Genomic DNA, 55349 nt, shown 5'->3' on the forward strand with positions numbered 1-55349 from the left:
CTACCTGCATGGCGACGGGCCTACCATCCACCTTTGTCTCGAAAGCGAGGAAGTTCCGGTCCGCGTCGGGCACGGGAATCACAAAATTGTCTTCCTCCGACGGCGATCGGATCTCGGGTAGGGGGAAGGCGACCAGCGTGGTCACATCTTCATTTGTCAGGTTGCGGAAATGATAGGTGACGCGGATCTCTGCGGTCGAAACGTACAGGTCCTCGGAGCGCATTTCGATGGCGTCGTTGCGCGCCATCACAAGGCCGCCGGTCGCGAGATAAGCGGAGGAATCGTTGGCAAGGGCAGGCGGAGACAGGACCGTACCGAAGCAGGTCAGTACGGCGGCAGTTGCGGCAAGGGCGCCGAGGCGACTGCGTTGTGTCAGGGGTGACCGGCCTGTCATGGGGGTTCTCCAGTTCCATTCTTTCGCAGATGCTAGCATCCCGGCGGTCGCAAACCTTGATTTGAAGCAATGCGCGGGTGTTGGCTGACAACTATCGCTGACAAAGGGAAATCATGCCGGAGTGGGCTCGGCGGCGGAATGAAGAAGACGCTATTCGCACTGGTTTTGGCGGTTGCCGTGAGCTGCGGCCTGACTGCTTGCGAGCGCTTTTGGCCCGAGACGCCGCTGAAGGCGGGCGCGCGGGCGGACAGGGTCGTGGTTTTCAAGGGCGAACGGGTATTGGAGTTGATGGCCGGCGATGTCACGCTCAAACGGTATACGGTCTCGCTTGGTCGCGAACCGGTCGGCGCGAAACAGCGTGAGGGCGACGGGCGGACACCGGAGGGCCGGTACCGGATCGACTACCGTAACCCGGCCAGCGGCTATCATCTGGCGCTGCATATTTCCTATCCGGACGCGCAGGATCGGGCGCGAGCGCGCAAGGCCGGGGTTTCGCCGGGCGGCGACATCATGATCCACGGCATGCGCAACGGCTATGGCTGGATCGGTTCGCTGCACCGGCTGGTCGACTGGACCAACGGCTGTATCGCGGTGACCGATACGGAAATGGATGAAATCTGGCGGGCCGTCGCCAACGGCACCGAGATCGAGATACGGCCATGACCAAGGGGGCATTGTCATGAACACTACCACCGCCGGATCCTCCGGCAGCACGCGCCGGTCGGTTCTGGAGGTCCTGGGCATCTGGCTTGCCGGCTGGCTGGGCGGAGGTCTGGCCGGATGCATCCTATTTGCCGAATTCCTCCATCGCGGAGCGCTGATGCGCGGTCTGCATCTGCCCGGAATCGCCTTCAGCCCGTCCGCGGGGGCTCCGTCCGACGCCTTCATCACCGGCATCGACCCGTCAGGCGTATTGTTCTGGGGCGAATGCGGCTTGGCCGGCGGAATGCTCGTGGCGCTGGTGCATCTGGTTCTGCTGCAGCGGCGGCCGGTTGCCGGATGGGCGGGCAGCCTTCTTGCAGCGCTGGCATTGGGGCTCGGGATTGCCCTTGTTATCAATCTGGGCGGGCTCGGCCTGCTGCCGCTCTTCGGCGGGGTCAGCGGCGCGATCTATGGCTGGTTCGCGGGCATGGCGTCCGGCCGTCGGTCGAGGGCGATGGCCGTGAGCGCGCTGCTTTGGTTCGCGGTTTCCCTGACAGCCCTTTTGCCGCTCTGGCTTTATATCTCCGCGTGAGCAGGATCAGGTGGACCGACTGCCCTGACGGTGGTCATTTGCTGAGCAACTACTGCGCGTATTTTACCTGGTTTTAAATGCCAGGTCGTTAGAGTGAGATCTGTTCCGCTGCCGGTCAGGTGTGTGTTGCCTGCCGTCCCGCATGCAAGGAATCGGATTGCTCATGCTGCAGATTTTTCCATATCTTTTCTGGCTTTTGTTCCTGATCGTCATGTTGGCCGCCGGGTTATTCATCTGGGCGTCGCGCCGCCGCAAGAGGCAGGAGAGGGCGAGGATGGCGGTTGAGGTGTCGAATGAACGGATGCAGCAGGTGCTCTCCGCGGCGGGGAGCGCGAGAGCGCAGGAACGGACTTCGTCAATCGTGACCGAACCGGAGGCGGTTCCGTTTATTGATCAGGATCGGCCAGATCCCGTCGAACAGAGGACGGAACATGCCTTTGGAGAAAAGGGAGAGAAGGCTCCGGTTAGCGAGCCGGTCACGGTGGTCCTGCGGCGCCAGGTGCCGCCGCGGTTCAACGAGCCGCCGCGTTCATGGATCGGTGGCTTGCCGATGATGCCCGAGGACGTGCCGTGGCCGCGGTCGGTCTCGTTCGAGGCTCGGGAGCTGGGCGAAAGGCCCCTGCATTTTCTGGCACAGATTGCCTGTGAGGACCTGCCGGATGAACTCTGGTGCGGTCTGGGACCACGAAGCGGGTGGCTGTTGTTCTTTCTAGATCCGAACCAGTATTTCCCGGAGGATTCAGGCTCTTTCAGGATCCTGCATACGCAGGAACTCGGCGTTGAACGGCCAGTTCCCGCCGATCTGGGGCCGGTTCACGACGGCCAGTATACCGGACCGGACTATGACTATCTGGGAGCGGACGTGCCATTCACCTGGCGCCGCTGGCCGGTCGATCTCGTGAGCTTTCCCAACGAGGCCCATGAAGAGAACGGCCACGTGCAGGTAACGCCCCAACATTTCGCAGAACGGCTTTATGCCGGTGCGCCGGTCGCGGGTGGTCCACGCCCCGAGGTGTTGCCGGAACCCTTTACCTGGCGCATGGCCCTTGGTGTGATCGCGCAGTTCGAGAGGTGGCTTTCCAAGCCGATGGGCAAGGAAACCCTCTCGAAGGAGGCGGTTGCCAAGCTGAGCGATCCTCACTTTTTCGCCTCGCTCAGGCCGGATGTAGAGGCAAACGAGGAGCGGGTGGAAGAATTGAAACTCGCGCTTGCCGATGTGGTGGATCCGGGCAGTGCAGCTGCAGACGAGATCCTGCAGCAGTTGGCCCAGCGCAAAGAAGGGCTGGCGCGGGCGAGGCGGCTGGATGCTTTTCTGACCGACCATCCCACGGGTGAAAGTCTTCTCGATTATCTGCACGGCCTGGAAGAGGAGAAGGAGGCGTGGCGGGAATCGGCGTTGCAACTGCTCTCCAGGGAAAGGAAGAGGCTCGAGACCCGCGACCCGGATACGCTTCTGGCAGCCGGGGATTGGGCGCTGATCAAAGAGAGACTGGAAAGCCATCCGCTCACCTATTGGCGGATCGCTGCAATCAAGGCCTGGAAAGACGACCGGCTCAATGTCTCCATCCTTGAAAAGGAAGAGACGATTTGGAGCATGTTCGACGAGAACAGATTCGGGCTCTGGCAATTCGTCTCCGATTACTACACCGATGCACAAAACAAGGCTCTGATCCCGCCGGCGTTGCTGGAAACGTACGAACCGTGGTGGCGTCAACTGGCCGACAATCGTCCCCATCGTATGGGTGGCTATCACGATGGCCTGCAGTCGGAAGCGCAGATCGGGCCGTCCAACACCCTGCTCTTGTTACAGGTCGCTTCCGATCCCGCGATGAATTGGGTCTGGGGCGATGCAGGTGTCTATTACTTCTGGATCCGGCCCGATGACCTGGCAGCGGGCGATTTTTCCAAGGCGACGGCGATCCTGGAATGTCATTAAAAAGCCTGCCTCCCCACACGTCGGGAGAGGCAGGCATGATCATATATGCCGGATGTCCTTAACGAACGATCGGTTCCTTCAGGTCTTCCGGCTTCTTGTCCTTGATGATTTCCCAGTTGAGGGTGGCATCGTGGATGATTTCTTCTGTTTCCGCCTCGAAGCGCTTCTGAACGGCCTTGCTGTTGTTCAGATAAAGCTTGCCGTCAACGATCTTCCAGGCATCCGGCACGACCGGTACCTTGAAGCCCTTGCTGGCGCCGAAGGCGCAGAAGCCGCCGTACTGGGGGGCGTATTTCGCCGGATCGGCGGCGAAGAGATCCCGGTTCTGGGCGGAGGCGAACTTCCAGGTGACACCGTCATAGGTCGTGGTGAATTCGTCGGAACCGGCGACCGGTTTGCCTTCGGTGAAATAGGCGACCGGGTCGGTGCCGCCGATGGCTGCGCCGTGGTCGACATAGGTGGTGATCTCGTCGGCGGTGGCTGCGGTGGCGAACACCGTGAGCGACAGGGCCAAGGCACCCAGGCCTGCCTTCAATGAATGGAACATGTTGCTAACTCTCCCTGAACTGCCGGCGGATCGATCCCGCCGTCGGTTACACCCCAAGTGGTTGGTTGCTCACCAACAGATGTAATCCATGGAGCCAAATTGCCAATCAAGTGTGTTCACGGAACCGGCACAGGCGCGCGAGGCGGGGTGAGGCCGAGGACGAGCTGGATGGCGGTTTCGATGTCTGTGTCCGTTACCCTTTGTCCGCGGATGTGGAGCTTGAAATAGATCAGCCCGAGCAAGAGATCGATCCGGGTTTCCATATGGGCCTCGAAGGGCGTGGCGATGAAGATCTGCCGCAGGATCAGCCGCCTCGCATCTTCCGCTTCCGTTAATACCGCGTCCAGTTCCGGATGTTTGCGTAAAGGGACCAGTGCCCGCATGGCATCACCGAGCGGCGTGTCCTGCAGGGCGGAGACGGTGTTGACCAGAAAGACACGCAGGTCCTGGGCGACGCTGCCGCGCTGGGGCGGGGCGGGGTTGGCCTCCGCCAGCGCGTTTCGAATTGCGTCTGCGATCAGGGCCGGCTTGTCGGCCCAGCGCCGGTAGACCGCCTGCTTGCTGGTCTTCGCTCTAGCCGCCAGGCGGGCAATCGTCGTGGCCTCATAACCGTTTAGCGAAAGTTCCTGCAGAGTTGATTCAAGCAGGGCGCGGGTGACCCGCGCCTCCTGCGGCCGGCCTGGTTCAGGTGTGGTCTGGGGTCGGGGCGCAATTGACGACATGGAGAGCCACAATACGGTTATATTCAGTACCGAAATATCGATTATTTTATGCTGAAAGCAAGTCCGGCCCTTGCCGTTTGTCTGATTTTGCGGAAGACAAAGCCCAACACCGGCCGACAAGCCGGACAAAACCAGACACAGCCCAACAGGAACGGAGACGATATGTCCGTCGATACCCAAACGGTGAAAAAGGTCGCGCGGCTGGCGCGGATCAAGGTGAGCGAAGCGGATGCGGAGCGCATGACCGGTGAGCTGAACGCCATCCTGGGCTTTGTGGAACAGCTCGACGAGGTGAATATCGACGGCGTGGAGCCGCTGACCTCCGTGGTCGAGCAGACCATGAAGAAGCGCAAGGACGGGGTCACCGACGGCGGTTATGCCAATGACATCACCGCCAATGCGCCGGCCTCGGAAGACAATTTCTTCATGGTGCCGAAAGTCGTCGAGTAAGGACGACCGCGCCCCCGCTTCAGTATTCTGTTCAAGGCCGCTTCAGGCCCAATCAAAGATATTCGTATGACCGACCTGACCAAACTGACCATTGCCGAGGCCCGCGAAGGGCTGAAGAACAAGGACTACACCTCCAGCGAGCTGACCGAGGCGTTTCTGACCAACATCGAGGCGGCCAACCCGTCGCTCAACGCCTATGTGGCGGTGACCGCCGACAAGGCGCGGGAGATGGCCAAGGCTTCCGACGAGAAGCTCGCCAAAGGCGAGGGTGGGGCGCTGGAAGGCATTCCGCTCGGCATCAAGGACCTGTTCGCCACCAAGGGCGTGCACACCCAGGCCTGCAGCCATATTCTCGACGGCTTCAAGCCGGTCTACGAATCCACGGTGACCTCGAACCTATGGGCCGACGGCGCGGTGATGCTCGGCAAGCTCAACATGGACGAGTTCGCCATGGGCTCGTCCAACGAGACCTCCTATTACGGCAACGTGGTCAATCCCTGGCGCAAGGACGGCTCCAACGCGGCCCTGGTGCCCGGTGGCTCTTCGGGCGGTTCGGCGGCTTCGGTTGCAGCGCGCCTGTGCATGGGGGCGACCGCGACCGACACCGGCGGCTCGATCCGCCAGCCGGCGGCTTTGACCGGCACCGTCGGCATCAAGCCGACCTACGGCCGTTGTTCGCGCTGGGGCATTGTCGCCTTCGCCTCGTCCCTCGACCAGGCCGGCCCGATCGCCCACACGGTGCGCGACAGCGCCATCCTGCTGAAATCCATGGCCTCCGTCGATGCCAAGGACACCACGTCGGTGGAAATCGACGTGCCCGATTATGAGGCCGCCATCGGCAAGTCGGTGAAGGGGCTTAAGATCGGCATTCCGAAGGAATACCGGGTCGACGGCATGCCGGCGGAGATCGAGGAGTTGTGGCAGAAGGGAATTGCGTGGCTGAAGGATGCGGGCGCTGAGATCGTCGATATCTCCCTGCCGCACACCAAATACGCCCTGCCGGCCTATTACATCGTCGCGCCCGCGGAAGCTTCCTCCAACCTGGCCCGTTACGACGGCGTGCGCTACGGCCTGCGCGTGCCGGGCAAGGACATCGTGGAGATGTACGAAAACACCCGCGCGGAAGGCTTCGGCGCGGAGGTGCAGCGGCGCATCCTGATCGGCACCTACGTGCTGTCTGCCGGTTATTACGATGCCTATTACCTGAAGGCGCAGAAGGTACGCACCCTGATCAAGCGCGACTTCGATCTGGCCTGGGAAAACGGCGTCGACGCGATCCTGACCCCGACCACCCCGGATGCGGCCTTCGCGCCGGGCGAAATCACCGATCCGGTGACCATGTACCTGAACGACATCTTCACCGTGACCGTAAACATGGCCGGCCTGCCGGGCATCTCCGTTCCCGCCGGCCTCAACAAGTCGGGACTGCCGCTCGGCCTTCAGCTCATCGGCAAGCCCTTCGACGAGGCAACCCTGTTCCAGGTCGGCTCCGTGATCGAAGAGGCGGCCGGCTCGTTCGAGGCGGAGAACTGGTGGAAGTAAGGGGCTGATTTATAAGCTCACTTGTCATCCCGGGCGAACACAGTGAGACCCGGGATCCAGTACGCCGTGTCCTCCCGGTTCAAGCAACCGAGTTGACGGATTACTGGGTCCCGGATCTTCGCTGTCGCTCCGTCCGGGATGACAACAGAAGATCGGGATAGGCTGTGCCCCCTGCTCATGAAGCCTAAATGAGCTCCAGGACCGTCAGAAAGGCAAGTGAATGACCGACGTTGAAACCATCGTCATCGGGGCGGGCGCTGTCGGGCTGGCGATTGCGCGGGCGCTGGCGGTAGCCGGGTGCGAGGTCATGGTGCTGGAGCGGCACGGGCTGATTGGCTCGGAGACCAGTTCGCGTAACTCCGAGGTCATTCACGCAGGGATCTACTATCCGAAAGACAGCCTCAAGGCGCGCTGCTGCGTGGACGGCAAGCAACTGCTTTATGCCTTCTGTTCAAGCCACGGCGTGGCGCATCAGCGAACCGGCAAGCTGATCGTCGCCACGGATATGGAGCAGGCGGACAAGCTGGAAGAGATCCGCCAGCGGGCGGCGGCGAATGGGGTAGATGATCTGATCCGACTGACGGCGGACGAGGCGCGGGAGATGGAGCCGGAGCTTGCGTGCGAAGGTGCGCTGCTGTCGCCCTCGACCGGCATCATCGACAGTCACGGCTACATGTTGGCGCTTCAGGGCGAACTGGAGGCCCATGGCGGCCAGGTGGTGCTGAATACGGCGGTGGGATCCATCGGCCGGACGGATGATGGGGCTTTCTCCGTCACGATCGCGGGTGAGGACGGCTACACCATCACGGCAAAGGAACTGATCGTCTCCGCGGGTAGAAGTGCGCCGGACCTGATGACCGCCTTTCCTGAAGCCAATCCGCCGAAGGGCTATCTGGCCAAGGGCAGCTATTTCAAGCTCAACGGCAAGGCGCCGTTCTCAAGGCTGATCTATCCGGTGCCGATGACAAAGACCGGTGCGCTCGGGGTGCATGTGACCCTCGACCTGCAGGGCCGGGTGCGTTTCGGGCCGGACATGGAATGGGTCGAGGAGATCGACTACCGGGTCGATCCGGCCCGCGCCGAGGTCTTCTACGACGCGATCCGCCAATACTGGCCGGCGCTGGAGGATGGGGCGCTGGAGGCCGATTATTCCGGTATCCGCCCGAAGATCCACGGGCCCGGCGAACCGGCGCCGGATTTCCGTATCGATGGTCCGCAGGCGCATGGAATGGCCGGTCTCGTGGCGCTCTACGGCATCGAGTCGCCGGGGCTGACCTCGTCGCTTGCTATCGGGGAATTGGTGGCGGAGCGGCTTGGCTGAGGGGGGCAGTACTCGTGTCTGGCAGCTGCTCGGATCGGCTTCGAGTATGCAGCATCGCTTTGGTTTCCGCAATCATCCACACGGATTACTGGGTCCCCGGTCGCGCTTCGCTTGCCGGGGATGACAACTGTGGGGTGGTGAAGCCATTCCACAACTCTGTTGTCATCCCCGCGGAAGCGGGGACCCAGTAATCTGTGTCGTTTGAGTTGGTTTTCTGAAGTTGTATCCGGTTGAATTTCCTTATTAGAGTTGCGTATGTCCGACGAGCAGCTCTACTTCACCTATATTCTCGCCAGCCGGATTGGTGGAACGCTTTATGTCGGTGTGACAAATGACCTGATCCGCAGGGTTAATGAACATCGCGAGGGGACGGCTAGTGCATTCACGCGGAGATACGGTGTTCATAAACTCGTTTACTTCGAGCCGCATCGGGAGGTGGCGCAAGCCATCTTACGGGAAAAACAGATCAAACGCTGGAACCGTGCCTGGAAGATCGAGCTCATAGAAAAGCAAAATCCCGACTGGCGGGATTTGTATGAGGGTCTGGTCTGACTAAGAGTGCTGCATTCCCTGCTGGCGATACGGAATACTAGGTCCCCGGTCGCGCTTCGCTTGCCGGGGATGACATCTGTGGGGTGGTGAAGCCGTGGCACATCCAATGTTGTCTTCTCCGCGGAAGCGGGGAACCAGTACTCTGTGCCTTTCCGCTTTTGCCTTTTCCTTCCGCCCTCCCGCCACAATTCCGCCGCTATGAGCGAGGCTCACTGACGGGTCAGACAATGAAAACCGGAGGTTTCCATGGTCTTTGCCGCCACGGGATGAGCGCAGTCTCTTCTTATTGTTGCCGCATAGCTTGCATTTTATTGCGGAAGTAGTATTGCACTGCACCGTCTCTGCAAGCGTGGGGTCTCTAAGTGATTGATCGGCGGACGTTTCTTCTCAATACGTCTCTTGGATTGGGCTGTGCCTTCGGCCTGCCTGTTGCTTTTGTTTCCGGCGCGCCTGCGGCCGGGGAAGCGGAGGATTTTTCCTTCGACGGACTGAAGGCAAAAATGCGGGAGAAGGCGAAGACGCCCTACGTGGAACCCGCAGGCGATCTGCCGGAAAAACTCGCGAACCTCAGCTACGATCAGCACCGGGCGATCCGCTACCGGCCCGACCATGCGCTATGGAAGGACGGCGGTTCGAATTTCGAGCTGCAGGCGTTTCACCCCGGCTGGCTGTTCAAGCACCCGGTGGATCTGCACGAGGTGATCGGCGACCGATCCTGGCAGCTGCATTTCACCGGCGCGGATTTCGAATACCGGGAGCCCCTCAAGGCTGCGGACTTCAACGGGCTGGAACTGCCCGGCATTGCCGGGTTCCGCCTGCATTATCCGCTGAACCGGCCCGACTATCGGGACGAGCTTATCACCTTCCTGGGCGCCAGCTATTTCCGCGCTCTGGGTAAGGACAACCTCTACGGCCTGTCCGCCCGGGGCCTTGCGGTCGATACCGCGGCCGGGCGCGAGGAGGAGTTTCCGAACTTCACCCGGTTCTACCTGGAACGGCCGGTGCCGGGGCAGAACCGGATGCGCATCTGGGCGGAGCTGGAAAGCCCGCGGGTGACCGGCGCCTATGCCTTCACCATCACGCCCGGCATCAACACGGAAGTGGATGTGGACGCCAACATCTACCTGCGCGGTGATGTGCAACGGCTGGGGGTTGCGCCGTTGACCTCCATGTATCTCTACGGTGAGAACGACCGCACGGGCTTCGACGACTACCGGCCGGAAGTGCATGACAGCGATGGGCTTCTCACCCTGCGCAAGGACGGCGAGCGCCTGTGGCGGCCGCTGCGCAATCCGAACGAACTTGCGCTTTCCTTCTTCGGCGAGGACAGCCCGAAGGGCTTCGGCCTGATCCAGCGGGACAGGCATTTCGACAGCTACCAGGACACGGAAGCTCATTACGAGAGGCGGCCGTCCCTGTGGATCGAGCCGATCGGCGAGTGGGGCAAGGGGCACATCATGCTGGCGGAAATCCCGTCCGACAAGGAGATCCACGACAATGTGGTCGCCTTCTGGGTGCCGGAGAAAAAGGCGGAAGCCGGGTCCGAACACCGGTTCCGCTACCGGATGCACTGGGGCAGCCAGCCGGAGCCCGGTTCCGGGCTTGCCCAGGTGCGCACCACGCGGACCGGCCAGGGCGGGACCGCGGCGTCTGAGCCCGACCCGCGCAAGCGCAAATTTGCCGTGGAGTTCGCCGGTGGGCCGCTCGCCAAGCTGGGCAGTGAGGCGAAGCTGGAGGCGGACCTGAAGGTGAGCAATGCCACATTGATGGCGCATCAGCTTGCCACTCTGGAAAATGGCGTGTGGCGGCAGATCTTCGACGTCAAGCAGGACGACAGCGGCAATCCGGTGGAACTGGCGCTGACGCTGAAACACGATGGCAAGGCCGTGACCGAAACCTGGCTGTATCAATGGGCCCGAACGACCTGAGCCCGGCCTGAAACCGGCCCAAATCCGGCAAGGGCGTTGCCGGGAGTGCGCCACCTTGGAACTTTTATATCCGACATGCGTTCTGGCAGGGGAGCAATGGATATGACCGAAACAGAACTGAAACTTGATGACATCCGGAACGGGCTGGACCGGCCGGACCTGAGCGATGCCGAACTGGTTGCCTGCCTCGATGAGGCGGCCGCCCGGCTCGGCCTGACCGCGAGCGCGGAAGACCTGTTGGCCCGTCCGGCAGCAGATGCGGACCTGCGTCTCGCCGTCTCCTGCCTGGCGCTGCCCCAGCCGCAGCATCCGATGGCTATGCCAGAACATGACCTCGTTCCGGAAAAATCCCGTCGCGCCGCATCTTCCTTCTGGAGCAAGCGCCCGGTCTTGCTTCCGCTTTTCTTAAGAAAGCGCTGACATGTCCGGATCACCGGCCCTGAACACGGTTCTGAAAGGCGCATGGGAGCGGATGGACCGTCAGGCGGTTCCCGTCCGGAGGGTCGGAGCCTTCCTGCTCGCCGCCGCGTTGACCGTGGGGGCGGCCTCCATGTTCGGCACCGTCGCTCAGGCGGACGGTTTCGACTGGGTCGACGTGATCCGGATCCTGCTGATTGCCGTTTCCGGTTTCTGGCTCGCCTGGGGCGCCTGTACGGCGCTCCTCGGTGTCCTGTTCGACCCGCCCGCCGTGCCCCGCAACGAAGAAGGGCCCTGGTCGAGGACGGCGGTGCTGATCCCGGTTTATAATGAAAACACAGCGGCCGTTTTTGCCCGCATCGAGGCAATGTACCGTTCGTTGGAACGCACCGGCACTTTGCACCTGTTCGATTTTCATGTGCTGTCGGACACGACAAACCCGGCAATTGCCGAGGCCGAAGGGGGCGCATGGCGCCAGAGCCTCGTTCGGCTGCAGGCCGGCGGGCGGCTCTACTATCGCCACCGGGAGAAGAACACCGGCCGCAAGGCGGGCAACATCGCCGATTTCATCCGCACTTCCGGCGGGTCGTATGAGTTCATGCTGGTGCTTGACGCAGACAGCCTGATGGACGGCGAAACGATCGTGGAAATGGTGCGCCGGATGGAGGCCGCTCCCACGCTGGGCCTGCTGCAGACCCTGCCGCAGATGATCGGCCTCACCAGCCTGTTCGGCCGCATGCTGCAGTTTTCCGCCGGTTTCTTCTCGCCGGTCTTCACCAGGGGTGTGGCCGCGCTCCAGGGGGCGGAAGGCCCGTTCTGGGGCCACAACGCGCTGATCCGCGTGCGCGCCTTTGCCCAGTCCTGCGGCATGGCCGCCCTTGAAGGCAAGCCGCCGTTCGGCGGGCATATCCTCAGCCACGACACCGTCGAGGCGGCCCTTCTGGCCCGCGATGGTTGGCAGGTGCGGGTTGACCCGGACCTGCAGGGCTCGTTCGAAGAGGGGCCGGCGAACCTGATCGACTATGCCAAGCGCGACCGGCGCTGGTGCCAGGGCAACCTGCAGCACACGCGGGTGCTCGGCGCGCCGCGGCTCAAGGCCTGGAGCCGGATCTCCATCATCCAGGGGCTGTTTGCCTACCTGTCCTCGCCGGTGTGGCTTCTGTTCCTGATCGCCAGTCTGGCCGCGCCCCTGTTCGCGCCCAAGCCGGTCTATTTCGACGGCCGGTCGCTCTTTCCTGTCTTTCCCCATCCGGAAACCACGGTGGCGCTGGCGCTACTCTTCGGCGTCGGTGCGCTCCTGATCCTGCCCAAGGCGATGCTGCTGGTGCGCGCGCTTCTGAACGGCGACGCCCGCCGTTACGGCGGTGCCTTCCTCCTGACGGTGAGCGTGATCCTGGAGCTGCTGATGACCTCGGTGCTGGCGCCGGTGCACATGATGTTCCAGAGCCGGTCCGTGTTTCAGGTGCTGACCGGCGGCGATTCCGGCTGGCCTGCCGCCGACCGCGACGATGGCTCGCTCCCCTTCGTCGCCTGCCTCAAGGCCACATGGTGGATGGTCCTCGCAGGCGCTGCCGCGCTGGTCTTCGCCTTCGAAATGACCCCGGACCTGTTCTGGTGGCTCGCTCCTGTCTCTGTGCCGCTGGTACTGGCGCCGGGTCTGCTCTACGTCACAGCCCTGCCGGCGATCGGCCGGCTGAGCCGCAAGGCCGGCCTGCTGCTGACACCTTACGAGGTCGAGCGGGTTAGGTTGATCCGGGACATGCGCGTGGCGTTGGATCAGGGAAGAGAGGCTGCACCGCAGGTCCGGTCCGCAGCTGCGGTCTGATGAAAATCCGGGCAGGCGGCTCAGGGTACGGACCCATAAAATTCAGTTTTCAGGTCGATCAGGAAATGGCTGTATCCAAGACGCATAAATCGCGGGAAACCCGGGAGGTTTTCAAGATTTTGCAACGCAGGAGGCGGCCATTTCCTGATCGATCCGAAGGACGCCAATCCGGCTGCGGAAAGCCGCGTCAAAGCCTTTGCACCATGCACGCGAGGTTTTCAAGATTTTGCAACGCAGGAGGCGGCCATTTCCTGATCGATCCGAAGGACGCCAATCCGGCTGCGGAAAGCCGCGTCAAAGCCTTTGCACCATGCACGCGCATGGTTCTGCAGGCTTTTCCTAACTCTCCTTTGCCGGATTGACGCCTGAAAGCAGAATTTTTTGGGTCCGTACCCTAATAGTCCGTCTTGTTCCGGCCGCGGCACTGTGCAGGAATGATCGTACAAGGCCGGCGCGCTCCCGCGTTCGGCCTGCTGGAAACGCGACGAAGCGTGCTGAGGGCGCTTTGTTGGTCGCCAACCGAATTCAAGGGGAAGGACCACGCGCCCATGCTGATCAGATACGGCTACGACATTACGCTTGCCTGTGCCGAGCCTACCGCCATGGTGAGCCTGCTGGAGGTGCATGAAGACCGCAAGGGGGATCTCCGTGCACCGGAAAACCTGTATTTCACGCCGGACATCGCAAGCACGACCTACCACGACATTTACGGAAACCGCTGCCGACGTTTCGTGGCTCCGGCCGGCGAGGTGAGACTGTGGGGCGATGCGACCATCGAGGACGACGAGACCCTGGATCCGGAGGTCTGGGACGCGCCGGAAATACCCGTGCAGAACCTGCCGGACGCATGCCTCGTCTATTTGCTTGGCAGTCGCTATTGCGAAACCGACCGGTTAAGCCAGTTCGCCTGGGACAGGTTCGGGAACCTGGCACCGGGTTGGAACCGGGTTCAGGCGATCTGCGACTTCGTCCATAACCACATCCGGTTCGACTACATGCAGGCGCGGGCGACGCGCAGCGCTTTCGAAGCCTTGAACGAAGGCGTCGGCGTCTGCCGCGACTTTGCCCACCTGGCGGTGGCGCTGTGCCGCTGCCTGAACATCCCGGCCCGCTACGTCAACGGTCATCTCGGCGACATCGGCGTGATCGTGGATGAGCCGATGGACTTTTCCGCCTGGATGGAGGTCTATCTCGGCGGCAGGTGGCACACGTTCGATCCGCGCAACAACACGCCCCGCATCGGCCGCATCGTCATCGCCCGCGGCCGCGACGCCGCCGACGTCCCGCTCATCAACTCCTTCGGCCCGCATATCCTGAATTCGTTCCGGGTGTGGACCTATGAGGTTTCCGAGGCTTGATTCCGGCTGGTTGAAAGGTGATTTTCCGTTGGCTGCATCGGTTATTGCGAACCGCTTGCGGACGCTATGCGCTGCTGACGCCCTGCGAGGTGGAGCGGGTTCGGCTGATCCGGGACATGCGGGGGGCGTTGGAGAGTGGGTGAGTTAGGCCGATGAAATGGGTCGTTTGATGCGGGAAGTTTGGCGATTTGCACTTTATAAGTATATTATGATTATTTCGTGTTTCTAATTTTTATTATTTGAAATACTTCTAATTTAGTTTTCGGAGGAGCTAAAGATGGATGATTTTACAAGTAAAAATGTTGAACTAATCCCAATGGTCGCGAAGATTCTTGGTAGGGAGATATTGTCATATGTATTGGCAATTGATGCAGGGTCGATAGAGAAATTAATTAGAGAAGGTGGACTGATATCCAAAAAGCAATCTGATGCTCTCAAACAATTGGACGGAATCGCACAGCATGCCAGAGGTGTTTCGGGGGACACGCCGCGGCTAGGATACGCAGCACAGCGTACCATAGAAGAAATTACATTGAGATATGGAAAGGCCTTGTTCTCTGAACTTCGAGAGAGCTGTGCGGGGAAAAGGCTTAAGTTGCCGATAAAGAATGATCCCGTTCTAGATGCGTTGATTTTACTCTGTGAAATTGTGTATCCGTATGTCCTTATTCCAATTAAAACTCTTTGGGAAAGAGAGATATTTGTTCCTAATTTATATGGTTTAAAAGAGGAAGATACTTTTGAAGATGCGGTATTGAATGACGAGTTTATAAGAATACTTTTCCACGATGACGTTGCTGGTAACGGAAAATGCGGTCTCAGGTATGACTCGATAGGAGTTGGGGGAGGTGTGCAGAGTGTGGCGTGGTCGCGCACGATTCTCGAGAATGCCGCTCTTGCAATGATGCTTCGTTGTGGTTCATTCGAAGATTTCGTCGAGGCTGCTTGTCAACAAGTGTTAGCAGTGCGGGCGGCGTTGCAAGAGAAGGAGGTTAGTGTACCTGCTTTTGCATTATTTGTTGGCACTGGTTTGACGGTTGATCAGCAGATCGATTTGGGCGGGCGGTACCTATACCCTGTGAATAGAAATTGTATTGATTTATTTCCTGTTGGAGCAAGACCCTCAACATCCGAAAGTGATATAATAGGTTTTATATTAGAAGTAAGCATCGAATACAGATTAACTGTATTTCCAGAAGAGCCGAAACGTGAAGATCAAAAATGGCCGGTCGAATTAACGACACAAAGCTTATTTGAAAAAGTAACAAATATTGAACTTGGGGTTACTTTGTCGGGTGAGGGTGGTGGTCTGGTAAAGGCAAGAAACACTGCGTCAATCATTATCAATCCTACGAACAATTCGGGCATGATGTACAAATCCGATTCCGGCAGCCAAGCAGAGCCACGAATTCTAAATTTAGAGGATTTAGATCGTATCAGAAGATGGGTTGATGCTTTGGACGTAGTCGATACATCGCATATAAGGCTAGCGCTTCGTCGGTACTTAAGTGCAACAAATGAGAGGGCAGATAATGAAGATGCCCTGATTGACGCTGTTATCGGTTTGGAAAATCTTTTTGGAGAACGGACAGAAATCGCCTTCTCAGTTTGTAACTCTGTGGCAAGGTTGCTTGGTGATACCGAGGAGAAAAAGAATGAAATATTTTCTTCAATAAATAAGGTTTATAAGGCAAGGAGTAAAATAGTTCACGGCCAAAAAGAATACTCTCCAAAAGAATTAAGAGATTTTCGAGTCGAGGCAGTTTCTTTCTTGGCTGAATCATTGAAGTGCATCTTTATGCAGCATCAAGATCTGGCCAACATGAAAGGGCCTGTTCGTTCTAGGAAAATAGCGTTGGGGAACTATTAAATTTGATCGACATCCCAGACGATTGAACGTGTTTAGGTTAATCTACAGAGCAATACATTTTCCAATGACAGCTCAGATATCGGTGTCTGAGCCTCTCAAAGTGTCCCCTCCCGCCGCCGGTTTCCCGGCGACGGTGGGCTGTCCCAATCATCTGTTGTCGGGCTGCGCGCGGACGCGCAGGAGGCCCAGGCGGGTGATCAGGTAGGGGCCTCCGGACTTGGAGGCGATGTAGCGGCGGCGTTTGAGTTTCTTGAACAGCGCCAGTTGGCAACCGGACCAGGACCAGCCATCGCGGGTGATGGTCCGGGTGTCGGTAATGCGGCCATGGTCGTTCTTTTCCACGACAATGCGGCCGCCTTGAGCGAGCAGGTGCAGGACCCGTTGCTCAGGTTTTGAAATATCCATTGATTTCTTGGTCTTCATGTCATGCGCGGTTAGGCGCAAATCAGCGATCACGCGCCGCAGCCAGTCGCTTGCAGCGGTGTTACTCACTGATGCCCGGTCGGGGAGACCGGGCCTTAACGGGCCTCTCGGCGTCCGTACATGAAGTCTCCATCAAAATGTTCGGTGCTGATTTAGGAGGTGCGTGCGGGGAGTGCAAGGGGTGTTCGCGATGCACTTCCCGGACAGATTGCCACTGGCGTGAGATACGCCGGGGCGATTGCCTGAACTCCGGGTTGTCATCCCCGGCAAGCGAAGCGCGATCGGGGACCCAGTACCCCGTATCCTCTCGGCTCAATCAACGAACGTCGCGGAATACTGTTGGGGTGGACGGCCCCTACGGCATCGATGTGCCAGAATGAGGTTGTTAAAGATCTCAAACGATGGAGCCGTCCATGAAGAATATTAGCCGCGTTGGAATGGATACGTCCAAGTCTGTTTTTCAATTGCATGGTGTGGATGCTGGGGACCATCCGGTGTTGAGCAAGAAGCTTCGCCGTCGTCAGGTTCTCGACTTTTTTGCCGGGTTGCCTCCGGCGCAGGTGGGCCTTGAGGCCTGTGGAGCCTCGCATTATTGGGCTCGGGAGTTACGGAAGTTGGGGCATGAGGTCGCGCTGATCCCGCCGCAATACGTCAAGCCCTATGTGCAGCGGAGCAAATCGGACGCGGCGGACGCGGAAGCGATCTGCGAGGCGATGAGCCGTCCGAAGCTGGCCCGGACCTTCGTGCCGGTGAAAAGTCCAGAGCAGCAAGCTGCGCAGATGCTGGCGAAGCTGCGAGGGCAATTCCTTGGCCGGCGTACGCAGCTTTCCAATTCGATCCGCGGCTTTGCGGCAGAGTTCGGTCTGGTTGCCCCGAAGGGCCTGTTCCAGCTTGACCGGCTTGTCGAGCGGATCCGCGCGGACGAGACGCTGCCGGAGATGGCACGGGATATGTTCGAAACGCTGGTCCGTGACTACGCGCGAGTGGACAAGGAGATAGCCGATCTCAACGCAAAACTGCGAGAGCTTCACCGTGCCGATGAACTCAGCCAGCGGCTGGCCGGCATCCCGGGCATTGGTCCGGTTGGTGCGACCCTGCTGGCGATCAAGGTGAGCAACGCGCATGCCTTCAAATCGGGGCGCGATTTTTCTGCCTGGCTCGGCCTGACGCCGAAAAACCATTCCACGGCAGGCAAGAACCGGCTCGGTGTGATCACCCGCGCCGGGGACGAGATGCTGCGCGCCACCCTGGTTGCCGGCGCAAGCGCCGTTCTGCTGCAGTGCCGGCAGGGGAGGATCAAAACGCCCTGGCCCTGGTTGGAGAAACTGTGTCGTCACAAGCCGCACAAGCTGGCTGCCGTCGCGCTCGCCAACAAGCTGGCGCGCATCGCCTGGAAGCTGATGGTCAGCGGCGAAACCTATCACCCGCAGTCACCGCAAGAGCAACCGGGACTCGCCTGACGATCGACAAAACACTTGCCCCGGCCAAAGACAGGCTGGCGCGACAGAGGAACTTGCAAGGGAAGATGAGAAGGTGTGTTCGGTCGAACCGAGGCGGATGGGAAATACCGTGGGATCCAGTGGCGGCTTCAAGGCCGATATCGCTGTACTGTTTGGATCCCATCCGCTGCGGAACCCATCTTGGCCAGCGGCAAAACGGCCGCAAAGCAGGCCGTACATATGACCGCAAGCGATCCGGAACACCTGCCAACTTCAACCTTGCAACCACGGGGCCGTCCACATATGGGTCCCCGCTTTCGCGGGATGACAACAGAAGCGCGGGGCGTTTGCCAGAAATGGTACCGACGCTATGCGACGGGATGCAGGATCAGGCATTTCAACCCCTGCGGCACTGCAGCGCTGGTCTTAATCTGGTTTTAGGATCTGTTGTTCTCTATACAATTCAAGCGGATGACGATTTGGATGATGCAACCGATTCCCGGAGGCTGGCATGGCGGATGCGGCGAAGCGGAATGGAAATGGGGGCCCAGCGGGCCCTGATCTCGAGACACTCCCGATCGGGGAGGTTCTGACCAGTCTGAAGACGGACCCTGACAAGGGGTTGAGCGACGAGGAGGCGAGGGGGCGGCTTTCAACTTACGGCCCCAACGCCCTGCCGGAAAAGCACGAGTCCTTTGCCCGCAAGGTTCTGAACTATTTCATCGGCCCGATCGCCTTCATGATCGAGGCGGCGGCGCTGGTTTCCGCCTTTCTCGGCCGCTGGGACGACTTCGCCATCATCTTCGGGCTGCTGATCTTCAACGCCGCGCTTGAGCTGTGGCAGGACCGCAAAGGCGTCGAGTGCGCTGGCAGCCCTGAAGCAAAGCCTTGCGCCCCAGGCGACGGTGCTCAGGGGCGGGACTTTCCGGACGGTGGATGCGGCGGGGCTCGTGCCCGGCGACATGGTGCAGATCCGTCTCGGGGCGATCGTGCCTGCGGACCTTAGGCTGGTTTCAGGCGATTTCGCCTCCATCGATCAGGCCGCTCTTACCGGCGAATCCCTGCCGGCCACCAAAAAGCCGGGCGACGAAGCCTATTCGGGCAGTGTGGTGAAACAGGGCGAGATGACCGGTGTCGTCATCGCCACCGGGTCCAATACCTTCTTCGGCCGCACCGCCAAGCTGGTGGCAGGCGCCGGCTCGGTCGGTCATGCCCAGCGCGCCATGTTCCAGATCGGCAATTTCCTGATCGCCGTCGCGGTGGCGCTGGCGCTGATCATGGTGGCGGTGCAGGTATACCGGGACATCGTGCTGTCCGACACCTGGGGCGTGGCGGACGCGCTCGATATCCTGCAATTCGTGCTGATCCTGCTGGTGGCCTCGATCCCCGTCGCCATGCCGGCGGTGTTTTCCATCACCATGGCGCTCGGGGCGCTGGCGCTGTCGAAGGAAAAGGCGATCGTGTCGCGGCTGGCGGCGATCGAGGAAATGGCCGGCGTCGATATCCTGTGTTCCGACAAGACCGGCACGCTGACCAAGAACCAGCTGACCATCGGCGATCCGATCCTGCTGGAGGCCACGGACGGCCAAGAGGTGGTTCTGGCGGCCGTCCTGGCCTCCAAGGAGGAAGACAACGACGTCATCGACAGCGCGGTCATTGCCGCCCTGAAGGACACCGCTGCGCCGAAAGCCTACAGATTGAAGAAATTCGTGCCGTTCGACCCGGTGTCGAAGCGTACGCGGGCAACACTTGTGGACGGCTCGGGGAAGGAGATCACCGTCGCCAAGGGTGCGCCCCAGGCGATTGTCGATCTGGCGCAGCCGCCTGCGGAGATTGCCGAGAAGGTCACGCGGACGGTCGCCGATCTGGGCGCCAAGGGTTACCGGGCGCTCGGGGTGGCGCGTTCCGAGGACGGCGGCAAGAGCTGGAGCCTGCTCGGCATCCTGCCCATGTTCGATCCGCCCCGGGACGATTCCAAGGCGACCATCGATCTGGCGCAGGCCAAGGGCGTTTCGGTGAAGATGATCACCGGCGACGACACGGCGATTGCCCGCGAAACCGCGCGCCAGCTCGGCCTTGGCACCAATATCGTCGCCGCCGCCGATGCGTTTCCCAAGGACATGGATCCGGACAACGTTCCGGACCACATTGCCGACGCCATCGAGCGGGCCGACGGCTTTGCGCGGGTGTTTCCGGAGCACAAATACGCCATCGTCAAGGCGCTGCAGGAGCGCGGGCACCTGGTGGCGATGACCGGTGACGGGGTCAACGATGCGCCCGCATTGAAACAGGCAGATTGCGGCACGGCGGTTTCGGGTGCGACCGATGCGGCAACGTGGAGCGGCCGACCTGATCCTGACCGCGCCCGGCCTGTCGGTGATCAATGCCGCCATCGACGAGGCGCGGCGCATCTTCGGGCGCATCACCTCCTACACAGTCTACCGGATCGCGCTGACCATGGACATCATGTTCCTGGTGGTGCTGTCGACTGTGTTCTTGGAGTTCCAGCCGCTGACGGCGGTGATGATCGTGATCATGTCGCTGCTCGACGACCTGCCGATCATGACCATTGCCTATGACAACACGGCGGTGGCGGAAAAGCCGATCCGCTGGCAGATGCAGAGGCTTCTCGGTGTCTCCGCAGTGCTTGGGCTTGCCTCGGTTGTGCAGTCCTTCGGGCTGTTGCTGATCGGCATGGAGGTCTTGAGCAATCCGGCCGGCGCAAGCGCTCTTTCCCCTGTTCGACAAGTCCCATCTGCAGACAGTGATGTTCCTGCAGCTTGTGGCCGGCGGCCACCTGCTCCTGCTGGTCACCCGCACCGGCGACTGGTTCTTCAAGCCGCCTTATCCGGCCAGGCCGTTGTTTGTGGCCATCGTGGCAACCCAGTTGCTGGCCGTGCTCATGTGCGGCTTCGGCTGGATCGTGCCGGCGATTTCCTGGACGCTGATTGGCTGGGTGTGGGTCTATCTTCTGGCCTGGCTCGTGGTGCTCGGCGTCGTCCGCGTTCTGACGGAACGGTTCGTGGATCACCGCACCGGCAAATGGGCGCGCGCGCTGCGGCTCGTCAACGCCCGTCTCCAATCCCGCTAACCCATCACCTTCGGGGAAGACGCTCATGTCCTATCGCGACCAACTGATCATCAAGCCGGGAAGCAAGGTGAAGCTCGCCGATATCGATCCGGATTTTCACGATCAAAATCTGAACAAGCAAAGGTCGAAGCCGGAGCTGCAGCTGATCCTCGACGATATCTCGCGGATGCAGGAGGAGCTTTACGCGGAAAAGAAGCATGCGCTGCTGATCGTGCTGCAAGGCATCGATTCCGCCGGCAAGGATGGCATCTGCTGGCATGTGATCACGGGCATGAACCCGCAAGGCTGCACGGTCTCCAGCTTCAAACAGCCTTCCTCGGAAGAACTCGCCCATGACTTCCTGTGGCGGGTGCATTCAAAAACGCCCGGGAGAGGGCATGTGGCCGTCTTCAAACCGTTCCCATTATGAGGACGTGCTGGTGGTCCGGGTGCACGACCTGGTGCCGAAAAAAGTGTGGTCGCGCCGCTACGAGGCGATCAACATGTTCGAGGAGCTTCTGGCCAACAACGGCGTCCATATCATCAAGTTCTTCCTCTATATCTCCAAGGAGGAACAGCTGGAGCGCTTCGCCAAGCGGCTGGAGGACAAGGACCGGCAGTGGAAGATCAGCATGTCGGACTATGCGGAGCGGGAGCACTGGGACGCCTATACGGAAGCATATGAAGACATGCTCTCCAAATGTTCGACCGAACGGGCGCCCTGGTACGTGATCCCGTCCAACCGCAAATGGTTCCGCAATCTTACCGCCGCCTCGATCATCCGCGACACCCTTCGCGACATGCATATCAAGGCCCCGCCGCCGACCGTCGACATCGACACCATCCGCCAGCGCTACCACGCGGCCGTGGCGGAGCAGAAGGGGTAGGGGGCGGATAAACAAAATGGCCACGCTGACGCCGCCGCCCAGGATCAAGTTGTCGAGACTGCGCGATATCGGCTGGTCGCTGTGGGATCCGATCGGACTGCTCGGGCCGGACCAGCGCTGGGACGACGAAGACTGTCGGTCCTTTGCCGATGAATACGACCGCTATCTGATCGGAGCTGCGAGCCAGTTACGCATGGGCGCGTCGGATGCCGACGTGGTGGCCGAACTCGTCAGGATCGAAACGGTCCATATGGCGTTGGGGGATGGAGCCGGTGCCTGCCAAAGGGCGCAGGCTGTCGTCGATGCCATTCGGGATGACGACCAGCTGTGGACCTGGCCTGACGATAAGGGGCGGTTTCCATCTTAAGCGTAAAAGTGCGGACCTAGGCCTACTCTCATCGCGCTCCGCCGTCGATCAGCCGGTAGAAGGCCTGAAGCGCCATTCGGCAGCGGGATTCGATTTCCTCCGGCGCCGGCGCCGGGCAGTCGTGGATGATCCGTCTGACCTGAAGGTCGCCGACAAGGAGGCCGAGGAACCAGCCGGTGGCTTCACCAGGCGGGATGTCTGAACCGGCGCAGAGGCGCTGCATGAGCTGATCCAGCAGGGGCATGACCTGTCCGCGTCCGCCGGCCGATATGGCGGCGCCCAGTTTTCCGGTCGGATCGGCCGCCGCGGCCCGGTTGAGCAGGATCGCCTTGTCCCCGAGCAACATGGCGAGAAAGACTGGCGCGATCCTTTCCAGCGTGGCGCGCGGATCGTCCTGCCCTTCGATTGCTTCTTCCAGCAGGCGCCGGGTTTCGGCTGCATTATCCTCCACCATCGCGCGGAACAGGCCGTCCTTGTTGCCGTACCAGCGGTAGAGCGTTTCGTTCGATGCCTTCGCCGCCCTAGCGATGCGCAGCATTGAGGCGCCGGCATAGCCATGTTCGGCGAGCAGCGCATAGGCCGCCCGGGAGATCGCGTTGTGGCGTTCCTGTCGTTCGTCTTCGTTCATTCAGTCCTCTGAAATTCCTTTACTTTATCCGTACAGATTGATACGGCTATGTAAAGGCGTAAAGATGTGTACGGTTAAATGGAGACGAATGTGAGATACCTGACGAAAGCCATGATCCTTGTGTCGATGACGCTGAGCGCGGCGATTTTCGGCTTTTTCTATGCCTGGGTCTGTTCCACCATGTGGGGGCTGGATGCGGCCGATCCGCGGGTTGCGATCCAGGCCATGCAGGCGATGAATGCCTCGGTCCGCAACTTCGTCTTCGCGCCGGCCTTCTTCGGTACGCCGGTCGCGCTGGCGCTGACGGCCTTTTTGCTCATGAGAGAGGACAACCGGCGCAGTGCCATGGCCTTCGGCCTTGCCGGGGGTGTCTATTTCGCGCTTGGGCTGTTGCTGACCATGCGGATCAACGTTCCCATGAATGAAGCGCTGGCGATGGTCTCCGTGCCTGATGATGCGGCAAGCGCCCGTGCGATCTGGCAGGATTACTTACTCGGCACCCTGGCAGTTCTGGAACCAGACACGGACGATCACGTCCGGTGTCGCGTTTCTGCTGGCGGTTTCCGGCGTGATGCTGCTGGAGCGGAAACGGGCCTGAGATGTGGCTAGGGGCGGGTTGGTTACTTTCAGTACCAATGCGCGCGCGATGAGCGGGTTTAATGGGGAGTTAGTGGTTGTCTGCTAGGCTGTGGTGACAATTTAATTATTTAAGCCAGAGCATAATGCTTGCGAGCTTGATGAAGCCGATGAAGTTTGCAGCGAGCTTATCGTATCGCGTAGCGATACGGCGCCATTGCTTGAGTTTGGCGAAGTAGCCTTCTATTCCCCACCGGTTCTTGTATGCGATTTGGTCGTAGTGATGCTGATGCTTGCGATGGCGGCGTGGCGGAATGATGGGCTCGCCGCCTTGTTCAAGAATAAGATCATGTAGACTGTCAGCGTCATAGGCGCGATCCGCAAGAACCTGCTGTGCATGCAGACCGCTCATGAGACGGCACGCGGGAGCCATGTCATTTTGTTGTCCCGGCCCGATATCGAAGCGAACCGGTAAGCCCAGTGCGTCCACTACTGCGTGGATCTTCGTTCCAAAGCCGCCCCGGGAGCGTCCAAGGGCCTGGGCTTCAGATCCCCCCTTTTGCGCGCTCCGCCCGCGGCTTGGGCATGTGCTCTTATGACGGTCGCGTCGATTGCCAGCCACTCCATGTCCGGCTCACGGGCGATCGCCTCGAATATGCGCTCAAAGACACCAGCTTCAATCCAGCGATAGTAACGCCGTTTGGCTGTCTGATAGGGACCGAACCTGTCCTCTGGCAAATCTTTCCAGCGGGCGCCTGAGCGAGCGAGCCATAAGATCGCATTAAAGAAACGACGTCCGTCACTGCGCGGACCGCGCCGCCCCTGCCGGCCACCCGGAACAAATTCCCGAAGCCGCTCCCATTGATCGTCCCGAAGTATCTCGCCTTCCACACCAGCCTCCAAAAGCCAGTGTTGAATCTGATTTGTCGACCTTTGGGAATCTCCAATTCCTTAAATTGTCACTACAGCCTAGACACTCTGTAGGATAGAGGATGTGCAATGCGAGCGAAAACAATTGCGATATTCGGCATATCCTACGCCGTTATATTAGGCGCTGGCGTTGTGACGTTCATCATTGGGATGCGCCTGGCCGGTTGGGATGCGTCATTTCAGAAAATCGTGAAGCAAACGGGCTTTGCATTGAACATGATAGCTTTTGCTCTTGCGATTGGCGTTGCCCTTTCGCGGCGCGTTCACGACCGTCTGGGTGGTGCACCTGGGCCAATCACCTTCCGGTTGTTATTAGCGGAGAGCCGGCCGGTTATCACCGTCGGCTTCGCTTTTCTTGCCATGTTGATCGATGTTTGCGCTTTGAAGCTCGCATCCTGGTATTTCGCAGGTGAAATGGCGGCCCCGTCACTGCTTCGCCTTGTGGTTCTGGTCGGAGCCTATTGCGTGATTGCGTGGATACTGATGTCGGACTTCAAGACGAAGACGAAGACGAAGAAGAAGACGAAAGGGGCGCGTTTTGAACGACGTTGAGTTCCCGCGCCGGCAAGCCGAAGCCATCCTGAAAAAAACGATGAGAGAGGTTGGCTACCGCAGAACGTATACCGAGATCGGCCTTTGGTCCGCGTTCTGGCTGGAAGAACGATTCCAGCGCGGAGTGATGAAACTGGTCGTCTATCTCTGTCTCGTGAATGGCCGCAGTATTGCCGAGTTGTGTCCTCGCAAACACCCGGAATTCGGTATCGCTGGCGTATGTCCTTTCATGATGGCCGAAGCCGTGATCCACTTGTCGGATAAATGGGGGCCCCGTGGTGGTGTGACCTTCGGCGCTCCCGCCGAACCGTTTCTCATGATGGCCTCTGTTGCGGACTGGGCCTCGGCAAAAGGGCGATCCGTGCGATTTCACCACCGCAACTATTCGTTCCTGATGTCGAATGAGGGGGTCGATATCGAGGCGGATGATTTGTCTTCAGTCGGGTGGATCGATCCCGACAATGAAAGTCCGATGACGATTGAACTCACCGAGGACAAACCTTCTCCGTGGTTTCGCCGGATCGATACGGTAAGGTTGCCAAAGGCCCGATTGCGAGGAAGGGATGCGCTGTCTCTGGGGTAACCTAGAAGGGCATCGGCAGCGCGTTTTATGGAAGTCCGGTTAGGGGCCTTAACTGCGTTCCGCAGGCCAGTAGCCGCTCTTGGGGTCTCTCGAGACAGCAACGGCCTCGACGTCGGTGGAGCGGCAGCGGTTGCAGGTGAGTTTTTTGGCGATGTCGGCCAGGGTTTCGGTGTCCGCGAAGCGGCTGTCGTTCAGGTAGCGGAAGCGGTGGCAGTGGCCGCAGACGACGCCCAGGCGCATGCCTTCCGCTCTGAGACGTTCGATGGTCAGCGTGTCGTCGTCATTGGAAGATATCACCCGTGCGGTCGCTTCTCTCAATTTAATAAATACAGGCGAGGGCATCCTAGGGGGAATTCAACCGGTGAGAAAGCAGGCTTGGGTTGCATGCCGGGTGCGGCATTTTTCAAAGGGGCTCGCATTTCGCTCTGCTTGCGGCTAAAGACGGGACCATGTTGACGCTTTCCGAAACCTGGATGGATCTGTTCGGGCTGACCGGGCTTTTCAATCCGACCGCTCTCATCATCGGCGGGGCGCTGGGCTGGTACGCGGACCGGGCCAAGAAGCTCTGGATCGCCGGCTTTGCCGCCGCGGCCCTGTCGCTCATGGTCGAGACCGCTCTCAGCTTTACCGGCATGCCGGTCTGGTCGCAGCACAATGCAGGCCCGCTCGCCATGTTCCCCTTCCGCTTCGTCGGCGGGCTGGTGGCGTCGGCGATTATCTTCATGATCGCGAAGCGGGTGAAAAAGGCCTGAGGGAAGGCTTTGTCGGTCATTCCGGACAAGCGCAGCGAAGCTGCGTGCAGATCCGGAATCCAGACTTCGGCCGCGCGGAGCGCGTCTAACTTCCTTTTAAAGACGAACTCGCTGGCGCTCGTGCTGATATCTGGTTTCCAGATCGGCGTTCGGCTTCGCCTCACTTGTCTGGAATGACAAGGGAAACGAGAAGCGAGTGCGAAACAGACGGGCTAGTCCGGTTCACAAAGTTGTTTCGGTAAAAAGAAAAGGCTCCGCACGACTGCGGAGCCTTCGGCTGTTTGCGCCTCTTGTTGTCCTTGCCTCAGGCGTCAGCGTCCTGAGGTGCGTTGTCCAGCCATTTGTTGAACAATCCTGCATTCGGACACATGTCCGGCGGACGGACGATGCCCTTGCCCGATTGGTCCTGAAGCCACTGTTGGCAGCTTTCCGACTTTTCGCAGCAGATGCAGCGGTTCACCGCGAGCCGGATATCCTGGCCGACACACGTGCCCTCCGGGATCTGGTCCATGGCTCCGATCGTTTCCAGCATGCGGCGCATCAGCCCCGCACGCCCGTTCATTTCTTCCACCCAACGCATTCAGTCTCTCCTTGCACGAAACCGTGCCCCTCTGAAACGCACTATGAGCAAGACACGAAGTTTTCACCTTGATCAGAGTCAATAGAGAGGAAGAGCTACTTCAGATGCTTTTCTGCTAAGCTTTTGGAAGCAGACTCACGCCCCAAGCGGAGACGTTTTGAATGGTGAGCGCGATCGCGGCGCTGCAGGCGTCGTTATCCTCCGGGACTTCGTCCGCCCAGGTTCGCCTCGAACCGGGAACGGAGACGCGCGCCAAGGTGGAGGCGAGCCTGCCGGGCAACGTGCTGCGGCTTTCCGTGGGCAAGTCCACCATCGAGGTGCGCGCCAATGCGGCGCTGCCCGCGGGTACGGAATTGACGCTCAAGGTCAGCGGCGATCCTGGTAAACCTCAGATCCAGCTTGTTCCCGACGGGAAAGGGGGTAAGAAGGCCTCTGCCGGGCAAGGGCCTTCCACCGATGCGGCGACGGCGCAGAAGCTGGTGCAGGTGGCGGCCAAGCCGGCCTTACCGGCAGCTCCTGCAACGTCCTCTTCCACGACTGCCACAACCGTCCTGGGCGATGCGGTGACGGCCGCGGCAACGGGCAAGGCCCAGGCGGTGCAGCAGGCTCAGACGTCGCAAGCCCAGGCTACACAGGCGCAAACCGGGCAGACGCAGGCATCGCAAAGCGCCACGCAGACGAGAGCTTCTCAATCGACCGCGGCCCAGGCCAATACCGGGCAATCTGGTTCGAGTCAGGCCAGCGGTGCGCCCGCGACCTTGGCCACCACGGCTCAGACGGCAAGCAATGCTGCCGCGCAGGTGGTGAGGCAAACCGTGAGCCAGACCGTGAACCAGACCGTCGCTCAGGCCGTAACCCAGGCGCCCCAAACAGGAACGCAGACAGCGCCCCAAGCGCTGGTGGCGGGAGGCACGACAGGTGCAAGCCCGGCTCCAGTGCAGACCTCGGGCGCTCCAGCGGGGCAAGCGGCAAACGCGACACTGCCATCGGCTGGTGCCGGAGTGCAGGCAGCAGTTGCGACCTCGGTGTCGGCAGGCGGTCCGCCGGTTCCTCCACTCAGTGCGCAGGCGCCTACGCTTCCGGGCAATCTGCAACTGCAGACCCTTTCGGAGCCGCAGGCTCCACCGACGACGCAGGCGCAGCCTCAAGCTCCGGCGGCCGGTTCGGGGCAGGCGCCGGTTGCTCAATCCATCGTCTCGGGGCAATCCGCCGGACAGACCGTTCAACTGCCGGTCAATCCGTCCGGGCAGGGGGCGATAACGGTGCCTGCCGGTGGGCAAGGCGCAGCCCCCACCGTGCCGGCCGGCCCAGGGCAGGCAGCGTTGCCGCAAGTCCCGGCGGGCGGACAACCGCCGCTGGCTCAGGGTACTCAAGCGACGATTCCTCAATCGGTGGCTGTAAATTCTCAGGCGGCCGGTGCGACACCGGCAACTCCAACGCCTGCAAATCCGGCAGCGACCGCACAGGCGGTAACCCCGCAGGGCTCGGCTCCGCTCCCCGGTGCTCCGGCGTCTGCCGCTTCTCAGGCGTCGTTCACGTCGGTGTCCACGTCCGGTGCGACCGCCCATTTTGTGAATACACTTTCGGAAGGTTCGGGAAGCGCCCATGCGACGCTGCCGGGCAATGCCTATGCCGGGTCAAGACGTTCGCCTGCGGGACAGACGCAGGTGTCGCCGCAGAACCGGCCGGTAACGCCTGAATTGAAGCAGGCATCCGAGACCGTGATGCCGAAGCTCGCCGAGCAGCAGGCGAGCCTGTCGGGCCTCTATGCTCAACTGGGTGCGGTCGCGGGAGGAAAGACGGCGGCGAACGTGCCCCAGCCGGTGAAGCAGGTGATGGAACAGATCCTGGGACTCCGCCTGCAGCCGGAAGCGGCGGGCTTCTCCGGCAAATCGGTCGAGGCGGCGGTGAAGAATTCCGGCCTGTTCCGCGAGGCGGTACTTGGTGGAGGGGCAAGTCAGACCGGGGCGCAAGGCCTCGCCCAGGGCGCAGGCCAGGGGGCTTTGGGCGGCGACCTGAAGTCGTTGCTGGTTAATCTGCGCTCGTTGCTCCAAGGCCTCGGTGCGCAGGCAGCACCCGGCCGGCCGTTTACCCAGCCCGCCGCGCCATCGCTGCGCCGCTCGCCCCAGGGCGACAGGCCTGCAGGCATCTCCCCTGACGTATCCGACGGTGACGAGAAGTCCGTACTCAACCGGCTGATGCGGGATACCGATGCGGCCCTGTCGCGGATCCGCATGTCGCAGATGGTGAGCAGGGGGCTTGGTGGTGATGAACAGGTTCACCATGGCCGTGCGATGGACATGACCATGGATCTGCCGATTGCCGTCAACGGCCAGACCGCCATCGTGCAGATGCAGGTGGGGCGGGATCCGGAAGGTGCGCAGGGCGAAGATGAAGACGGGCCGGGCTGGCGCCTGCGCTTTGCCCTCGACCTGACCGAAACCGGGCCCATGGAAGCGGCCGTCAGCCTGCGTGGCGGCGGTACTTATGTCAGCCTTTGGGTCGACCGGGGTGAGACGCTGGAGCGGTTGAAGGCCGACAAGGAGACGCTGGAGGCGAGCTTCGCCCACGCGGGTATCGACCTGAAGGAACTGCGCTTCCTGCGGGGCCTGCCGCAAAGGACGGAAGCACGGTTCGGAGCCGTGGTGGATCGGCAGTCATGAAGATGGGTGGGGCATGAAGAAACCCAAGCCGCAAAGGCCGGTTCGGCCGGGTGAAAAAGTCGCCGTCGCGCTCTCCTACGAGGATGGTTCCGCGCCGGTCGTGGCCGCCAAGGGCACCGGCAATGTGGCTGAGCGCATCGAGGAGATCGCGCGGGAAAGCGGCGTGCCCATCGAGCATAATCCGATGATGGCCGAAGCCCTGTCGCAGATCGAACTCGACCAGGAAATTCCGACCGAACTCTACCAGGCCGTCGCCGTCCTCATCGGCTACATCATCCGCAACGGCAAGGCCCAGCACCCGCCGGAGTAGGGGGATGCGTCATCTTCGGCGTCATCCCCGACTTGATGTTTAAACCGGGGACATGGCTGACAGGTGTTCGGGGACATGGTTGACACATTTGGCATGACTTACGTCGAAGGAGGCGGGCATGCCGTGGCAGGAGATGTCGATCATGGAACAGCGAGAAGAGTTCGTCCGGCTCGCGAGGCTTGAAGGCGTGAACCGGCGTGAGCTTTGCCGCCGGTTCGGGATCAGCCCTCAGACCGGCTACAAGTGGCTGCGCCGGTTTGAAGCGGGAGATGTGCTTGAGGACCGCAGCCGCCGGCCGCGATCGAGTCCGCAGCAGCTTTGCCCCGCGTTGGAAGAAGCAATCCTTTCGGTGCGCACGGCCCATCCGGCTTGGGGTGCGCGCAAGATCGCGGCGGTGCTTTCACGCACCGACGACAACACTCCAGCGGTATCGACCATCCATGCGGTCTTGCGTCGCCATGATTGTATCCGGCCCCGGGACAGGAGCGGGACAGACTGGCAGCGTTTTGAAGAAGAGGAGGCCAACCGTATGTGGCAGATGGACTTCAAGGGTCGGGTCCGTCTGGGCAATGCACAGGAGTGCCATCCGCTAACGGTTGTCGACGACCATTCCCGCTTCGCGGTGTGCCTGGCGGCTTGTCCGGATCAGCGCACACATACCGTCCAGACCCATCTGGAGCGCAGCTTTAGCCTCTATGGCCTGCCGGATGCATTTCTGGTCGACAATGGCGCCCCCTGGGGTTCCAGTTATCGGGACAGTCATTGGACACCGTTACGGGTCTGGCTGGCCAGGTTGGGCGTGAATGTGATCTACGCCCGGCCATTCCATCCGCAAACCAAGGGCAAGAATGAACGCTTCAACCGAACCTTGAACGAAGAGGTGCTGGCCTTGCGCTGCTACCGTAGCCAGGAGCAGCTCCAGCAGGCCTTCGACCGCTGGCGGCTGGTTTACAACCATCATCGCCCGCATGAAGCCCTGTCTGACAAGGTTCCCGCGAGCCGCTACCGTCCGTCGCTGCGCAGTTGGTCAAAGACCTTGCCGGAGATGATCTATGAAAACAGCACCATCACCCGCAAGGTCCCCAGAACCAAGGCCCAAATCAGCTACAAAGGACGCCTCTGGTCTGTGCCGAAAGCATTCAGGGGACACAGCCTGGCTATTCGCCCAACTTCTCACCCGGGAAAATACGGCATCTATTTCGGCGCCAACAAGGTCGCACAAATCGACCTCAACGCGATATAAATGTGTCAACCATGTCCCCGAACACCTGTCAGCCATGTCCCCGGTCTGTACATCAAGTCGGGGGTGACGGCCTGAAGGTTGGCGGAAGATTGTGTTCTCCCCATACTCCAAACTGCGCATTCCCCTCATTTTCATGCCGGGAATTGCCGCATGTGGGCAGGAAGGTCTTGCGGGCCGGGCAATTCGCGATTAGGCATCGGTTCCGACGATTGCAGCGCGACCGCCGGCGCATCGCCCGGCCGTGTTCCGCGCAGGACAAAGACAGGAATTGACACGCAATGACGATTGTCGAGGCACGCACACCCGATCCCAAGAAGTTCCTCAAGGGCGCCACCGGCGACTGGGAGATCGTGATCGGCATGGAAGTCCATGCCCAGGTGACCTCCGAGGCCAAGCTGTTTTCCGGCGCTTCAACCGAATTCGGCAAGGATCCGAACGACAATGTGAGCCTCGTGGACGCGGCCATGCCGGGCATGCTGCCGGTGATCAACGAGGAATGCGTGCGTCAGGCGATCCGCACCGGGGTGGGCCTTAAAGCCGAGATCAACCTGAAATCCGTGTTCGACCGCAAGAACTACTTCTATCCGGACCTGCCGCAGGGCTACCAGATTTCCCAGTTCAAGCAGCCGATCGTCGGCGAGGGCAAGATCTTGCTCGACATGCCGGACGAGCAGGTGGAAATCGGCGTGGAGCGCCTGCACCTGGAACAGGACGCGGGCAAGTCGCTGCACGACCAGCATCCGACCATGTCGTTCGTCGACCTGAACCGGTCCGGTGTGGCGCTGATGGAAATCGTTTCCAAGCCGGACCTGCGCTCGTCGGACGAGGCCAAGGCCTATCTGACCAAGCTGCGCACCATCCTGCGGTATCTGGGCACCTGCGACGGCAACATGGACCAGGGTTCCATGCGCGCCGACGTCAACGTCTCCGTGCGCCGTCCGGGAGAGGGCTTCGGCACGCGTTGCGAGATCAAGAACGTCAACTCCATCCGCTTCGTCGGCCAGGCCATCGAATATGAAGCCCGCCGGCAGATGGGCATTCTGGAAGACGGCGGCACCATCGATCAGGAGACCCGCTTGTTCGACGCGGTCAAGGGCGAGACCCGCTCCATGCGCTCCAAGGAAGAGGCGCACGACTACCGCTATTTCCCGGACCCGGACCTGCTGCCGCTCGAGTTTACGCAGGCCTACGTGGACGACCTCGCCAAGGACCTACCGGAACTTCCCGACGAGAAAAAGAACCGGTTCGTCAACGACTACGGCCTGTCCGCCTATGACGCGGATATTCTCGTCGCCGAAAAGGCTTCCGCCGATTTCTTCGAGCTGGTGGCTGAAGGCCGCGATGCCAAGCTTGCCGCCAACTGGGTGATCAACGAACTGTTCGGCCGCCTGAACAAGGAAGGCTATGAGCTCGCGGACAGCCCGGTCTCTGCTGCCCAGCTCGGCGCGGTCATCGACCTGATCAAGGCCGGAACCATCTCGGGCAAGATCGCCAAGGACCTGTTCGAGATCGTCTGGAACGAGGGTGGAAACCCGGCGGAAATCGTCGAGGCAAAGGGCATGAAGCAGGTTACGGACCTGGGTGCCATCGAGGCCGTCGTCGACGAGATCATCGCCGCCAACCCGGACAAGGTGGAACAGGCCAGGGAAAAGCCGGGCCTGCTCGGCTGGTTCGTCGGCCAGGTCATGAAAGCTTCCAAGGGCAAGGCCAACCCGCAGGCGGTCAACGATCTGCTGAAGTCGAAGATCGGGCTGGAATAGCGACCCATCTGGGTCGACTTGCTACCTCCGGTTTAATATTCACAGGCGGGTGATTCTCATCCGTCTGTCATTGCGTTTGGAAGCAAGGAAAGCCATGGATTTGGCGGATTGTTTCCTCTCTGGATAAGGGTGGGGGCATTGAGCGACGAAGAGATAACCGGAAGCTATTCGTGCAGGGGGGAGGATATTCCTGCGTATCACTATGCGCAGAAAAGGAGGTACAGATACATTGTAAGTAGATATAGCAGGTCTATATTTTGGAAATACTCTTTTCTGAATAATAGGATTTATAGGTCTATAATAAGCATATTTATTGGTTTGATTGTTGGTTCTTTTTTAATTTCTCTAGAAGTTGTTTATTCGAATCCGATTACGGGTTTTTATTTTGATAATGTTCTCGGTGCTACGTTATTTTTTCTTTTTGGTTGGTACTTATTCTCACTTGGTCGTAGATGGGTTTACCGAGAATACGTCAAGTGCGTATTCAGAAGTTCGAAGGGCTTGAATAGTACGGTCGCTTTAGATCGATCTCATGTCAGCTTTGTTTGCGAAGGTATGTCTTCATCTTATGCTTGGTCAGTCGGGGATGTGGAGGTCGAGGTCTGGAGAGGCTATCTGATTATTTTGCACCCGATCACAGTTCTCTTCATTCCTGCCCGGGCTTTTTCCATGCCGTTGACTGAGGTGGCGTCGACCATAAACGGCTGGCTTCCTCCGCGCTCCTAGACCACCTTGTCTTCCATCCTTTGCCTGTGCTCTATGAGCGTCCCACCTTTGACACGTTCAGGACGTTCCGATGACTGCCGACATCCGTATCGAAAAGGCCCGGCCGGAGCATCTGGCCGAAATCCTGGCGCTTCTGATCGCCGGTGCCGCGGGCGCGCGGGTCGGGCAGGAGACGGGAAGGGTCGAGGATTACCGCGAAGCGTTCGACGCCATGCTGGCCGCGCCCGAAATGGACGTTTATGTGGCACTCGACGGGGACGAGGTGGTGGGCACCTACCAGATCCATTTCATGAAGGGTCTGGCCTATCAGGGCCGCTCCCGGGTGGAGCTTGAAAGCGTTCATACCCGCCAAGACCGGCGCGGACAGGGGATCGGGGCGCAAATGATGGCCCATGCCGAAGAGCTCGCCCGGGCGGCGAACGCGGGGCTGATGCAGCTGACCTCCAACAAGGTGCGCGCCGATGCGCACCGCTTCTATTCGCGTCTCGGCTTCGACCAGAGCCATCTGGGTTTCAAGAAGATGTTATGAGTGCTCCGGGATTTTACGGAAGTTTTTTCGTTTCTCCGCTTGTGCTGTTCGGCGCAGCGTCCTAAATCCATCGGTATTCTACGATCAATCGCGGCCTCACGGGCCGGCGAAGACAAGGGGATAACCATGGCAACGACGCAGACGAAGCCGATTGAACTCTACTACTGGCCGACGCCGAACGGCTGGAAGATCTCCATCATGCTGGAGGAGCTGGGCGTTCCCTACGATCTGAAGCTGATCAACATCGGCAAGGGCGACCAGTTCGCGCCCGATTTCCTGAAGATCGCCCCGAACAACCGCATGCCGGCGATTGTCGATCCGGAAGGGCCGGGCGGCGAACCGATCTCCGTGTTCGAATCCGGTGCGATCCTGCAGTATCTCGGCCGCAAGTTCGGCAAGTTCTATCCGGCGGACGAGCGCAAGCGCGTGGAGACGGAAGAGTGGCTGATGTGGCAGATGGGTGGTTTCGGCCCGATGCTCGGCCAGAACCACCATTTCCGTATCTACGCGCCGGAAAAGCTGCCCTATGCCATGGACCGTTATCTCAACGAGACCCACCGGCTCTACAAGGTGCTCAACACCCGCCTGGAAGGCCGCGACTATGTGGCGGCCGGCGAGTACACCATCGCCGACATGGCCATCATCGGCTGGTCCCAGGGCTGGGAACGGCAGGGAATGGACCTTGAGGAATTCCCCAACGTGAAGGCCTGGAAGGAGCTCCTGGAAGCGCGTCCTGCCGTGACGAAAGGTCTGGCGGTCGGCAAGGAAGAGCGGGAAAAGCTGCAGCTTGCCGACGACAAGCAGGCCCAGAGCGTTCTGTTCGGGCAGCGGTAAGCGCGGGCGCCTAACTGCCGATTGTCATCCCGGATAAAGTCTGACGGCTTTTCCGGGATGACATTTTGGGGGGCAAGGCAAACGATGCGAGGTTCTTAAGTCTCGCTACCGTGCCCGGCGCCAGGTTTCCTTTTCGCACATCTTGAAGATGACGCGCACGCAGCCCTTGATGGTCAGGCGGTCGCTCGAAGACCGTGTGACGGTGGCATCGGCGCTGAACCCGCGGCGGGGATCGTAAACGCGGCCCTGCAAATCGCGGCCGGCCTCCCGCAGCTCATAGAGAACGGCAAGGCCGAGGACCTTTCGGTTGCGCTTGGAAGTGTCCTGGTTGTTGAGGTCGCGGGTATTTTCCACGGAATAGCCGGGCGGGGGAACGAAGTTGACAATCCGTCCGCAGGGGGTTTCACCGCAGGAGCTAATGCGCACCGTGGCTCCGGCGGGGGTAATCCAGTCGCCGGCGAAGGCGTCGAGGTCCGCCCTGGCGGGAGCGGCACCTATCAACAGAGACATCGCAATCGCTGCCCGCAGCAGAGATGTTGCCCTTTCGGGTTTGAAACTGGTCTTCATGCCGCATCTCCCTTCAGACCGTTTTCCGAAACGGACTATAATGAAAGATCCGGTGGCCATGAAGGCCGTTGCGGGTCGGACCGGTTTTCTTCCGCCCCGCCGCAACGGAAACCTGCAAACGTGATCTATGGTAATCAGAGTCTTTCCAGCAACTTACGGCTTTTAGATAAAGGCGATTGAAAAGACGGCGTTTTTTGCCTCGACAGCCTTACCGGCAGGTAAACTTCAGTTTCTCTTAAAGCTTTGTTCGCATTGCGTTAATTTAGAAATTTAACGGCCCCTTCAGCGGCTTTTCCCAAGATAAGGCCATGAAACGCGGGAGAAAAGCTCGCAGTTTCGGGGATGCCTTCGGGGGAAGGCGGTCTTTAACAAGGGGAGAGCGTAATGGCTCGTTTTGAAGTGTACTCCGCCGATATGGCGGTCATGGGCGAACAGCCCGCATCGGCAGACATTCTGTTCCAGATGGGTCTGGACAGCGCCTGCGGTCGTCATCACGGTGTGGCTGATCTGGTCAGTGCCCACAAGTGGTTCAATATTGCGGCTCTGAAGGGCAGCACGGAAGCAGCCCGCTACCGCAAGGAAATTTCTTTTGAGATGACCCGCGAGGAAATCGCGGAAGCCCAGCGCTCGGCGCGCGAATGGCTGTCGATGCATTGAGGGAGGCCAGCCGGACACCCGGCTCCTCCGGATAAGGCGATGGCGCTCCTCCTCCCGCGCCATCGCCTTTTTTGTTTTTGACGTTTGTTTTTTGAAATTGCTGCGGTTCCGCTTTGGCAATCTTAGCTTGGCTGTAATCGCGCCTGATCCCGCAGAATAAGAACGGCCGCCCAATTTCTTGAGCGGCCTGCATCCGTTTTTCCTGTGCCGGAAAGCTCTTACCGGTAGGGGCTACGGCAATAATGGTAGTAGCCGTCATAACCCAGATACTGGTCGGTTCTGGGATTATAGGACCGGTACCGGTTCAGGCACCAACGCACATGCGCGTCAGACCGGTGATAGCGGGGCGGCGGTGCGCCGTAGCGCGGGGGAGGCGGACGGCGCCATCCACCCGGAGGCGGCGGGGGAGGTGGCCTGTACCATCCGCCTGGAGGCGGTGGCGGACGTCCCCAACCCGGACCCGGAGGCGGCGGGCCCCATTGAGCCAGCTGGATATTGGTTCCGGCAGCTGCGTGGGGGCCGGTTGTTGCGACGGAGGGCCCGGACGTGCCGGAGACTTCCGCGCCGGCCTGCATGGGCATGGCAATAACGGATATTCCCAGCAGAGCGGAGCCTGTGAACTTGAGAAGCTTGGACTTCCAGGTCGTATGAATCATCGAGACCTCCAAAAGCCGCCCGGAATGTGTCCGAACGGGTGTGAATAGAAATATTCTGAAAAATACCGAAGTGCTTGATCTTGATACGGATCAAATATGCAAAAAAATATATATAGTCGCTAGGGAAATATACGGAGGGTGGGAAACATTTCTCCTGATTCCTTTGTGGCGAAGGCGTATCGCAAAGGCGTTCGCCTTTGCATTTCTGTCTTCACGGCTCTCATTCAAAAAATGATTCAATCCGACAGGGGAACTCGCTGATTTTTATCAGGTTTTCGGGGTGGGTCATGCGGTGCGCGGAACCCTCCTTTACCCTGACGCGCTCGCGGGCCGGGCAAAGGAGGGAGAGAAACGCGGTGGAGGTTACTCCGTAATCTTGAACACGCGCCGGGCGTTGTCCTCGTAGAACTGCTTTTTCCCCGCATCGTCCAACGGCAACTCATCCATCCAGGCGACTTCTTCCGGCACGAACTGCCAGGGGTAGTCCATGGCGTACATCAACCGGTCCGGACCGATGACGTCGCGGACGAACATGACCGGCGGCGCCCAGCCGACGCCGCTGTTGGTGTAGATGAAGTTCTCGCGCAGATACTCTTCGGCCTTGCGCTTCAGCGGGCCGACGTTGGGATAACGGCCGGTGACGGAGATGTGGCTGTGCATGTAGTTGATGCGGTAGAGCCAGAAGGGCAGGGCCTCGCCGCAATGGCCGAGGATGATCTGAAGCTTCGGGAAGCGGTCGAACAGGCCGGCGACCATCAGGCGCAGGGCGTGCAGGCCCGTCTCGCAGGCAAAGCCGTAGACGGCGGCGTCAAGGCCGCGCTTGAGGAACGGTTCGATCATCTGGGCCGGCGGCGTGTTCGGGTGCAGGTAGATCGGTACGTCCAGGGCTTCTGCCGCCTCGAAGATCTCCCAGTATTTCTCGTCATCCAGATAGGTGCCGAGCGTATGGGAGTTGAGGATGCCGCCGCGCATGTCGAGTTTCTTTACCCCGCGCTCCAGCTCCTTGGCCGCATTGGCCGGGTCGAGCGGGCTGAAGGCGGCAAGGCCAACGAAACGGTCCGGATGGCGGGCGATGCCTTCGGCGAGTTCGTCGTTGAAGCGGGTGGCCAGCGACGTGGCAGTTGCCGGATCGAAGATCTGCACGCCCGGCGAGGTGAGTGACAGCACCTGGATGTCGATGCCGCTGTCGTCCATGTCCTTCAGGCGGATCTCGCCGAGATCCTGGATGCGTTCGTGATGGGCCTTCGCCTTTGGACTGTCGCCGGAAAAGAAGCCCCAGAGCGACTGGAAGCCGGGATCGTTGATCGCCTTTTCCTCGATTTCCTTGCGATAGAGCTTGATCATCTCGGCGGGCGCCCAGGCCTCTTCGGTGGCAATGCGCTTGTAGGGCGGATTGGGATTTCTCTCGGTCATGGTCGCTCCGTTTAATGAGTCCGGTCAGGTGGTTCGGCCGGTTTGGTCAGGGATGGGATGAAGGTTGCGGGCTTGTCGTTGCCGGTGCCGTTTTTACGTGGCCGGCGGAAAAGCGACGCAGGATCCAGACCAGAGGCATGGCGGCCAGGGCGACGACGAGGGCCGCCGGCGCGGCGGCGCCAAAGAGCGCGCTGCTGCCGCCGATGAAGAGCGCCACGATCGCCATTGCGAGCCGCTTCCAGCCGCCGCCATAAGCGCTCTTCCACGCCAGGACCTCGGCGAGAATGATGCCGCCGGTGCCGACACTCAGGCAGGAGACGATGATCTCCTCCCATGTGCCGTCGAAGAGAAGCGCCGGGTTGAAGGCGAAGACGAAGGGGATAAGATAGGCGACGACGGCAAGCTGCACGCCGGTCACGCCCGTACGCCACATGTCGCTCTGGGCAAGGGACGCCGCCGCGTAAGACGCAATGGCGACCGGCGGGGTCAGCATGGAAAGCAGGCCGAAGTAGAAGATGAAAAGGTGTGCGGACATGAGCCCGATGCCGGCCTTGACCAGTGCAGGGGCGAGCAGCACGGAGACCACCACATAGACGCCTGTGGTCGGCATGCCGACGCCGAGGATGATGGCGATCAGGGCCGTGACGGCGAGCAGCGGCAGGACGCCGCCCACCTGGGCGATCTTGCCCAGTGCCAGGGTCAGGGTGAAGCCGAGGCCGGTGACATTAATGGTGCCGATGATGATCCCGGCAACCGCGCAGACAAGCAGGACAGGCACCATGGTCTTGCCGGCGGTACGGGCGATTTCGAACAGCAGGGAGAACCGTGGGGCGCCGCGTGGGGCCATGAGGAGATGAAAGCCGTAGGCGACGAAGGCGGCGTAAAGGGCGGCCTTGCCAGGGGCGTAGCCGAGGCCGAACAGGAAATACATCAGCACGCCGAGGGGCAGGAGCAGCGGCCAGGAGCGGAGCAGGCTCTTGCCGAGCGGCGGCAGTTCGGATCGCGGGGCGCCTTCCAGGCCGTGGACGGCGGCATAGCGGTCCACCTGGAGATAGAGCATGACGTAATAGGCGATGGCCGGCAGCAGAGCGGCGAGCACCACGTCGGCATAGGAAACCTGCAGGAACTCGGCGATAACAAAAGCGGTGGCGCCCATGACCGGCGGGGCGATCTGGCCGCCGTTTGAGGCGACCGCCTCGATGGCGGCCGCATAGCGGGCCGGAAATCCGGCGCGCTTCATCATGGGAATGGTGACGATGCCGGTGCTCATCACGTTAGCGACCGTGGAGCCCGACAGGGTTCCGAACAGGCTGGAAGCCAGGATCGCCACCTTGGCCGGACCGCCGCGCCGGTGGCCCATGGAGGCCATGGCGAGGTCGGTGAGCAACTGGCTGCCTCCGACCGCGTTCAGGACCGCGCCGAAGACGATGAAGCCGAGGATCTGGGTGGCGCCGACGCGTAGCACCAGGCCGAGGACGCCGTTGGTGTCGTTATAGAGATAAAGGGTGAAGCGGGCCGGCGCCATTTCGGCGGCTGCAAAGATGCCCGGCGCCAGATGGCCGATGAGGCCATAGGCGATGAAGGCAACGCCAAGCAGCGCCAGCACCGCTCCACAGTGCCGCCGTGTGGCCTCCAGAATGCCAAAGAGGGCAATAACGGCGGGGATCCATTTTTCCGGACCGCGGTTGACCGGGTCGAGCAGCCAGGCCTCGTAGTTCCACGCAAGCCACAGCCAGGAGGCGAGGCAGGCGAGGCCGAGGAGCCAGTCGAGAGACCGCAGCAGGGCATTGTCCTTGAGCGGGACCGTGACCAGTCCGGCGAGTGTCGCCAGGCCGATCATCAGCGCCAGATATTGCTCGGTCAGGACGACAAAGCCTGAGTGCCGGGGCACATCGAGCAGCCACAGGATACCGATGGCGGTCAGAGAAGCCACAAGGGTGGCTACCGCCGGAAATCGCACGGTCATGGTCTTGGTCCGGTTGGTCGGATCAGTTCTTTGTCAGGGCCGCATCGCGTGCGGCATTCTCGTTGCTCCACATGCCTTTCGACTTGTAGAAGCTGACCGCGGCCGGGTGATAAGGCACGGTGTTGGACGGTGCTGACAGCTTTTCCTGGGACGCGGCGCCAAGCGGCGGATAGTCCTTCTTGAGCTGGGGCAGGGCGTCGTAGAAGGCCGCGATAATAGTCGAGGCATCCTCATCCGACATGTCGGCGCTGACCGTCAGGAACACGTCGAAACCGCCGACGGTGACCGGTTCGGTAACCTCCGGCAGGCGCTTGGACGGCTTCACTTCCACCAGATACATGCCCGGGTAGAGTTCGTCCGCCTTTGCGCTGGTCGCGTCTGCGCCTTCGATGGAGAGGTAGCGGATGCCGCCGGGGATGGAGGCCTGTGCCTGCTGAGTGAGCGGAATGCCGACGGCGACCGAAGTTGCGTCGAGGCTGTCTTCGGTCAGCTGGGCCATGCCCGGGCCGAGGCCGGCCGTGGTGACAGGGGTGACGTCTTCCGCCTTCACGCCGGAAAGTTCGAGCATCATCTTGTTGAATTTGCTCATGGCGGCCATGGCGCTGAAGTCGGTGACGACGCGTTTGCCCTTGAGGTCAGACACCTTGGTCAGCCCCTCGCTGGCACGGGTGACGAAGGCCACCTTCAGCGGCCAGATGCGGGCCAGTACGCGCAGGTTCTCAAGCGGCTTGCCGTTTTCGCCCCGGCGTGCGCCGCCAAGGTCGAGGCTGGAATTGAGACCCATGTTGACTTCGCCCGCGCTGATCAGCGGCAGGTAGACGGATGAGCCGGTGAAGGGCTGGACGGTGACCTGCCTGGCGAGCTTGTCCTGCAGGGCAGCGGCAATGCCGCCGCCGATGGTGTAATAGATTGAGCCCTGCGGGTTGGTCCCAAGTGTCAGCCGGCCGGCGGACATGGCGGATGTGGTCATGGCCGAGGCCGTGCAGAAACTGAGCGCGCCGGCAAGAGCCAGCGCAGCGGTGCGGCGCAAATTCATTGTTCTTCCTCCCAATGCGTGCGCCTGTTCGGGGCCGGGTTTCCTCCCAGAAACCGTCTGCGAAACGACCCTCGTTGGCGCTGTCACAAGGAGGATTGAACGCCAGAATTATTCTCAATAAAATCGAAAAATTCAGAATGATTATGAAGAAAATCTGCAATGAATATTGAGACCCGTCTCACTCTTAAACAGCTTCGTGCCTTCGTCGCGGTCTATCGCCTCGGCAAGCTTGCCGACGCGGCGGACGAATTGGGGGTGTCGCTGTCGGCCGTCAGCGCCCTGATCCGCCAGATCGAGGAGACGCTGAACACGCGCCTGTTCGACCGCAGCACCCGGACCCTGGCGCCGACACGGGCCGCCGACGAGGCCTTCGGTCTCGCGGAGCGGATCCTTCAGGACGTGGTCACGCTTGGCAGCAATTTTCGTGACCTGTCGGAAGGCAGCCGGGGCCGGGTGCATCTGGCCGCCACGCCTGCGACCGCGGCGACCCTGCTGCCGGCAACCGCCCGGCGTTTTGCCCGGCGTTACGGCAATATCCAGCTGGTGCTCGACGACTGTGCCCCGAGCCAGTTCCTGCCTCATATCATTTCCGAACGGGTGGAAATGGGCATCGGCACGCCGGCCCCGGCAGGGGCGGGCTGCGACAATCGCCTGATCCTGTCGGATGCGCTACAGGTGGTTTGCGCCGATGATCATCCATTTGCGGAATGCGATCAGGTGCGCTGGCGGGATCTGGCGGATGTGCAGCTCATCACCTTCCGAGGCGGCCCCTATGGTGTGCGCGATCTTGTCGACCACACCCTGATGCAGGTTGGCGCCAAGCCGGAGGTCGCCCATGAGGTCGGCTTCCTGGAAACGGCCGCCTGGATGGCAGCCAGCGGCCTCGGCGTCGCGATCCTGCCGGCCGCCCTTGCCGCCATGCACCGCCACCAGGGCCTTGCCACCCGTCCGCTTGTGGATCCTGAAGTCAGCCGCAGCATTGCTCTGGTGACCAAGAAGGGACGCTCCCTGTCGCCATCGTGCAAACTGTTCGTTGATATGGTGGTCGAGGATATCGGGAATGTTTGGTGAGGGAGAGCGGTAGGGGCTCTCCTGCGTACATGGTGCTTGCTGTTTCCCTCGGTTGTCGTCCCGGACGGAGCGCGAGCGGAGATCCGGTATGCAGTATGCCGTGTCCTCACGACTCAAGCAACCAGCCTCACGGATTACTGGGGCCCGGGTCTCACTTCGTTCGCCCAGGATGACAGCCGTGGAAAAAGCTGCGCCTTGCGCCGCGGACAGGCTCCACCCCTTCGTCTTACTTACGGCGGTCGCGAACCCAGATGCTTAGCGCCTGTTTGAAGTCGCGCCGTCGCCAGTGAACCACTTGCCGTCTTTCCAAAGAATATTCCACTGTTGGTATGAGGACCCCAGTGTTTCCATTTTCAGTAGCCGGCGTTGGGAACCCTCGATCTTGTGGGTGTAGCGAAGACAGGAACCGGTCCCGACATCCGAACAGATGGTCGATTGAATGGCGTTGAGGTCTTCGTTCCAAAGGAGATTGGCATGCTCATCGGTCGCATAAGGAACGCGGCCTTCCGTCGTTTTCTTGAAGTAAGGCAGATAGAGCGGTACCCATTTCACAGATGCCTCAGGAGAGATTTCGGTTCTTCCTCCCGCGAAGATCAGCACTGCTTTGGAATTGAACCCTAAATACTCGCTACTGACGCTAACAAGATAGGTGCGTTGCGCAATTCTCCGCGAAAATCCTGACATTCCGGCGTTGTTCCAATTCAATCCACCGGTAAGGTAACTTCGAAAACCGGTCGGGAAAATATCGAGGTCGGCCGGTCTGAGATGTCTGTTGTCGGAGAACTTCTTATAGAATTCCATACCATCCAGCGCATTCACATCTTTCGCGGCGGCTGATGTCAGGAGGAGTAGGGCAGAGACAAGGCATAATAGGAACGCGAGATCATCATCTCATTCATATGTGCCCTTCGAAAGCCGAGATCCAGTAGGTATGGGCCTCACGCGTTACTGGGGGCCAGGACTTACTGTGTTCGCCCGGGATGACAGCAGGTGGGTGGGGCGAGGGTGCCTTCCCTTCGCTTACTTGCACCCATCCCTTGCCCAGATGGCGAGGGCCTGTTTGAAGGCGCCGCCGAGCGGGTGGTTTTTGGCCAGGGCGGCTTTGCCGTCGGCGAGGTAAGTCTTGGCCTGGGTGCACAGGTTTTCCTGGTTCCAGTGATGGCAGCTGGCGCAGGCCTTGTCCTTCCAGGCGATGTCGGGGAGGCCGTCGATGGGCGGAAACAGCGGTGATCCGGCGATGATCTCGGCGATGCTGCGGGTCGCAATCTCCGGATCGCCGATGCCGAGCGGCGTGTCAAAGGCCACGGTGTCGGGCATGCCGGTGGCGGCAACGGCGGGGGCCTGCTTCTCCGGTGCGACCGGCTCCGGTGGCTTGGAGATCGGATCGGTCCGGGGCGCATTGTTCTCGATCGTTCTGAGTTCAAGACGCGCGAGTTCGGCGAAGGCGCCCTCCGGATAGGCGTCGAGATAGGCCTGATAGGCGTCCGCCGTGCCGGTCTGGCGCGCCTGTTCGATCAGGTCGCGTTCCGACTGAACCGGATTGACGGGTGCGGGCTTCTCCGCTGTCGCCTCGCGTGGAGTTTCTGAAGGGGCTTCTGCCGGCTTTGCTGCTTCCGCGTCGCTCTCACCCGGTTTCAGGGTCTTGGCCATCAGGTCGCGCAACAGGGCGCGGGCGTCGTCGGCATAGATGTTGTCGGGATTGGCGCGCAGGAACAGGAGCACCTGGACCGGATCATGGCTCATCTGGACCGATTCCCAGAGCTGGCGCATCTGGATTTCTTCCGGCGTCGGTGCCTTGGCGGGAACGAACTGGAAATCGACGGTAAGCGAAGAGGTGTCCCACGGGGTCTGTTTGCCGCCGGTCGTCTCGACGACCTCAACGCGCACATCCTTGAACAGCGCCTCGATCGGCACGCCGGGCGCAGACAGATGGGTCGCGAGCGCCTCGGTGAACGGGCTGTTTGCGCCGCTGCCGTCGACGGCGACATCGCCCGGTGCGGTCGAATAGGCCAGGAACGTGCCCCGTGGCGCCTTGATTTCGGCTAGGCCGTTGTCGCTCAGGTCCGGGATCGTCACGAAAGGGTTGTTCCGGCAGGCGTCGAGGATAACGATGTTCGTCCGGTTGCGCGCTGAAAACATCTGCCGCAGCACCGCCTGGGCCGGAACGCCGACCAGGCTCAGGTCGGCCGCGTCCTGAAGCGCGATGTCGACCGGAAGCAGGAAGTTGGTCCCGAAGGACTGGACCCCGTGGCCGGCGTAGTAGAACAGTCCGGTGGCATCGTCGCCGGCGCCGCGCAGCTTGCGGCCGAATTCGGAAATGGCCCGGATCAGCTCATCCTGCTTGGCTTCGGTGATGAGCGTGACATCGAAGCCCACCTTGCGCAGGGAGTCTGCCATCAGAATGGCGTCGTTGACCGGATTGCGCAGGGCGGTGACGTTGACATAGGCGCCGTTGCCGACAACCAGGGCAAGACGTGCCTCGGCCGTCGCCCTGACCGGCAGAAGTGCTGCCAGCAGCACCAGGACGGCGGCGAGGATCAGCGCATGGCGGCAAGGGCGGGTTCTATTCGACAACGACAAACTCGATACGACGGTTGCGGCGTTTGCCGTCAGCGGTGTCGTTCGGAGCGACGGGATGCGCTTCTCCGTATCCGACGCTGACGATCCGGTCTTCCGGTATTCCATTGGAAATCAGGTACTGGGTCACGGCCGAGGCGCGCTGTTCGGACAGGCGCTTGTTCGCTGCCGCACTGCCATCGCTATCGGTATGGCCACCAACCTCGATGACGAGGCCCGGGCAGCGCGAGATGATATCGGTCAGGCTGTTGAGCAATGGGCTGCTGCGCGCATCAAGTTTCGCGCTGCCGCTCGGGAAATAAATATTTCCTGTCCGTGACAGGATTTCAAACCGCCCCTTGCAGGCCTTGGGGTCGAAATTGCCTTCCGGCTCCAGAGCCTTCGACGCAGGGGCTTTTGCGGCAGTCGGCTGCGCCGCGGGGGCAGCCGCTACGGCCGTCTCTGCAGCGGTATTACGGGCGAAGACGAAGTCGAAGGTCACGGTCGCCGACGGCACGATCACCACATTGGCGGCTTCCTCCAGCTTCTTGATGCCTTCCTCAAGGCTGAAATCGGCGGCCGCCACAGAGATCGGCGCGGTCGTGGAGACGGCGACGAGGTCGTCGCTCAGGTAGGTGATCGCAACCTCGGTGTCGAAGCTCTTCTTTACCCCGTGGAGCTCAAGGTCATAGCTGAGCGGAAGGATCTTGCGCTTTAGGGTCGGCAGATCGCTCAGCGCTGCCGGATCGATTTTGGCCGTGATGACGGCTTCGGGAAACTGGAAGGTCTCGAAAAACAGGAAGCGCATGCGGACGTTGCGCAGATCGACATTGGTGTCGACGGAGTCGAGGAAGATATGGATGGAAGCTTCGCCGGTCTCGTTAATCGAGCCCTCGATCCCGGCGAAACGGCTGGACTCCACCTTGGTGAGGTTCTTGACCGACTGGAAGCGAAGCGAGGAGCCCTCCGGCTGCAGCGTCCAGCCGCCTTTCAAGGACGTGTCCTGCGCTTGAGCCGCGGCCGGCAGCAGCATCAGAACAGCGAGCATCCGCGCAGCGAAAACAACGCGCGCTTGCGCAAGGTTCCAGGCATTCCGCCGCCGTTCGAACATGCTCGATTTCCCCCAGTTCTGGAACTTGTTCTGGCACTTGCCCCGAATGTCGCAAAGTTGGGGTCGCATTGCAACTTTCCTCGTGGGGGCAAAAGGTTGGGTGGCCGCATAAGGTTGGAAGGGCGTGTCGACATTACTCGAAGGGTACTGCTGACGCCGGTGACATGAGATCAGTTTACCTCCGGCGACTTCTTCAAGGCGTCGACGCGGGGCAGGGTGATCATGACCGTTTCGGGCTCCTCGGTCGGGCGGCCGCGCACAGTGCCCTTCTGGCGCAGGTAATGGTGGTTTGTCTGCTCGACGACCTCTGTCCGGATTACGATCGGTTTAAGATCCGGGCCTCCGGGGCACAGGACGATCTCACCCCTGCAGAGGTCACTGTTGGCGGGCGGTTCGATTCCCATTCTTTTGTTCATGATTTGTTCCATTTATTTTTGGATTTCGGCCAAGGAGGAGGTGCCGCGCTACCCATGCAGCCGGGGCGAATACCCAAGGGGCAGGGGTAGACGGCTCAAGCGCTTGGGCGACCCATTTCAGTGAGTTTTATGCAGAATGCGTATGAAGTAGCCGATCATGCGGCCCAGCGGCCGCAGCCTGCCTCGAAGGCGCCAATGCGTTCGCTCGTATAGGTGCAGGGATTTCCGCCGCCCTGGGAACCGTCGGGCCCCGTGTCGTCATCCTTTTCCGGGAAGGCGGCGGCCAGCACGTCCTCGGTCACATCATTGGCCCAGCCCTCGGCCGGGTTAAACGCGAAAACAGCAAGAATGTCTTCGATCTGTCCGTCTGTTATATCTTTGACGATCCGATCAAAATCCATGTCGGTCAGGTCTGTTTCACGGGCATAGGCCTCACCCGCCAGGTGGCAGATCACGCTGTAAAAGGTCCGGTCCGGATTGAGCGGGCAAGCCTTTCGTCCAGCGCTCCCGCCTGTGGTTCGTCCGGTTCTTCGAAGAGAAGGGCTGAGGTTGCGCGGCATGGGAACGATCCTCCGTAGGTTGATCGTGACCATAATACGCAAAACGCGTACAGTCAAGAAAAATACGTGAAATGCGTACGACTTGTCTTCGTGGCTGGAAGCAGGATTGTCGTGCCATGAGGAGGGCAGACAGGTTTGGGCCTAACCCGACGTGGACCTGATGTCTTCGGCTGCGGCCTGTCACCCTTCGCTCTTGCTGCTGTTCTCCTTCCCGCCCTCCTTGTCCAGCGCTGCGATCGCCTTCACCAGGTCTTCCGCGCCGCGCAGGTGCAGGTCGCGTTGCGGGAACGGGATTTCGATGCCGGCCTCGTTGAGGGCGGCGTAGATGGTGAACAGCAGGTCGGAGCGGGCGGTGAGGATGTTGGTGACGTCGTAGAGATAGCCGCGCAGCTCGAAGTCGAGCGAGCTGTCGCCGAGCCCCATGAACAGAACGAAGGGGGCCGGGTAGGCCATGATCATCGGGTTGTCCTCCGCCGCCTTCAACAGGATCTGGCGGGTCTTTTCCAGGTCGCTGCCATAGGCGACGCCGACGGGCACGATCACCCGGCCGGTCTTGGAACTCAGCGTCATGTTGGTGACCGCGCCTGCGACGATGTCGGAGTTGGGCACGATCACCTCGTGCCGGTCGAAGGTTTCCACCCGTGTGGCGCGTACGGCGATCTTGCGCACGATGCCCGAATGGCCGCCGACCTCGATCCAGTCGCCCACCTTGATCGGCCTTTCCACCAGCAAGATGATGCCGGAGACGAAGTTGGACACGATCGCCTGCAGGCCGAAGCCAATGCCGACCGACAGCGCGCCGGCGACGAAGGCGAGCGAGGAAAGGTCGAGCCCGGCGGCGGAAAAGGCAATCAGCGCCGACAGGACGACGCCGATATAACCGGTACCGGTGACAATCGCGTTCTTGCCGCCGGTGTCCATCCGTGTCTTCGGCAGGACGGAACTGCGGATAACCCGCTGCAGCCACTGGGTGACAAGCAGGCCGAGGCCGAAGATGACGAGCAGGACGACGACTACGCCGAAGGAAATCCGCGTGTTGCCGATCTCGATTCCCTGCGTGAGCAGCATCCAGACTTCGGAAATGTCGGAGGGCCGGGCACCCCAGATGAGTGCCAGCAAGGGCGCCAAGGCCAGCACCAGCACCACGCCGGAGGTGAGCGGCAGGAAGGACTGCAGCACCGGACCAAGCTGGGGGCTGCGGCCGAGCACGGGGGCAAGCACGATCTGGACCAGCCGGTGAGCCGTGACCGCGAAACCGAACACGCCCAGGGTCAGGATGGAGGGGACCAGTGCCTGGCGGGCGAATTCCACATAGCCGACGGCAACGGCCAGGACGGCGGCCACCGCTGCCACCTCGATGAAGCGGCCGATATAGAGCGGAAAGTTCAGGCCGGTATCTTCGGGCTCTTCGGCGCCATCCTCTTCGCCGGACCTGCGGCCGGAGCCGATCAGGATCGCCGCCAGACGCCACAGGCAGATGCTGCCGGCGAGCACGACGATCGCCGTTGCGACGGACTGGGTTTCCGGCGAGAAGACATAGCCTTTCCCGGCTGCCTCGATAACCCCTTCTGCCACGAGAACAAACCCCAAGGCCACGCACAGGCGCACGGCACGGGCGGCCTTCCTGTCGTCGATGTCGATCACCCTGCGTCCGGGCGCTGTCGGCGCGAAGATCACATGGCCCAGCCAGTAGAAGGTGACGATCAGGATCGGCCAGAGGACCGTAATGGCGATGATGAAGCGGGCGGAAAAGGATGTCGGTTGAAGGGTGCGGAACGCAAAGACGATGAGAAACGCAGCCACAGCCGGCACGAAGAAGCGCAAGGTGAGGGCCAGTGCGCCATAGGCCCTGGCGTGGAGCGTCAGGCCGTGCTCGCGGGACAAGGTCTCGAAGCGCCGGAAGATCCGCCGCTGAAACACAAGAATGACAAAGCCGGCGAGGGTCAGCACCGTCGCAAGTCCCAGCGCGAAGGGAGAGGTGTCGGCCTTTAATTCTTCGCGGACCTTTTGGACAAAGGCGCCGAGTTCCGAGGCCGCCTTGGGCCAGTGGGCCGGGTTGAGCGGTGAGGGGTCGCGCTGGAACAGGCGTTCGGCGAAGCGCTGCCGGATCAGCCGGTCGATGGCGACGATCAGCACGTCGGCGCGGGAATAGGCCTGACGCGCGGCGACCACCGGCTCGCGTGCCGCGGCGAGGGCCTGATCAAGAGCGGCGCGTTTTTCGGCAATAAAGGCCGGCTCCGTCTCGCCTTCCTTCGGAGCGGGCCCAAGCGCGTCGAGTTGGGCCTTGAGCGACTGGGCGGCAATGCTGCCGGCTTCGGCGATGGCGAAGGCCTGGTTTCGCTGGTCGGCAAGCTCCGCGCGCAGCTGCTCCAGGATGCCGTTCGAAGCGACCGCCTTGGCGAGGATCTGCTCCGCCCGGTCCGCTGTCCGGTTCCATGCGACCACAGGGCTCTCATCGGATGCCGGAGTATTGGGTGCGGCCGTTCCCGTTGGGAAAGTTTCGGTGGCTAATGTTCGGAGCGCATCCGTTGTGCCAGTCGCAGCCTCCTGCGCGCTGGTCCGGCCGACCGGCGCGATGGTGAGGCCAATGAAAAGACTGACCAGGAGGAGACCTGCCCACTGCCGACTCATGCTGTTTGTCCTTCGACTTTTCCGCCCCGGGGCGATCTTGCCTGACCGAGCCAGAGACAGGCAAGGCGGCGAGACGCAAATTGTGGGGAGGGCAAAGGTGATGACACCGTCGTTTATCCGCAGTTTTCCGGAGGCGGCAAAGCCTGGCGCCAGTTCGTCAGCGCCTGGATATGTTTCGGCGGCAATCCAATATGCCTGCATCATGGTCGATCGCGCTTCGAGCGCCGTTCGCTGTTAACATGCCGCCTGTTTGACTATTCAGGGAGATGCATAATGGACCGGTTCACGGGTGGGTGTCTGTGCGGCGATGTACGGTTTGTGGCGACGGGTCGGCCGTACCGGGTCGGCATGTGCCACTGTCTCGACTGCCGCAAACATCATGGCGCGCTTTTTCACGCTTCCGCGATTTTTCCTGCGGATGCGGTCACGATTGAAGGCGATACGGGAGACTATCAAGGGCGATGTTTCTGCCACCGTTGCGGCTCCTCCGTTTTCGGCCGATCGGAGGACGAAATCGAGGTGAACCTCGGCTCCCTCGATGCGCCGGATCAGTTGAAGCCGACCTACGAAAGCTGGATCATTCGCCGTGAATCCTGGCTACCGCCTTTTCCGCTTACAAGGCTCTACGAGCGGGATCGCGACCACACGACCCGGTTCGAGGATTGAGCCGTATTGTCCGCTCTTCATCGGTTGATCGCAGTGACCGCTCCCGGGTAACCTGCTCCGGAGAAACGGGAATCGCCGCGGGGTGAGCGCTGCGGCAATCAGACATGGGACGGACGGGTGAGCGACAGGTCCATAGGCATACGCGAGGCGGTGGCAGACGATGCGAAGGCGCTGGCGGATTATGCCGGGGCGCTGTTCGCGGAGCGGCTGACAACAATGTTCCTGCACGACAGCCCTCCAACGCAAGAGGATCAGCTCCGCTTCATCCAAGGGTTCGAGGCGGAAAACGCCCACCTGATCGTCGCGGTTAGCGGAAACGAGATCGTCGGCATGGCCGGGTTCAAGGGGCACGGCCGGCCGCAGCTTCGCCATGCCGGCATCATCGGTTTCGGTGTGGCGCAGCCTTACCGCCGGCAGGGCGTCGGGCTTCGTCTCCTGAACGGTCTGATTGTCTGGGCGGAGGCGGATCCGCTGCTGTCGCGTATCGAATGCGATGTCTTCGCCACCAACAAGGCTGCGTTGTCGCTGCTTGAAAAGTCCGGCTTCGAGCGGGAGGGCACTATGCGCCGGGCGATCGAAGTGGGCGGGGAAAAGATCGATAACTACCTGCTGGCACGGATCTGGTAGCGTTGCCTTTCCTGCCCGACCTTATCTCTCACCTGGATCCGGAAGCCCATAATGTCCACGCCTGAGTTCGATCCCGAGACGCAGCTTGCCATGATCGGCGAAATCTCGAACGCCTTCTCGGAAGCGGGAATCGAGCACTGGTTGTTCGGTGGTTGGGGTCTGGATTTCCTGGCCGGCAAGATCACACGGCCTCACGACGACATCGATTTCTTCATCTGGGATGGAGACTTCGACAAGGCGCTGAAGGTGCTGGCGCCGCTGGGTTATGAATTCCGCCCGGAAGCCTCCGGGGACTTCGTCAACGAGTCCGGCTTCGTCCGCAAGGACGGCTATTACGTTGAACTGGCGCGTCTGGTGCGGAAGGCGGACGGCGGCATTGCCACGCCGGGGCGCTATCTGGACTGGCCCTGGCCGACGCGCTCGTTCGAAGGGCCGCCGCTCAGCTTCCGGGGTATCACAGTGCCCGGCTGGGATGCCTACGGTCACTGGCATATCAAGATGGGCTTTTCCCGGCACGGCTCGAAGGATCCGCTGAGGGAGCAGGACAAGACCGATATCGAGATCCTGAAAAGCCTGACGGGCGACCTCTCAGCCCTGCCGGAATTCAACTAGGCAACGGGTGCCACCGCGTGCCAGGTCCAGAGCTGGGTTGCCAAATACTCCGCTGCGTCTTCGGAGAAATCCGCAGTCAGAAGCATCTCTATTTCGGCCAGGGTCATTTCCTCGTCCGCGTTGAGCCTGGCGGCAAGGTCGGCCAGTGCCGGAGCGGGGGGCAGTTCGAGGGAATGGCCGCGTCCGGCCAGAACCGCCTCGTCGTCGCGTTCCCGGTAGATGATGGGGAAACGGCCGAGACGCACGAGTTTCGCGTCCTCAGGCGGCAGCGCCTCGCGCGGGGGCGGGGGCGGTACGAGCGACAGGTTGGAGGCCGCGCGGGCGTCCTCGATCCACAGGGCGCGGGAGATGTCGACCGTCACCTGAAGGCCGTTGCCGTCATGCGCGGACGCTTTTAGCTCCGAGCCCGTTTCCATGTCTTCCAAGGCATGGGCGAGGGCCTGGTCGGCGGCGTGGCGCAGGGTTTCACCTTCGTCGGCATCCATCAGGCACAGGGCAAAGCCGATGGAAAAGTCTGGCGTGTAGCCGACATGAAATCCTTCCGTCGGCAGCACCATGATGTCGCCGGGGCCGATGTCGAATCGGGTCGCCTTGTCCAGGATCGCACCCGGATCGAAACAGGCCATGGTGCCGCCGGTGGCGGCCACGTAAGCCTCCTCGTCCCAAATGTACATCTGCTTGACGCCTGGACCCAGATGGAAATGCAGGATGCGGCCGACCTCCTGGTCGTGATGGGCGCCGAAGGGGCTGTAGCCATAGTCGCCGATGAAGATATGGGGTTCGGCGGCACCGAAGGCGGTGCCCGCCGTGTCGTAGATCCCGGTCAGGACCTCGCTCAGGCGCGCCTCGAAGGCGTCGTTTTCAAGGGGCGGGCGGTCGAGGACGATGCCGAAGCGGGTGCCGCCGAAGCGGCTGCGGCCCCAGGTTTCCAGATCCTCCGTCTCCGGCGGCTCGCGGAAAAGCTTCTGCTGCAGGTCCGGGCGCTGGGCGGTCTCGGTATAGGCGCGCAGGCAGCTCAGCCGGCTCTCGTCCGCCGAGACGGTCCGGAAGATCTTCGCAATGTCCGAGGCACTCAGGAACTGGTCTGAAAAGGCGCCCTTCAGCACGCAAGCCGTGCGGAAACCGCCGCTTATGGCGGCCAGTTCGCGAATGCTGTCGGAGCTAATCATCGGCGTGCTCCTCATGCGCGGTTTCTTCGATCGCGCGGGTGTCGAGCAGGAAGCGGCAGATGAAGGCCGCGGCATCCGGCTCGAATTCGGTTTCCAGCCGGGAGAGCATGTCACCCCAGGTCATGGTTTGAAGGGTGTTGAGGTCGTCGGCAAGTTCCTGCAGCAAAAGGCTTTCCGGCAGGGTCAACCGATTGCCGCGCGCATAGAGAGAGAGTTCGCCACTGTTGCCGGAGATCGCGTCGTCCTGTGTTACGAGCGGAAACGCTGTCCGGCGCCGGAAACGGGTGTTCGCCGAGGGCTCCGGCGTTTGGCCGATCTCGAGCGGGCAGGGGGTGAAGCCGGCATTGCTGACACGCTCGGCTTCGCGGATGCGTCCGCCGGTTCCGATCATCTCGCCCAGGGTGCGGGAGAGATCTTCTTCTCCAAGTTCGCCTGAGGGACCATCCGGTTCCAGGCAATCGAGAAATCTGGAAACCGCCATGTCGCGCAGGCGGGCCTCGGGTAGGCGCACGTTGGTAACGACGATCCCAGCGGAATAGTCCTCCGTTTCGCCGATATGGAAATAGTCTGCCGGCAGGAGGAAGGCGGAACCGGCCGGGATTTCGTAGACTTCGGCCGTATGGGCGATGGCGGGCAGATCATAGAAAGTCGATGTGCCGCCGGTGGCCGCCTCGAAAGCTTCCTGCGTCCACATGTACATGCGCTTCAGGCCCGGGCCGATGTGGAAATGAACCGCCGCGCCCTGTTCCTTGTCCTCGTGGACGCCGAAGGGGGTCTTGCCGTAATTGCCGGCGAAGACGAAGATCTCCTGGCTGCAGTTTTCTTCAGCCGTGCCTGCCTTGAGCGTCTTCCAGGGGCCGGCGACCCGTTCGGCAAGCTGCGGATTGAGTTGTTCCGCCCGGTAAATGGTGCAGCCCCAGCGTTCCGGGCCGAACATCTGCGTGCCCCAGGCTTCAAGCCCGCTGTCGCCTTCGGGGGGCGCGTCGAAGACCTGTCGTTCCGACTGGAAGCACTGACGGGAGCCGATGAAGACCCTCAGCAGAAGTTCCCGCTGCGGATGGTCGCGAAGGGCGCGCAGCATCTCGCAGATATCACCTTCGTCCAGCATTGTGCCGAAGGGAAAGTTTTCGATCACGATCGGCCGGGTCAAGCCCGCCGAACCCTCGCGCAGTTGCAGGATGGCCGATCCCAACGGATCCACATGTTCATTCATGAAAATAACCTAGCCGAATTGCAGCCGCGTGCAACGGATGTGCACTTCGATCAACGCGGTGCCCGAAAATGCAAAGACGAAAAATGAAAACGTCCCAACGGGTGGACCCGCCGGGACGCAAATTCTCGAAGTCGGTCCATGATAGGTCCGGACCCGTTGACGCTCCGCGAGAAGCGGGACCGGGTCATCTCATTCAATCAGCCGCGAACGCCGCCGAGCAGGTTGAGGGCCTTGGTCGCCTTCTTGGAAGAAGCTGCGGTGGTCTTGATGGACTTCAGTTCAATCTTCTTGCTCATTTCAATTCCTCAAAAATTGCTGTCGGTTTGCGATGAACCACGACACGTCAGCCCGCGTGGGCTACTTGAAAAGATTATCCTGCGGTAAAGGGATTTCAAGTGCAAAAAAGACATTTATTTCAGGGTGATGGATTGTTTCTGAGCTTTTCGGGTGTCCGGATCTGAGGTGCGTTGATCAGCATGACAACCGGTGGGTGGCGGAGTGTTTCTTGCCCTCCAGACGTCATCCTCGGGCTTGATCCTTGGGGCCATGCCGTTAGCCAGCCCTTCGGTGAAGCGGTGCTGTGCCGTGAAGGAGCGGCATGGGTGCCATGGTAGAGCCCAAGGGGCAAATATGGGCATGACGGTGGAGAGCTAGGGCGCTGTGTTGCCATACACTCAAACCGGCCTGCCAGCGGGCCCTCGCTTTAATCGCCTTCAAGCACCGAAATGCCGATGTCGGTGAGGGCCAGGGTTTCCCAGACGTTGACCGCTTCCGGATCTTCCGACCGCTCCCGGGCCATGGCCAGCACCTCGCGCTTCCAGCTCCGGTTGGGGAAGACGGCGAGCGCGTTGGAGAGGTCGAGTTTCAGGGTATCGGCCTTCACGCGCCATTCGCGGATCCAGGAGAAGTCGTATTCCGCGTGCGGATCGTAGAGCATGTGCAGGTGCTTCATGTCGTCGTGAAGCAGATCGAACTCGCTCTCCGGCTGATAGATGACCGGGCGGCCGCCTTTCGTGAAGAACCAGTGCTTGTCGAAAATGACGCCGATGGCCCGGTAGTCCTGATCCAATGCGTTCGGGTCGGCCAGGTACTGGGAGATCTGCGACATCGGCAGTTCGCCGGCACAGACGCAGGTGTAGCCGCCGCGGATGAACCCGTTGCCGCCGCGCAGGGTATGCGAAACGAGGATGTCGGCCATTATCGACTTGGCCTGGTCCTCAGTGCCCTTCAGCAGGTGAAACAGCTTGTTGTCGCGGTGGATCGAATGGAGAAGATCATGCACATGGTGGTATTCGAATTCCCAGCTCATCCGGTCATCCCAGGCAAGAAATCATTGTTCGGCCGTCATATAGATCGCAACGCCGTTGCCGAGGCAACTGCCGTTCGGCAAAGATTGACGGCTGACTGAGATTGTGCGGCAATCCGGCACCAATCAGCTGCGACCGCAGCGATATCGATTCGAAATTTGCAGATG

57 protein-coding genes and 1 pseudogene (2 of these 58 cut by a window edge) are annotated in these 55349 nt (G+C 60.9%); 36 read left to right on the forward strand and 22 right to left on the reverse strand.

Translation table 11 applies throughout. The features are described 5' to 3' along the window. Nucleotides 1-394, reverse strand: partial view of a DUF4424 domain-containing protein gene (locus ABIN98_RS24815; RefSeq protein WP_346914212.1) — the beginning only. It extends 662 nt beyond the left edge of the window; 394 of the gene's 1056 nt are visible here — the first part of the coding sequence; it begins with the start codon at nt 392-394; the stop codon falls past the left edge of the window. A 138-nt stretch (nt 395-532) separates the two neighbouring features. Here ABIN98_RS24815 and ABIN98_RS24820 point away from each other — a divergent pair, with 138 nt between their 5' ends. The 3 genes from ABIN98_RS24820 (at nt 533) to ABIN98_RS24830 (ending at nt 3564) form a co-directional block, all read left to right on the forward strand. Next, on the forward strand, nt 533-1057 hold the full coding sequence (locus ABIN98_RS24820) for a L,D-transpeptidase family protein (RefSeq protein ID WP_346914214.1): 525 nt from the start codon (nt 533-535) through the stop codon (nt 1055-1057). 16 nt (nt 1058-1073) lie between these two features. Further along, on the forward strand, nt 1074-1628 hold the full coding sequence (locus tag ABIN98_RS24825) for a hypothetical protein (RefSeq protein WP_346914216.1): 555 nt from the start codon (nt 1074-1076) through the stop codon (nt 1626-1628). 163 nt (nt 1629-1791) lie between these two features. Further along, the gene (locus ABIN98_RS24830; protein ID WP_346914326.1) at nt 1792-3564 is read left to right on the forward strand and encodes a DUF1963 domain-containing protein; all 1773 of its coding nucleotides are present in this window, start codon (nt 1792-1794) and stop codon (nt 3562-3564) included. Nucleotides 3565-3622: 58 nt separating this feature from the next. On the opposite strand, the gene ABIN98_RS24835 is transcribed toward ABIN98_RS24830, so the two are convergent. Next, nucleotides 3623-4111, reverse strand: a complete 489-nt coding sequence (locus ABIN98_RS24835) for a YHS domain-containing (seleno)protein (RefSeq protein ID WP_346914218.1) — start codon at nt 4109-4111, stop codon at nt 3623-3625. Nucleotides 4112-4227: 116 nt separating this feature from the next. After that, nucleotides 4228-4833: a TetR/AcrR family transcriptional regulator gene (locus ABIN98_RS24840; RefSeq protein ID WP_346914220.1), complete on the reverse strand. Its 606-nt coding sequence runs from the start codon at nt 4831-4833 to the stop codon at nt 4228-4230. 162 nt (nt 4834-4995) lie between these two features. On the opposite strand from ABIN98_RS24840, the gene gatC reads away from it, so the two are divergent. From gatC to ABIN98_RS24890, 10 genes are all read left to right on the forward strand, one after another. Further along, nucleotides 4996-5283 (forward strand): Asp-tRNA(Asn)/Glu-tRNA(Gln) amidotransferase subunit GatC, encoded by a 288-nt coding sequence (gene gatC / locus ABIN98_RS24845; protein WP_346914222.1) that lies wholly within the window; start codon nt 4996-4998, stop codon nt 5281-5283. Between the two features lie 66 nt (nt 5284-5349). Beyond that, nucleotides 5350-6825 (forward strand): Asp-tRNA(Asn)/Glu-tRNA(Gln) amidotransferase subunit GatA, encoded by a 1476-nt coding sequence (gene gatA / locus ABIN98_RS24850; protein WP_346914224.1) that lies wholly within the window; start codon nt 5350-5352, stop codon nt 6823-6825. Nucleotides 6826-7045: 220 nt separating this feature from the next. Further along, nucleotides 7046-8146: an NAD(P)/FAD-dependent oxidoreductase gene (locus ABIN98_RS24855; RefSeq protein ID WP_346914226.1), complete on the forward strand. Its 1101-nt coding sequence runs from the start codon at nt 7046-7048 to the stop codon at nt 8144-8146. 255 nt (nt 8147-8401) lie between these two features. Next, the gene (locus tag ABIN98_RS24860) at nt 8402-8698 is read left to right on the forward strand and encodes a GIY-YIG nuclease family protein (RefSeq protein ID WP_346914228.1); all 297 of its coding nucleotides are present in this window, start codon (nt 8402-8404) and stop codon (nt 8696-8698) included. Between the two features lie 362 nt (nt 8699-9060). Beyond that, complete coding sequence (locus ABIN98_RS24865; RefSeq protein WP_346914230.1) at nt 9061-10626, forward strand: glucan biosynthesis protein; 1566 nt, start codon at nt 9061-9063, stop codon at nt 10624-10626. Between the two features lie 102 nt (nt 10627-10728). Continuing rightward, entirely contained in the window at nt 10729-11046 is a 318-nt protein-coding gene (locus ABIN98_RS24870; RefSeq protein WP_346914232.1) for a hypothetical protein, read from the forward strand. A 1-nt stretch (nt 11047) separates the two neighbouring features. After that, entirely contained in the window at nt 11048-12868 is a 1821-nt protein-coding gene (gene mdoH / locus ABIN98_RS24875) for a glucans biosynthesis glucosyltransferase MdoH (RefSeq protein WP_346914234.1), read from the forward strand. After that, the gene (locus ABIN98_RS24880; protein WP_346914236.1) at nt 12868-13230 is read left to right on the forward strand and encodes a hypothetical protein; all 363 of its coding nucleotides are present in this window, start codon (nt 12868-12870) and stop codon (nt 13228-13230) included. The genes mdoH and ABIN98_RS24880 overlap by 1 nt, the downstream gene beginning before the upstream one ends. Before the next feature lie 186 nt (nt 13231-13416). Beyond that, a complete protein-coding gene (locus ABIN98_RS24885; protein WP_346914238.1) occupies nt 13417-14226 on the forward strand; it encodes a transglutaminase family protein in 810 nt (269 codons plus the stop codon). 277 nt (nt 14227-14503) lie between these two features. Then, on the forward strand, nt 14504-16096 hold the full coding sequence (locus ABIN98_RS24890; RefSeq protein ID WP_346914240.1) for a hypothetical protein: 1593 nt from the start codon (nt 14504-14506) through the stop codon (nt 16094-16096). Between the two features lie 147 nt (nt 16097-16243). Here ABIN98_RS24890 and ABIN98_RS24895 read toward each other — a convergent pair whose 3' ends face one another. Further along, nucleotides 16244-16501: a YjhX family toxin gene (locus tag ABIN98_RS24895; RefSeq protein WP_346914328.1), complete on the reverse strand. Its 258-nt coding sequence runs from the start codon at nt 16499-16501 to the stop codon at nt 16244-16246. Between the two features lie 431 nt (nt 16502-16932). On the opposite strand from ABIN98_RS24895, the gene ABIN98_RS24900 reads away from it, so the two are divergent. The 7 genes from ABIN98_RS24900 to ABIN98_RS24930 all read left to right on the forward strand — a co-directional run bounded on the left by ABIN98_RS24900 (nt 16933) and on the right by ABIN98_RS24930 (nt 22282). Next, complete coding sequence (locus ABIN98_RS24900; protein WP_346908921.1) at nt 16933-17979, forward strand: IS110 family transposase; 1047 nt, start codon at nt 16933-16935, stop codon at nt 17977-17979. Nucleotides 17980-18469: 490 nt separating this feature from the next. After that, nucleotides 18470-18964 carry a cation-transporting P-type ATPase gene (locus ABIN98_RS24905; protein ID WP_346914242.1) on the forward strand — a complete coding sequence of 165 codons (495 nt, stop codon included), beginning with the start codon at nt 18470-18472 and terminating at the stop codon, nt 18962-18964. Then, on the forward strand, nt 18864-20537 hold the full coding sequence (locus ABIN98_RS24910) for a plasma-membrane proton-efflux P-type ATPase (protein ID WP_346914244.1): 1674 nt from the start codon (nt 18864-18866) through the stop codon (nt 20535-20537). Before ABIN98_RS24905 ends, ABIN98_RS24910 begins: the two co-directional genes overlap by 101 nt. 188 nt (nt 20538-20725) lie before the next feature. Beyond that, nucleotides 20726-21049, forward strand: coding sequence for a hypothetical protein (locus tag ABIN98_RS24915; protein WP_346914246.1), 324 nt, complete (start codon nt 20726-20728; stop codon nt 21047-21049). 25 nt (nt 21050-21074) lie between these two features. Next, nucleotides 21075-21458 carry a hypothetical protein gene (locus ABIN98_RS24920; protein ID WP_346914248.1) on the forward strand — a complete coding sequence of 128 codons (384 nt, stop codon included), beginning with the start codon at nt 21075-21077 and terminating at the stop codon, nt 21456-21458. Next, nucleotides 21427-21915, forward strand: a complete 489-nt coding sequence (locus ABIN98_RS24925) for a hypothetical protein (RefSeq protein WP_346914250.1) — start codon at nt 21427-21429, stop codon at nt 21913-21915. The genes ABIN98_RS24920 and ABIN98_RS24925 overlap by 32 nt, the downstream gene beginning before the upstream one ends. Nucleotides 21916-21931: 16 nt before the next feature. Continuing rightward, the gene (locus ABIN98_RS24930; RefSeq protein ID WP_346914252.1) at nt 21932-22282 is read left to right on the forward strand and encodes a hypothetical protein; all 351 of its coding nucleotides are present in this window, start codon (nt 21932-21934) and stop codon (nt 22280-22282) included. 28 nt (nt 22283-22310) lie between these two features. Here the strand turns inward: ABIN98_RS24930 and ABIN98_RS24935 are convergent, their stop codons facing one another. Next, complete coding sequence (locus ABIN98_RS24935) at nt 22311-22910, reverse strand: TetR/AcrR family transcriptional regulator (RefSeq protein ID WP_346914254.1); 600 nt, start codon at nt 22908-22910, stop codon at nt 22311-22313. 90 nt (nt 22911-23000) lie between these two features. Between ABIN98_RS24935 and ABIN98_RS24940 the strand changes: the two genes are divergently transcribed. Next, complete coding sequence (locus ABIN98_RS24940; RefSeq protein WP_346914256.1) at nt 23001-23519, forward strand: anthrone oxygenase family protein; 519 nt, start codon at nt 23001-23003, stop codon at nt 23517-23519. 94 nt (nt 23520-23613) lie between these two features. Here ABIN98_RS24940 and ABIN98_RS24945 read toward each other — a convergent pair. Beyond that, nucleotides 23614-24377, reverse strand: a protein-coding gene (locus ABIN98_RS24945; protein ID WP_346907107.1) for an IS5 family transposase whose coding sequence is annotated in 2 segments (ribosomal slippage) — nt 23614-24047 and nt 24047-24377 — 765 coding nt in all. Because the reading frame shifts where the segments join, the coding sequence is not laid out codon by codon here. Nucleotides 24378-24485: 108 nt separating this feature from the next. On the opposite strand from ABIN98_RS24945, the gene ABIN98_RS24950 reads away from it, so the two are divergent. Both ABIN98_RS24950 and ABIN98_RS24955 read left to right on the forward strand, forming a co-directional pair. Further along, nucleotides 24486-24968 carry a hypothetical protein gene (locus ABIN98_RS24950; RefSeq protein WP_346914258.1) on the forward strand — a complete coding sequence of 161 codons (483 nt, stop codon included), beginning with the start codon at nt 24486-24488 and terminating at the stop codon, nt 24966-24968. Continuing rightward, nucleotides 24955-25551, forward strand: a complete 597-nt coding sequence (locus ABIN98_RS24955; RefSeq protein ID WP_346914260.1) for a hypothetical protein — start codon at nt 24955-24957, stop codon at nt 25549-25551. The genes ABIN98_RS24950 and ABIN98_RS24955 overlap by 14 nt, the downstream gene beginning before the upstream one ends. 48 nt (nt 25552-25599) lie before the next feature. Here ABIN98_RS24955 and ABIN98_RS24960 read toward each other — a convergent pair whose 3' ends face one another. Further along, nucleotides 25600-25848 carry a hypothetical protein gene (locus ABIN98_RS24960; protein ID WP_346914262.1) on the reverse strand — a complete coding sequence of 83 codons (249 nt, stop codon included), beginning with the start codon at nt 25846-25848 and terminating at the stop codon, nt 25600-25602. Nucleotides 25849-26000: 152 nt separating this feature from the next. Here ABIN98_RS24960 and ABIN98_RS24965 point away from each other — a divergent pair, with 152 nt between their 5' ends. Beyond that, the gene (locus ABIN98_RS24965) at nt 26001-26303 is read left to right on the forward strand and encodes a phosphatidylglycerophosphatase (RefSeq protein WP_346914264.1); all 303 of its coding nucleotides are present in this window, start codon (nt 26001-26003) and stop codon (nt 26301-26303) included. Nucleotides 26304-26607: 304 nt separating this feature from the next. Here ABIN98_RS24965 and ABIN98_RS24970 read toward each other — a convergent pair whose 3' ends face one another. Next, on the reverse strand, nt 26608-26883 hold the full coding sequence (locus ABIN98_RS24970) for a DUF6455 family protein (RefSeq protein WP_346914266.1): 276 nt from the start codon (nt 26881-26883) through the stop codon (nt 26608-26610). A 161-nt stretch (nt 26884-27044) separates the two neighbouring features. On the opposite strand from ABIN98_RS24970, the gene ABIN98_RS24975 reads away from it, so the two are divergent. From ABIN98_RS24975 to ABIN98_RS25000, 6 genes and pseudogenes are all read left to right on the forward strand, one after another. Beyond that, complete coding sequence (locus ABIN98_RS24975; RefSeq protein WP_346914268.1) at nt 27045-29546, forward strand: flagellar hook-length control protein FliK; 2502 nt, start codon at nt 27045-27047, stop codon at nt 29544-29546. A gap of 13 nt (nt 29547-29559) precedes the next feature. Further along, nucleotides 29560-29856, forward strand: coding sequence for an EscU/YscU/HrcU family type III secretion system export apparatus switch protein (locus ABIN98_RS24980; protein ID WP_346914270.1), 297 nt, complete (start codon nt 29560-29562; stop codon nt 29854-29856). Nucleotides 29857-29974: 118 nt separating this feature from the next. Further along, a pseudogene (locus tag ABIN98_RS24985) lies at nt 29975-31166 on the forward strand (IS481 family transposase). Between the two features lie 211 nt (nt 31167-31377). After that, on the forward strand, nt 31378-32859 hold the full coding sequence (gatB, locus tag ABIN98_RS24990) for an Asp-tRNA(Asn)/Glu-tRNA(Gln) amidotransferase subunit GatB (RefSeq protein WP_346914272.1): 1482 nt from the start codon (nt 31378-31380) through the stop codon (nt 32857-32859). A gap of 796 nt (nt 32860-33655) precedes the next feature. Further along, entirely contained in the window at nt 33656-34114 is a 459-nt protein-coding gene (locus tag ABIN98_RS24995) for a GNAT family N-acetyltransferase (protein ID WP_346914274.1), read from the forward strand. A gap of 126 nt (nt 34115-34240) precedes the next feature. After that, on the forward strand, nt 34241-34948 hold the full coding sequence (locus tag ABIN98_RS25000) for a glutathione S-transferase N-terminal domain-containing protein (protein WP_346914276.1): 708 nt from the start codon (nt 34241-34243) through the stop codon (nt 34946-34948). Between the two features lie 105 nt (nt 34949-35053). Here ABIN98_RS25000 and ABIN98_RS25005 read toward each other — a convergent pair whose 3' ends face one another. Then, a complete protein-coding gene (locus ABIN98_RS25005) occupies nt 35054-35515 on the reverse strand; it encodes a DUF2147 domain-containing protein (protein ID WP_346914278.1) in 462 nt (153 codons plus the stop codon). Between the two features lie 384 nt (nt 35516-35899). Between ABIN98_RS25005 and ABIN98_RS25010 the strand changes: the two genes are divergently transcribed. Further along, a complete protein-coding gene (locus ABIN98_RS25010) occupies nt 35900-36172 on the forward strand; it encodes a hypothetical protein (RefSeq protein WP_346914280.1) in 273 nt (90 codons plus the stop codon). Between the two features lie 218 nt (nt 36173-36390). Here ABIN98_RS25010 and ABIN98_RS25015 read toward each other — a convergent pair whose 3' ends face one another. The 4 genes from ABIN98_RS25015 to ABIN98_RS25030 form a co-directional block, all read right to left on the reverse strand. Next, on the reverse strand, nt 36391-36828 hold the full coding sequence (locus tag ABIN98_RS25015; protein WP_346914282.1) for a BA14K family protein: 438 nt from the start codon (nt 36826-36828) through the stop codon (nt 36391-36393). A gap of 363 nt (nt 36829-37191) precedes the next feature. Then, nucleotides 37192-38241: an amidohydrolase family protein gene (locus ABIN98_RS25020; RefSeq protein WP_346914284.1), complete on the reverse strand. Its 1050-nt coding sequence runs from the start codon at nt 38239-38241 to the stop codon at nt 37192-37194. A 46-nt stretch (nt 38242-38287) separates the two neighbouring features. Beyond that, complete coding sequence (locus ABIN98_RS25025) at nt 38288-40207, reverse strand: TRAP transporter fused permease subunit (RefSeq protein ID WP_346914286.1); 1920 nt, start codon at nt 40205-40207, stop codon at nt 38288-38290. Nucleotides 40208-40229: 22 nt separating this feature from the next. After that, nucleotides 40230-41243 carry a TAXI family TRAP transporter solute-binding subunit gene (locus ABIN98_RS25030; protein WP_346914288.1) on the reverse strand — a complete coding sequence of 338 codons (1014 nt, stop codon included), beginning with the start codon at nt 41241-41243 and terminating at the stop codon, nt 40230-40232. A 159-nt stretch (nt 41244-41402) separates the two neighbouring features. On the opposite strand from ABIN98_RS25030, the gene ABIN98_RS25035 reads away from it, so the two are divergent. Continuing rightward, a complete protein-coding gene (locus tag ABIN98_RS25035; protein ID WP_346914290.1) occupies nt 41403-42314 on the forward strand; it encodes a LysR family transcriptional regulator in 912 nt (303 codons plus the stop codon). 255 nt (nt 42315-42569) lie between these two features. On the opposite strand, the gene ABIN98_RS25040 is transcribed toward ABIN98_RS25035, so the two are convergent. The 6 genes from ABIN98_RS25040 to ABIN98_RS25065 all read right to left on the reverse strand — a co-directional run bounded on the left by ABIN98_RS25040 (nt 42570) and on the right by ABIN98_RS25065 (nt 49588). Further along, on the reverse strand, nt 42570-43133 hold the full coding sequence (locus ABIN98_RS25040; protein ID WP_346914292.1) for a hypothetical protein: 564 nt from the start codon (nt 43131-43133) through the stop codon (nt 42570-42572). A gap of 201 nt (nt 43134-43334) precedes the next feature. Then, nucleotides 43335-44888, reverse strand: coding sequence for a caspase family protein (locus tag ABIN98_RS25045; protein WP_346914294.1), 1554 nt, complete (start codon nt 44886-44888; stop codon nt 43335-43337). Continuing rightward, nucleotides 44878-46050, reverse strand: a complete 1173-nt coding sequence (locus tag ABIN98_RS25050) for an OmpA family protein (protein WP_346914296.1) — start codon at nt 46048-46050, stop codon at nt 44878-44880. The genes ABIN98_RS25045 and ABIN98_RS25050 overlap by 11 nt, the downstream gene beginning before the upstream one ends. A gap of 101 nt (nt 46051-46151) precedes the next feature. After that, nucleotides 46152-46397 (reverse strand): hypothetical protein, encoded by a 246-nt coding sequence (locus ABIN98_RS25055; RefSeq protein ID WP_346914298.1) that lies wholly within the window; start codon nt 46395-46397, stop codon nt 46152-46154. A 155-nt stretch (nt 46398-46552) separates the two neighbouring features. Further along, nucleotides 46553-46957: a hypothetical protein gene (locus ABIN98_RS25060; protein ID WP_346914300.1), complete on the reverse strand. Its 405-nt coding sequence runs from the start codon at nt 46955-46957 to the stop codon at nt 46553-46555. A 180-nt stretch (nt 46958-47137) separates the two neighbouring features. Further along, on the reverse strand, nt 47138-49588 hold the full coding sequence (locus ABIN98_RS25065; protein WP_346914302.1) for a DUF3772 domain-containing protein: 2451 nt from the start codon (nt 49586-49588) through the stop codon (nt 47138-47140). Nucleotides 49589-49861: 273 nt separating this feature from the next. Between ABIN98_RS25065 and ABIN98_RS25070 the strand changes: the two genes are divergently transcribed. The 3 genes from ABIN98_RS25070 to ABIN98_RS25080 all read left to right on the forward strand — a co-directional run bounded on the left by ABIN98_RS25070 (nt 49862) and on the right by ABIN98_RS25080 (nt 51493). Beyond that, nucleotides 49862-50254 carry a GFA family protein gene (locus ABIN98_RS25070; RefSeq protein WP_346914304.1) on the forward strand — a complete coding sequence of 131 codons (393 nt, stop codon included), beginning with the start codon at nt 49862-49864 and terminating at the stop codon, nt 50252-50254. Between the two features lie 117 nt (nt 50255-50371). Next, the gene (locus ABIN98_RS25075) at nt 50372-50881 is read left to right on the forward strand and encodes a GNAT family protein (protein ID WP_346914306.1); all 510 of its coding nucleotides are present in this window, start codon (nt 50372-50374) and stop codon (nt 50879-50881) included. A gap of 51 nt (nt 50882-50932) precedes the next feature. Further along, a complete protein-coding gene (locus ABIN98_RS25080) occupies nt 50933-51493 on the forward strand; it encodes a nucleotidyltransferase domain-containing protein (RefSeq protein ID WP_346914308.1) in 561 nt (186 codons plus the stop codon). Here the strand turns inward: ABIN98_RS25080 and ABIN98_RS25085 are convergent. The 3 genes from ABIN98_RS25085 to ABIN98_RS25095 all read right to left on the reverse strand — a co-directional run bounded on the left by ABIN98_RS25085 (nt 51490) and on the right by ABIN98_RS25095 (nt 55184). Continuing rightward, nucleotides 51490-52662, reverse strand: a complete 1173-nt coding sequence (locus ABIN98_RS25085; RefSeq protein ID WP_346914310.1) for a hypothetical protein — start codon at nt 52660-52662, stop codon at nt 51490-51492. The two genes, ABIN98_RS25080 and ABIN98_RS25085, sit on opposite strands and share 4 nt — an antisense overlap. Continuing rightward, nucleotides 52655-53875 (reverse strand): hypothetical protein, encoded by a 1221-nt coding sequence (locus ABIN98_RS25090; RefSeq protein WP_346914312.1) that lies wholly within the window; start codon nt 53873-53875, stop codon nt 52655-52657. Before ABIN98_RS25090 ends, ABIN98_RS25085 begins: the two co-directional genes overlap by 8 nt. A gap of 703 nt (nt 53876-54578) precedes the next feature. Beyond that, nucleotides 54579-55184 (reverse strand): hypothetical protein, encoded by a 606-nt coding sequence (locus ABIN98_RS25095; protein ID WP_346914314.1) that lies wholly within the window; start codon nt 55182-55184, stop codon nt 54579-54581. 162 nt (nt 55185-55346) lie between these two features. Here ABIN98_RS25095 and ABIN98_RS25100 point away from each other — a divergent pair, with 162 nt between their 5' ends. Further along, nucleotides 55347-55349: the start of an MFS transporter gene (locus tag ABIN98_RS25100; protein ID WP_346914316.1), read on the forward strand. The gene runs 1239 nt beyond the window's last position; only the first 3 of its 1242 coding nucleotides appear in the window; the start codon lies at nt 55347-55349; the stop codon falls past the right edge of the window.

Source organism: uncultured Roseibium sp., assembly GCF_963675095.2.
Lineage (GTDB): Bacteria > Pseudomonadota > Alphaproteobacteria > Rhizobiales > Stappiaceae > Roseibium.

What these genes read in the sequence shown, in the direction of transcription:
- ABIN98_RS25025 (WP_346914286.1), bottom strand. Translation starts at nt 40,207, where the DNA reads ATGACCGTGCGATTTCCGGCGGTAGCCACCCTTGTGGCTTCTCTGACC.
- ABIN98_RS24920 (WP_346914248.1), top strand. Translation starts at nt 21,075, where the DNA reads ATGTCCTATCGCGACCAACTGATCATCAAGCCGGGAAGCAAGGTGAAG.
- ABIN98_RS24915 (WP_346914246.1), top strand. Translation starts at nt 20,726, where the DNA reads ATGTTCCTGCAGCTTGTGGCCGGCGGCCACCTGCTCCTGCTGGTCACC.
- ABIN98_RS24890 (WP_346914240.1), top strand. Translation starts at nt 14,504, where the DNA reads ATGGATGATTTTACAAGTAAAAATGTTGAACTAATCCCAATGGTCGCG.
- ABIN98_RS25020 (WP_346914284.1), bottom strand. Translation starts at nt 38,241, where the DNA reads ATGACCGAGAGAAATCCCAATCCGCCCTACAAGCGCATTGCCACCGAA.
- ABIN98_RS25095 (WP_346914314.1), bottom strand. Translation starts at nt 55,184, where the DNA reads ATGAGCTGGGAATTCGAATACCACCATGTGCATGATCTTCTCCATTCG.
- ABIN98_RS25015 (WP_346914282.1), bottom strand. Translation starts at nt 36,828, where the DNA reads ATGATTCATACGACCTGGAAGTCCAAGCTTCTCAAGTTCACAGGCTCC.
- ABIN98_RS25010 (WP_346914280.1), top strand. Translation starts at nt 35,900, where the DNA reads ATGGCTCGTTTTGAAGTGTACTCCGCCGATATGGCGGTCATGGGCGAA.
- ABIN98_RS25080 (WP_346914308.1), top strand. Translation starts at nt 50,933, where the DNA reads ATGTCCACGCCTGAGTTCGATCCCGAGACGCAGCTTGCCATGATCGGC.
- ABIN98_RS25050 (WP_346914296.1), bottom strand. Translation starts at nt 46,050, where the DNA reads ATGCGACCCCAACTTTGCGACATTCGGGGCAAGTGCCAGAACAAGTTC.
- ABIN98_RS24870 (WP_346914232.1), top strand. Translation starts at nt 10,729, where the DNA reads ATGACCGAAACAGAACTGAAACTTGATGACATCCGGAACGGGCTGGAC.
- ABIN98_RS24895 (WP_346914328.1), bottom strand. Translation starts at nt 16,501, where the DNA reads ATGGATATTTCAAAACCTGAGCAACGGGTCCTGCACCTGCTCGCTCAA.
- ABIN98_RS25070 (WP_346914304.1), top strand. Translation starts at nt 49,862, where the DNA reads ATGGACCGGTTCACGGGTGGGTGTCTGTGCGGCGATGTACGGTTTGTG.
- ABIN98_RS24855 (WP_346914226.1), top strand. Translation starts at nt 7,046, where the DNA reads ATGACCGACGTTGAAACCATCGTCATCGGGGCGGGCGCTGTCGGGCTG.
- ABIN98_RS25035 (WP_346914290.1), top strand. Translation starts at nt 41,403, where the DNA reads ATGAATATTGAGACCCGTCTCACTCTTAAACAGCTTCGTGCCTTCGTC.
- ABIN98_RS25065 (WP_346914302.1), bottom strand. Translation starts at nt 49,588, where the DNA reads ATGAGTCGGCAGTGGGCAGGTCTCCTCCTGGTCAGTCTTTTCATTGGC.
- ABIN98_RS24835 (WP_346914218.1), bottom strand. Translation starts at nt 4,111, where the DNA reads ATGTTCCATTCATTGAAGGCAGGCCTGGGTGCCTTGGCCCTGTCGCTC.
- ABIN98_RS24825 (WP_346914216.1), top strand. Translation starts at nt 1,074, where the DNA reads ATGAACACTACCACCGCCGGATCCTCCGGCAGCACGCGCCGGTCGGTT.
- ABIN98_RS25085 (WP_346914310.1), bottom strand. Translation starts at nt 52,662, where the DNA reads ATGATTAGCTCCGACAGCATTCGCGAACTGGCCGCCATAAGCGGCGGT.
- gatC (WP_346914222.1), top strand. Translation starts at nt 4,996, where the DNA reads ATGTCCGTCGATACCCAAACGGTGAAAAAGGTCGCGCGGCTGGCGCGG.
- ABIN98_RS25000 (WP_346914276.1), top strand. Translation starts at nt 34,241, where the DNA reads ATGGCAACGACGCAGACGAAGCCGATTGAACTCTACTACTGGCCGACG.
- ABIN98_RS24930 (WP_346914252.1), top strand. Translation starts at nt 21,932, where the DNA reads ATGGCCACGCTGACGCCGCCGCCCAGGATCAAGTTGTCGAGACTGCGC.
- ABIN98_RS24905 (WP_346914242.1), top strand. Translation starts at nt 18,470, where the DNA reads ATGGCGGATGCGGCGAAGCGGAATGGAAATGGGGGCCCAGCGGGCCCT.
- ABIN98_RS24965 (WP_346914264.1), top strand. Translation starts at nt 26,001, where the DNA reads ATGTTGACGCTTTCCGAAACCTGGATGGATCTGTTCGGGCTGACCGGG.
- ABIN98_RS25005 (WP_346914278.1), bottom strand. Translation starts at nt 35,515, where the DNA reads ATGAAGACCAGTTTCAAACCCGAAAGGGCAACATCTCTGCTGCGGGCA.
- ABIN98_RS24980 (WP_346914270.1), top strand. Translation starts at nt 29,560, where the DNA reads ATGAAGAAACCCAAGCCGCAAAGGCCGGTTCGGCCGGGTGAAAAAGTC.
- ABIN98_RS24840 (WP_346914220.1), bottom strand. Translation starts at nt 4,833, where the DNA reads ATGTCGTCAATTGCGCCCCGACCCCAGACCACACCTGAACCAGGCCGG.
- ABIN98_RS24820 (WP_346914214.1), top strand. Translation starts at nt 533, where the DNA reads ATGAAGAAGACGCTATTCGCACTGGTTTTGGCGGTTGCCGTGAGCTGC.
- ABIN98_RS24950 (WP_346914258.1), top strand. Translation starts at nt 24,486, where the DNA reads ATGCGAGCGAAAACAATTGCGATATTCGGCATATCCTACGCCGTTATA.
- ABIN98_RS24860 (WP_346914228.1), top strand. Translation starts at nt 8,402, where the DNA reads ATGTCCGACGAGCAGCTCTACTTCACCTATATTCTCGCCAGCCGGATT.
- ABIN98_RS24880 (WP_346914236.1), top strand. Translation starts at nt 12,868, where the DNA reads ATGAAAATCCGGGCAGGCGGCTCAGGGTACGGACCCATAAAATTCAGT.
- ABIN98_RS25030 (WP_346914288.1), bottom strand. Translation starts at nt 41,243, where the DNA reads ATGAATTTGCGCCGCACCGCTGCGCTGGCTCTTGCCGGCGCGCTCAGT.
- ABIN98_RS25055 (WP_346914298.1), bottom strand. Translation starts at nt 46,397, where the DNA reads ATGAACAAAAGAATGGGAATCGAACCGCCCGCCAACAGTGACCTCTGC.
- ABIN98_RS24995 (WP_346914274.1), top strand. Translation starts at nt 33,656, where the DNA reads ATGACTGCCGACATCCGTATCGAAAAGGCCCGGCCGGAGCATCTGGCC.
- ABIN98_RS25060 (WP_346914300.1), bottom strand. Translation starts at nt 46,957, where the DNA reads ATGCCGCGCAACCTCAGCCCTTCTCTTCGAAGAACCGGACGAACCACA.
- gatA (WP_346914224.1), top strand. Translation starts at nt 5,350, where the DNA reads ATGACCGACCTGACCAAACTGACCATTGCCGAGGCCCGCGAAGGGCTG.
- mdoH (WP_346914234.1), top strand. Translation starts at nt 11,048, where the DNA reads ATGTCCGGATCACCGGCCCTGAACACGGTTCTGAAAGGCGCATGGGAG.
- ABIN98_RS24900 (WP_346908921.1), top strand. Translation starts at nt 16,933, where the DNA reads ATGAAGAATATTAGCCGCGTTGGAATGGATACGTCCAAGTCTGTTTTT.
- ABIN98_RS24935 (WP_346914254.1), bottom strand. Translation starts at nt 22,910, where the DNA reads ATGAACGAAGACGAACGACAGGAACGCCACAACGCGATCTCCCGGGCG.
- gatB (WP_346914272.1), top strand. Translation starts at nt 31,378, where the DNA reads ATGACGATTGTCGAGGCACGCACACCCGATCCCAAGAAGTTCCTCAAG.
- ABIN98_RS24830 (WP_346914326.1), top strand. Translation starts at nt 1,792, where the DNA reads ATGCTGCAGATTTTTCCATATCTTTTCTGGCTTTTGTTCCTGATCGTC.
- ABIN98_RS24885 (WP_346914238.1), top strand. Translation starts at nt 13,417, where the DNA reads ATGCTGATCAGATACGGCTACGACATTACGCTTGCCTGTGCCGAGCCT.
- ABIN98_RS24970 (WP_346914266.1), bottom strand. Translation starts at nt 26,883, where the DNA reads ATGCGTTGGGTGGAAGAAATGAACGGGCGTGCGGGGCTGATGCGCCGC.
- ABIN98_RS24975 (WP_346914268.1), top strand. Translation starts at nt 27,045, where the DNA reads ATGGTGAGCGCGATCGCGGCGCTGCAGGCGTCGTTATCCTCCGGGACT.
- ABIN98_RS24925 (WP_346914250.1), top strand. Translation starts at nt 21,427, where the DNA reads ATGTGGCCGTCTTCAAACCGTTCCCATTATGAGGACGTGCTGGTGGTC.
- ABIN98_RS25090 (WP_346914312.1), bottom strand. Translation starts at nt 53,875, where the DNA reads ATGAATGAACATGTGGATCCGTTGGGATCGGCCATCCTGCAACTGCGC.